This window comes from Bradyrhizobium centrolobii, from assembly GCF_001641635.1.
GTDB classification, from domain to species: Bacteria; Pseudomonadota; Alphaproteobacteria; order Rhizobiales; family Xanthobacteraceae; genus Bradyrhizobium; species Bradyrhizobium centrolobii.
Window position 1 is genome coordinate 1 of the sequence record NZ_LUUB01000017.1, and the last position, 45,621, is coordinate 45,621.

Sequence of the window (45,621 nt, forward strand, 5' to 3'; positions counted from 1 at the left end):
GTCGAGCACCACATGGGCCTCGTGATGTCGATCGCCGATCACGTCGTCGCCTTGAACTTCGGCAAGAAGCTCGCGGAAGGCACGCCTGCCCAGGTGCAGGCGGATCCCGACGTCATCAAGGCCTATCTCGGGAGCAAGGACCAATGACGACGCTGCTTAACGTCAAGGACCTGCGCGCCTATTACGGCCAGGTCCAGGCGCTCCACGGCCTGTCCTTCTCGCTCAACGAGGGCTCGCTGACGACGCTGCTCGGGGCCAACGGTGCCGGCAAGACCACGACGCTGCGCGCGATCTGCAACATGGTGCGCTCCACCGGTGCGATCGAGTTCGACGGCAAGCCGCTGAACAACCGCTCGACGGAAAGCATCGTGCGATTCGGCATCGCCCACGTCCCGCAGGGGCGCGGCACCTTCACCAACATGACGGTGGAGGAAAACCTCCAGTTGGGGGCCATCACCCGCAAGGACAATACCGGCATCGTCTCGGACATCGAGCGCATGTACGCGCATTTCCCGGTGCTGAAGCAGCGCCACACCCAGCAGGCCGGCACGCTGTCCGGCGGCGAACAGCAGATGCTGGCAGTCGCGCGCGCGCTGATGCTGCGGCCGCGGCTGATGCTCCTGGACGAACCTTCCTTCGGGCTCGCGCCGCTGGTCGTGCGCGACCTGTTCAGGATCCTCGGCAAGATCAACCGCGAGGACAAGGTGTCGATCCTGGTGGTCGAGCAGAACGCGCAGCTCGCGCTCGAGCTCGCCGACCAGGCCTATGTGATCGAGACCGGCCGCATCGTGATGTCGGGAAATGCCAAGGACATCGCGAACAACGAAGAAATCCGCAAATCCTACCTGGGTTACTGAGGAGCGGCACGATGGAGCTATTCACCAACCAGGTGCTGGCCGGGATTGCCACCGGCGCGATCTACGCCTGCATGGCGCTCGCCGTGGTGATGATCTACCAGGCGATCGACCATCTCAACTTCGCGCAAGGCGAGATGGCGATGTTCTCGACCTTCATCTCCTGGCAGCTGATGCAATGGGGCGTGCCGTACTGGGCCGCCTTCGTCATCACGCTGGCGCTCTCCTTCGTCGGCGGCATCGCGATCGAGCGCATCCTGTTCAAGCCGCTCGCCAAGGCGCCGGTGCTGACCAACGTCGCCGGCTTCATCGCCCTGTTCGCGATCATCAACTCCTCGGCCGGCCTGATCTGGGACTTCACCATCAAGCAGTATCCGACCCCGTTCGGCTCGGCGCCGTTCCTCGGCAGCCAGCTGATCTCGACCCACCAGGCCGGCATGATCGGCGTCACCCTGCTGCTGCTGGTCGGGCTCTACTTCTTCTTCCAGTACACGCGCATCGGTCTTGCGATGCGGGCCGCGGCCTCGCTGCCTGAATCGGCCCGTCTCGTCGGCATCAACACCAGCTGGATGATCGCGCTCGGCTGGGGCATGGCGGCGGCGATCGGCTCGATCGCCGGCATGCTGATCGCGCCCGTCGTGTTCCTCGAGCCCAACATGATGGGCGGCGTCCTGATCTACGGCTTCGCCGCCGCGGTGCTCGGCGGATTGTCGAGCCCGTTCGGCGCCGTGGTCGGCGGCTTCCTCGTCGGCATCTTCGAGAACCTCGCCGGCACCTACATCCCCGGCGTCGGCAATGAGCTGAAACTCCCGATCGCGCTCGCGCTGATCATCTCCGTCCTGGTCGTCAAACCCGCTGGTCTGTTCGGCCGGCACATCGTCAAGCGAGTTTGATCATGAGCGCTGCAGAAGAAGTCGTTGCAGAAGGCCACCAGGCGGTCGAGGCCGTTCCGAAGCGAGCCATGACGCTGGGCACCGGCACCTCGCTGGCGGTGCTCGCGGTGCTGCTCGTCGCACCCGTCTTCGTCAAGAACTTCATCATCTTCCAGATGACGATGCTCCTGATCTACGGGCTCGCGGTGCTGGCGCTGAACATCCTCACCGGCGGCTCGGGCCAGTTCTCGCTGGGCCAGAGCGCGTTCTACGCCGTCGGGGCCTACACCACCGCGGTGCTGATGGAGCACTTCAACGTCAACTACGCGCTGACGCTGCCGATCGCCGGCGTGGTCTGCTTCGCCTTCGGCTTCCTGTTCGGCCAGCCGGCGCTGCGGCTCTCCGGCGTCTATCTCGCGCTTGCGACCTTCGCGCTTGCTACCGCCATGCCGCAGCTGCTTAAGCTCAACTTCCTCGAGCACTGGACCGGCGGCGTGCAGGGCCTCGTCGTCACCAAACCGGACGCGCCGTTCGGCCTGCCGATCTCGCAGGACATGTGGCTCTACTACTTCACGCTCGTCGTCACGATCGCGATCTACATTTTCTCGGTGAACCTCTTGCGCTCCCGCTCGGGCCGCGCCTTCATGGCGATCCGCGACAACGAGATCGCAGCCTCCGCAATGGGCGTCGACGTCGCGCTGTACAAGACGCTGGCCTTCGGTGTATCGGCCGCCATCACCGGCATCGCCGGCTCGCTCGGCGCCATCGCGGTGCAGTTCGTCGCGCCCGACAGCTACACCATCACGCTCGCGATCTCGCTGTTCCTCGGCATGGTCGTCGGCGGCGTCGGCTGGCTGCCCGGCTCGATCGTGGGTGCCGCCTTCATCATCTTCGTGCCGAACATCGCGGAGGGCATCTCCAAAGGCCTCTCCGGCGCCGTGTTCGGCGTGCTCTTGTTCCTCGTGATCTACCTCGTGCCGCACGGCGCAAGGCAGATTGCGATCGTGGGCCAGCAACTCGCCGGCAAGCTCAGAAAAAACTGAAATCATCTCAATGAAGGAGACCAAATTGGTTCTTGGAAGAACACTGCGAACCGCCGCGCTGGTCACGGCAACGGCGGTCATCACTTTTGCCTCTGGCGCAGCACTCGCCCAAAAGAAATACGACACCGGCGCTTCGGACACCGAGATCAAGATCGGCAACATCATGCCGTACAGCGGTCCGGCATCGGCCTATGGCATCATCGGCAAGACCGAAGAAGCCTATTTCAAGATGATCAACGACAAGGGCGGCATCAACGGCCGCAAGGTCAATTTCGTCACCTATGACGACGCCTATTCGCCGCCGAAGGCCGTCGAGCAGGTCCGCAAGCTCGTCGAGAGCGACGAGGTGCTGACCGTGTACAATCCGCTCGGCACGCCCTCGAACACCGCGATCCAGAAATACCTGAACGCGAAGAAGATCCCGCAGCTGTTCGTCGCGACCGGTGCCACCAAGTGGAACGACCCGAAGAACTTCCCCTGGACCATGGGCTGGCAGCCTTCGTACCAGAGCGAGGCGCAGATCTACGCGAAATGGCTGATGAAGGAGAAGCCGGACGCCAAGATCGCGATCCTCTATCAGAACGACGATTTCGGCAAAGACTACCTCAAGGGCACCAAGGACGGACTCGGTGCCAAGGCCTCGTCCATGATCATGATGGAAGAGAGCTATGAGGTGTCCGAGCCGTCGATCGACGGTCATATCGTCAAGATCAAGGCCGCCAATCCCGACGTGCTTCTGATCTATGCGACGCCGAAGTTCGCTGCCCAGACCATCAAGAAGACCGCCGAGCTCGGCTGGAAGCCGCTCCAGATCCTCACCAACGTGTCGATCTCGGTCGGCAGCGTGATGAAGCCGGCCGGCTTCGAGAACGGGCAGGGCGTGCTATCGGCAGCCTACGCCAAGGACTCCACGGATCCTCAGTGGACCAACGATTCCGGCATGAAGAAGTGGAACGAGTTCGTCGACAAGTACATGCCGGGCGCCGACAAGACCGACACCGCCATGGTCTATGGCTATGGTGCAGCGCAGACGCTGGCCAAGGTCCTGGAAATGTGCGGTGACGATCTCACCCGCGCCAACCTCATGAAGCAGGCAGCTTCGTTGAAGGATTTTGCACCGGACACCCTGCTGCCCGGCGTCAAGATCAACACCAGCGCGACCGACTTCGCGCCGATTTCCCAGCTCCAGATGCAGCGGTTCAAGGGCGAGAAATGGGAACTCTTCGGCGAGATCATCAGCGGCGACGTCGCCTCCGAATGACACGCTGACGGCGGAGACCGGCCTTCGAAAACCCCCGCGAGCCATCGCGAGGGCTTTTTGTTGACGTCGGGCGTCAATCTTGTTCAATGCAGCCCGATCCAACCGGGGTAGGAGAGCAATGACTGCCGTTCATCTTCAGATTGCGGCCCTTTCGGCCGTAGTCGCGTTGTGCACTGCAATGTGCGGCCCGGCACTGGCGCAAAAGAAATACGACAGTGGCGCCTCCGACACCGAGATCAAGATCGGCAACATCATGCCCTATAGCGGTCCCGCGTCGGCCTATGGCGTGATCGGCAAGACCGAGCAGGCCTATTTCAACAAGGTCAATGCCGAGGGCGGTATCAACGGCCGCAAGATCAAATTCATCTCCTACGACGACGCCTATTCGCCGCCGAAGACGGTGGAGCAGGCGCGCAAGCTGGTCGAGGGCGACGAAGTGCTGCTGATCTTCGGCTCGCTCGGCACCTCCACCAACAGCGCCATCCGCAAATACATGAACGAGAAGAAGGTGCCGCAATTGTTCGTGGCGAGCGGCGCTTCGAAATGGAACGATCCCAAGCAATACCCCTGGACCATGGGTTGGCAGCCGAGCTACGCGAGCGAGGCACACATCTATGCCAAGTACATCATGAAGGAGAAGCCGGACGCCAAGATCGGCGTGCTCTACCAGAACGACGATTTCGGCAAGGACTATCTGAAGGGACTGAAGGAGGGCCTCGGACCCAAGGCGTCGATGATCGTGCTGGAGGAAGGTTACGACACTTCGGAGCCGGCGATCGACGAGCATGTCGTCAAGTTGAAGGCCGCTGGCGCCGACGTCTTCATCAGCATCAGCACGCCGAAATTCGCGGCACAGGCGATCAAGAAAGCGGCCGAGATCAACTGGCGCCCGATGCACATCATCTCCAACGTCTCGGCGTCGGTCGGCGGCGTGCTCGAGCCGGCGGGCCTCGAGATATCACAGGGCATCCTGTCTGCGACCTACACCAAGGACGGCTCCGATCCGCAGTGGAACGCCGATGACGGCATGAAGAAGTTCTATAACTTCCTCGCGCAATATGATCCGAAGGCGAACAAGCTCGATGCGGGCGTCGTGTTCGGCTACGCCGCGGCGCAGACCATGGTGAAGGTGCTTCAGATGTGCGGCGACGAGCTGACGCGCGAGAACATCATGAAGCAGGCAGCGAGCCTGAAGGATTTCGAACCCGATACGCTTCTGCCCGGCATCAAGATCAACACTGCGCCGGACAATTTCGCCCCGATCGAGCAGCTCCAGATGATGCGGTTCAAGGGCAAGGGGTGGGAGCTCTTCGGCGACGTCATTTCCAGCGAGCTCAGTAACCAGGATCCTGCGGGTCTCGCAATCAGAAATCGACGCGAGCGATGACGTCAACTTGCACTGATCCCGCCTTCAGCCGCGCCAATCTCCAGGCGCGGCAGAGAATTCATCGCTGCCTGAAAGGCTTGCTGCAAGGCAAGGACTGAGCCCGCTGCGGCGGCATTGCCGTCACCCGTGACTTCGACACGCCTGACAAGGGCGTCGCAACGCCTTCGACTTCGCTCACCCCCATTCGACTAAAGGCGGGTTCTGGGTATCACCTTCTCACGGGGCCGTCGCTTGCTGGCGATCCGGGAAGAGCATTGAATGTGCGCGAAGCCGACAAAGAGCTTCCGATCAGCAAACAGCGACACATTCAACCGGATCCAAGGGAGGATCAACATGCATTCCATCCACATGCGGAGGGGAGTCTTTTCGGCTGCCCTCGTGCTGGCCGTGACGCTGTCCACGGCGGCATTTGCCCAGAAGAAGTACGACACCGGCGCGACCGATACCGAGATCAAGATCGGCAACATCATGCCCTATAGCGGTCCCGCGTCCGCTTACGGCGTGATCGGCAAGACCGAAGAAGCCTACTTCCGCAAGATCAATGCCGAAGGCGGCATCAACGGCCGCAAGATCACCTTCATCAGCTATGACGACGCCTACTCGCCGCCGAAGACGGTCGAGCAGGCGCGCAAGCTCGTCGAGAGCGACGAGGTGCTCTTGATCTTCCAATCGCTCGGCACGCCGCCGAACTCGGCGATCCAGAAATACATGAACTCGAAGAAGGTGCCCCAGCTCTTTGTCGCCACCGGCGCCACCAAGTGGGATGATCCCAAGAATTTCCCGTGGACCATGGGTTGGCAGCCGAACTACCAGACTGAATCCCGCATCTATGCAAAATACATTCTGAAAGAAAGGCCGAACGCCAAGATCGCAATCCTCTATCAGAATGACGACTACGGCAAAGACTATGTCAAGGGACTGAAGGATGGCTTAGGTGCCAAGGCAACGTCCATGATCGTTGCCGAGGAAAGCTACGAGGTGACGCAGCCGACCATCGACTCCAACATCGTTAAGCTCAAGTCGACAGATGCCGACGTATTCTTCAACGTCACCACACCGAAATTCGCCGCCCAGACGATCAAGAAGATGAACGAGATCGGCTGGAAACCAATGCACTTCCTTAACAACGTTTCGGTGTCTATCGGCAGCGTCATGAAGCCGGCCGGCTTCGAGGCCTCGCAAGGCATCATCTCCTCGAACTACTACAAGGATCCAACCGATCCACAATGGAAGGACGATCCGGCGATGAAGGCCTGGAATGCGTTCCTCGACAAGTACTATCCCGAAGCCAACCGCACGGATTCGGCGGTGATGTACGGCTACATCGTGGCCCAAGGCCTCGTGCACGTATTGAAGGCATGCGGCGACGACCTCACGCGCGTCAACGTCATGAAGCAGGCAGCTAACATCAAAGATTTCGAACCCGGCGGCCTGCTGCCGGGCGTCAAGGCCAATACCAGCGCCACCGACTTTGCTCCGCTTTCCCAGTTGCAGCTCATGCGCTTCAAGGGCGAAAGCTGGGAGCTGTTCGGCGACGTCCTCAGTGGTGACGTCAGCGGCTAAGGAGCAATCCGGCCAGCCACTGACTACTAAAGAAGCAGCCCCTGCGACCTCCTCGCAGGGGCTTTTTCTTGATGCTGCAACGCAAATCGTATTCAATCGCCGCCGCGTCGCCAACAAGCTCAAAAGAAAATGACGCACACACATCAAGAATAATAGGGAGATTGGAATGCCTGCTGTCACCGGCAAACTTGCGGCCGCCTCCATCGCGCTCGCAGTCTTCGCGACCTCGACCAGTGCCGCGCTCGCGCAGAAGAAATACGATACCGGCGCGACCGATACCGAGATCAAGATCGGCAACATCATGCCCTACAGCGGACCGGCTTCCGCCTACGGCATCATCGGCCGGACCGAAGCCGCCTATTTCAAGAAGGTCAACGAGGAAGGCGGCATCAACGGCCGCAAGATCAACTACATCAGCTACGACGATGCCTATTCGCCGCCGAAGACGGTGGAGCAGGCTCGCAAGCTGGTCGAGAGCGACGAGGTGCTGTTCATCTTCAATTCGCTCGGCACGCCGCCGAACTCGGCGATCCATAAATACATGAACTCCAAGAAGGTGCCGCAGCTCTTCGTCGCGACCGGCGCCACCAAGTGGAACGATCCGCAGAACTTCCCCTGGACGATGGGCTGGCAGCCCAACTATCAGAGCGAGACGCAGATCTATGCGAAGTGGCTGCTCAAGAACAAGCCGGACGCCAGGATCGCCGTGCTCTACCAGAACGATGATTACGGCAAGGACTATCTGAAGGGTCTCAAGGATGGCCTCGGCTCCAAGGCGTCCTCGATGATCGTCGCGGAGGAGAGCTACGAGACCTCCGAGCCGACCATCGACAACCATATCGTGAAGCTGAAGTCGACCGGCGCCGACGTCTTCATGAACATCACGACGCCGAAATTCGCAGCCCAAGCGATCAAGAAGGTGGCGGAGATCGGCTGGAAGCCGCTGCACTTCCTCAACAACGTCTCGGCCTCCGTCGGCAGCGTGATGAAGCCCGCCGGCTTCGAGAACGGTCAGGACATCATCTCCGCCGACTATCTGAAGGACGTCTCGGATCCCGAATGGGCCAGCGATCCCGGCATGAAGGACTTCCTGGCGTTCATGACCAAGTACTTCCCCGAGGGCGACAAGCTCGATAAGGGCACGATCGTCGGCTACGCCGTGGCGCAGACGCTCGTCCAGGCGCTGAAGCAGTGCGGTGACAATCTCACGCGCGAGAACGTCATGAAGCAGGCGGCAAGCCTGAAGGACTTCCGCACGGAGGCGCTGCTGCCCGGCATCCAGATCAACACGTCTGCGACCGACTTCGCGCCGATCAGCCAGCTCCGGCTCGAGAAGTTCAAGGGCGAGCGGTGGGAGCTGTTCGGTGACGTGATCAGCGCCGACGTCGGCGGCTAGACTTTCTGCGTCACAAGACCCTCATGGTGAGGCGCGCGGAACGCGCGTCTTCGGACGATGCTTTGCGTCGCCGGGCGAACCATGAAGGCCCGGCTCTCGCCCGCGGCCATCCTTCGAGACGCCCGCTTGTCGCGGGCTCCTCGGGATGAGGGTGGGTGCTCATGATGCAGCAACGCTAGCGGTCTGAAAGACCAAGGCTGGAAGCCCTCTGCGGATATCCGCAGGGGCTTTCAGTCGCTTGCGGATTATCATCACGCGATTGCACAATCGAATGATCGCAAAGCCTGCTTACGCTTTCCCGCATGATGCGCTAGGCAGGTGGGTGGTGAGCGGCATCGCGCACTCGCCGATCACTCCAGTCCGCCGAAGGCCTTGCCAATGACCGACCGACGTCCCCTTCTCCGCGCGCTCTATGACGCTGCCGTTGCCGCCGCCCATCCCGATGTGGTGCTGGCGCCGCATCTGCGGCCCGTCCCCAGGGGGCGCGTGATCTGCCTCGCCGCCGGCAAGGGTGCGGGCGCCATGGCCGCCGCCGCGGAGCGGCATTATCTCGACACGCTTGGGTTGGCGCCGGAGCGGCTGGTCGGCATCGCCACCACCCGCCACGGCTACGGCGTGCCGACGCGCCGCATTCGTGTGGTCGAGGCCGGCCATCCCGTACCTGACGAGGCCGGCCTGAAGGGCGCGGCCGATACGCTGGCACTCGCGGCGCAGGCGGGCCCCGACGATCTTCTTCTGGTGCTGCTCACCGGCGGCGGCTCGGCGAACTGGATCGCGCCGGTGGAGGGGATCAGCTTCGCGCAGAAGCAGGCGGTCAACAAGGCGCTGTTGCGCTCGGGGGCGCCGATCGGCGAGGTCAACACCGTGCGCAAGCATCTGTCGCGGATCAAGGGCGGACGGCTCGCGCGCGCCGGCCGGAACGCCGCCGAGATCGTGACGCTCGCGATCTCCGACGTGCCGCATGACGAGCCCTCCGCGATCGCCTCCGGCCCCACGGTGCCCGATCCGACCGCGCTTGCGGATGCGCGCGCCATCGTGGCGAAGTACGGACTCGCGATCGACGACGCCGTGCGCCGCGCGCTCGAGGATGACAGCAACGAAAGCTGCAAGCCGGGTGACGCCGCTTTCGCGCGCGCACATTTCGAGCTGATCGCGCGCCCGAAGCAATCGCTCGACGCCGCGGTGAAGCTCGCGAAGGACGCCGGCTACGAGACGATCGATCTCGGCGCCGATCTCGAAGGCGAGGCACGCGAGGTCTCGGCCGATCACGCAAGACTCGCGCTGCAGGCCCGCGCGGCCGGCAAGCGTGTCGCGATCCTCTCCGGCGGCGAGCTCACAGTGACCGTGCGCGGCAATGGTCGCGGCGGCCCGAACCAGGAATACGCGCTGGCGCTCGCGGGCATCCTGAAAGACACGCCCGATATCGCCGCGCTCGCCGGCGACACCGACGGCGCCGACGGCGGCGCCGGCAATGCCACCGACCCGGCCGGCGCGGTGATCGATGCGACAACATTCGCGAAGATGAAGGCGCAGGGACTCGATCCGCAGGCCTATCTCGACAACAACGATGCCTCCGCCTTCTTTGAGGCAACCGGCGATCTTTTGCTGCCGGGTCCGACGCTGACCAACGTGAACGACATCCGTGTGATCCTGGTGGATTGAGGTCCCCGCCTCTCCACCGTCATGGCCGGGCGGGCCTAACCCCGATGGAGCTGTCATTCCCCGCGAAGGCGGGGAATCCAGTACGCCGCAGCCTCTCCGTATCCCTTCACCGCCTCCGGGATACTGGATCGCCCGCCCAGTGCGCAATTGCGCACAAGGCGGGCGATGACAGAGAGTATGTGGCGATCAGCTCCAACAATCTCGTGCGTGGACGCACCTCACCCTTTTCCGCTGACATGCTCGAGCAGCGCGAGAAGGCCCTTCAACAGGTCCGTCGGAGTCGGCGGGCAGCCCTTGATATGCAGGTCCACCGGCACGACCTCGGAGACGCCGCCGACGCAGGCGTAGCTGCCCTTGAAGATGCCGCCATCGGCGGCGCAGCCGCCGACGGCGACTACCCATTTCGGATCTGGCGTGGCGTTGTACGTGCGCTCCAGCGCCTGCCGCATGTTCTTCGTCACGGGACCCGTGACCAGCAGCACGTCGGCATGGCGCGGCGAGGCGACGAAGCGAAGGCCGAAACGTTCGATGTCGTAGAAGGCGTTGGACAGAGCGTGGATCTCCAGCTCGCAGCCGTTGCAGGACCCGGCATCGACCTGGCGAATGGCAAGAGAACGCCCAAGCCTGGCCTGGGCGGCGCGGTCGACCTTCGTCGCAAGCTCCGCCAGCGCCGAATCGTCCGGCGCCGGCGCGGGCTCCGTCAGCGAACCATGGGTGAGGCTTTCGAGCAGGGTCTTGCGCATGGCTTAGAGGTCCGCGCCCGAATAGGAACAGTTGAACGACTTATTGCAGAGCGGGAAGTCGGCGATGATGTTGCCCTCGATCGCGGTCTCCAGCAGCGGCCACTGGAACCACGAGGCATCGCGCAGATGACAGCGTTGTACGCAGCCTTCGTCATCGAGCCTCAGCCAGGCCAGCACGTCGCCGCGGAACGCTTCCGTCAGCGCCAGGCCTTCGCATGCGCCGCGCCCCGCCGGCGGTGCATTCCTGATCTCGCCCGGCTCCATCAGGTCGAGGATCTGCGCGATCAGCGTGACGCTCTGCTCGACCTCGCGGATGCGGAGCCAGACCCGTGCGTTGACATCGCCGGCTTCCAGCACCGGCACCTCGAACGACAATTGATCGTAGGGCGCGTAAGCAAGCGTGCGTCGGGCATCGAAATCGCGGCCCGAGGCGCGGCCGACATAGCCGCCGGCGCCGAACTGCCGCGCATAGTCCGCTTTCACGATGCCCGTGGTGACGGTGCGGTCCTGCAACGATGCGGTGTTGTCGTAAAGCTCGATCAGGCGCGGGAATACCTTCTCGATTTCCGCAAGCAGCGTTCGCAGCGCCGTGATACCGTCCGGCGCGATGTCGCGTGCCACGCCGCCGGGTACGACGACGTCCATCATCAGGCGATGGCCGAACGCAGCATCCGCAGCGCGCAAGGCCCGCTCGCGCAAAATGCCCGTCTGGGCGTGCATCAGCGCGAACGACGCATCGTTGCAGATCGCGCCGATGTCGCCGAAATGATTGGCGAGCCGCTCCAATTCCGCCATCAGCGCCCGTAAGTACGTCGCGCGCCGCGGCACCTCGATGTCGAGCGCTGCTTCCGCCGCGCGGGCAAAGGCGAAGGCGTAGGCCACCGCACTGTCGCCGGAGGTGCGGTTGGCGAGCTTTGCCGCGGCCTCGAGACTCGCGCCTTGCATCAGGGATTCGATGCCCTTGTGCGTATACCCAAGCCATTGCTCCAGCCGCACCACATGCTCGCCATTGGCGGTGAAGCGGAAATGGCCGGGCTCGATGATCCCGGCATGGACGGGGCCGACCGCCACCTGGTGCAACGCCTCGCCCTCTGCCGGCAGGAACTGGTATGGCCGCACGTCGCGCGATGCGTTGCGGCCGGAGAGCGGATAGGATTTGCCCCAGACATAGTGATCGAGCCAGGGCCGCAGATCGTCAGCGACAGTTGGAACAAGCCCGAACAGATCATGGATGGTCCGCTCCAGCCGAAGCGCCGGCGGATGACGGCGGGCGACGCTTGGAAATGCGCCGGCCGTACACTCGTAGGTGACGACCGCGATCTCGGCCGAGCCTGCATCGAGCATCGCCATATGCACCGCGGCCGGCTCGCCCCAGAAGCCGAGCAGTGTGAGGCCTCCCTCGACCAGTCGATCGATCGCCGCCCGCCAGCCCGCCTCCGTCACGACCGCGCGCGGCCAGGGCCGGTGCGACAGCACCGCACTGACATGGGGGATGCTGTCGAGGATGCCCATCGCCTACCCCAGCAGCTTCGCGACGTTCTGGAAGCCGGTGACCAGCACTGGCGGCAGATAGATGCCGGCCATCAGCACCAATCCGAGGTGCGTGAACATCGGCACGTAGGAGGCTTCCGCGGGCGCGGTCTTGCCTTTGGGCTCGCCGAACATCACCGCGCCGATCCGCAAGAAAAGCCCGCCGAGCGCGATGATGATGCCGAGCACCAGGATCACCGTCAGCCAGGGCGCGCGGGCGAAGGTCGAGCTCACCACCAGGAACTCGCTCATGAAGATGCCGAGCGGCGGCAGGCCGACGATGGCGACGACGCCGAGCATCAGGCCCCAGCCGAGCACCGGGTTGGTCGCCGTGAGCCCGCCAATATCGGCGATCTTTTGCGTGCCCTTGACCTGCGCGATGTGGCCGACCGCAAAGAAGATCGCCGACTTGGTCAGCGAGTGCATGGTCATGTGCAGAAGCCCGGCGAAATTCGCAAGCGGCCCGCCCATGCCGAAAGCGAAGACGATGATGCCCATATGCTCGATCGAGGAATAGGCGAACATGCGCTTGATGTCGCGGCGCCGGTACAGCATCAGCGCGGCGAAGATCACCGAGATCAAGCCCATGGTCACCATCAGCGGACCCGGCGCGATCGCCGCGGAGTTGACCGCGAGCATCATCTTGAAGCGCAGGAGCGCATAGAGCGCGACATTGAGCAACAGGCCGGACAACACCGCCGAGATCGGCGTCGGGCCCTCGGCATGCGCATCCGGCAGCCAGGCGTGCAGCGGTGCGAGGCCGACCTTGGTGCCGTAGCCGAGCAGGAGGAAGACGAAGGCGACGTTGAGCAACGCCGGGTCGAACTCTGCGGCGTGCTTCACCAGCACCGTCCACACCATGCCGTCCAGCCCCTCGCCCACCACGGGGCGCGCCGCCATATAGACCAGGATGGTTCCGAACAGCGCGAGCGCAATGCCGACGCTGCCGAGGATGAAATATTTCCAGGCCGCTTCCAGCGCCTCGTGGGTGCGGTAGATGCCGACCATCAGCACGGTCGTCAGCGTCGCCACTTCGACCGCGACCCACATCAGACCGATATTGTTGGCGACGAGCGCGAGGTTCATCGCGAACATCAGCGTCTGATACATCGCGTGATAGAAGCGCAGGAATGCCGGCGCCAGGCGCCCGATCTCGATTTCGTGCTGAATATAGCTCGCGCTGAACACCGATGTGGTGAAGCTGACGAAGGTGGTCAACACGATGAAGACCTTGTTGAGGTCGTCCACCAGCAGATACTGCCCTGACACCGGTTCGACCACGAAAAGCGAGAGCGAGGTAAGGAAGGTCGCGAGCGCTGCTACCACGTTCAGCTTCGCCGTCAGCCGGTAGCCGGGAAAAATGGCCAGCAGCGCCGCCGAGACGGCCGGGATCAGGAGGATGGCGCTGAGGGCGTCGATGCTCATCGCCGCTCTCCGCGAAAACGATCAAGTGCCTGCACGTCCACGCTGTCAAAACGCTCGCGGATGCGGAACAGGAAGATGCCGATCACGATGAAGGCGATCAGCACCGAGAAGGCGACGCTGATCTCGACCACCAGCGGCATGCCCTTGGCGCCGGTTGCCGCCAGCACCAGACCGTTCTCCAGCGACATGAAGCCGACGACCTGGCTCACGGCGTTGCGCCGCGTAACCATGATCAGGAGCCCCAGCAGCACCACCGACAGCGCGAAGGCAAGATCCTCGCGCGCGAGCGCATCCGCGCCCGGCGTCACCCGCAGCATCACCACCATCGACAGCGCGACGAGGCCGATGCCGGCCATCATGGTCAGCCCGATGCCGATCACGCTCTCGATCTCGCGGTGTATGCCGAGCCGCTTGATGATCCTGTGCAGCGCCACCGGGATGATGACGGCCTTGAAGACCAGCGCGATCAGCGCCGTGACATAGAGATGCGGCGCTTGCTGCACATAGGCCTGCCAGGCCACCGACAGCGCCAGCACGCCGGCATGCACCGCATAGACATTGAGCAGCGCATAGAGCCGGTCCTGGTAGAGCATCATGAAGCTCGCCAGCACGAGGGAGCCGGCAAGCAGATGGGCGATGTCGAATTGCAGGCTGCTCATCTCTTAGAGGCTCCCCGACACGAAGCGCAACAGGGTGGCAAGCAATGCCAGCATCAGCGCCGCGCCCAAGAACTCCGGAATCCGGAATACGCGCATCTTGGCGATCGACGTCTCGAACACCGCGAGCAGGAAGCCAAGCACCGTCAGCTTGCCCAGATAGAGCAGCGCGCCGAAGACGAGCCTCGCAACGCTCGCGTCAGCAGTCGCCGTGCCCCATGGCAGGAACACGCAGGCGATCAGCGAGACATAGAGCAGGAGCTTGAGCTGCGACGACAGATCGATAAGCGCGAGATGCCGCCCCGAATATTCCAGCACCATGGCCTCGTGCACCATGGTGAGCTCGAGATGGGTGGCAGGGTTATCGACGGGGATACGGGCATTCTCCGCCAGCGCCACGATGGTCAGTGCCACGAACGCCATGCCCAGCGACACACGGAGACCGACCGCGTCCGAGCCCATGAACTCGGCCACGTTGGGCAGCTGCGTCGAGCCGGCGATCATCGCAACTGAGAACACCGTGATCAGCATCGCGGGCTCGGCGAGGGAGGCGATCATGACCTCGCGGCTGGAGCCGATGCCGCCGAAGGCGGTGCCGACATCCATGCCGGCGAGCGCCTGGAAGAAACGGGCGCTGCCGAGCAGCGCAATGATGGCGATGAGATCGGCGGTCCCGGAGAACAACAGACCGTTGCCGAAAGTCGGCACCAGCGAGGCGGCGACCCAGGTGCCCGCGAAGATCAGATAGGGAATGACGCGGAACAGCCAGGATGCGTTGTCCGCGAGCACGACGTCCTTGCGCATCAGACGAATGAGGTCGCGATAGGGCTGGAGCAGCGGCGGCCCGCGCCGGCGCAGCAGCCGGGCCTTCACCTTCCGCACGAAACCCGTCAGCAGCGGCGCGAGCCCCAGCACCAGCGACATCTGGGCGCCCTGGGAGAGGATGTCGCGCAGCGCGTTCATAGTGCCACCACCAGCAGCAGCACGATCAGCGCCACGAAGACCAGCGTCAGGTAGCGGCGGATGGTGAGGAACTGCAAGATATTGATGCGGTCCGTCGCAAAGCCGATGGCCTTCGCAATCGGCGCGTACAGCGCATCCCAGATCAGATCGTGCAGTTCGACCCGGAGCCGCGCAGGAAGCGGCGAGGACGGCGGCGGCATCTCGCCGATCTCGCGCGCGGCAAAGATGACGCTGCCGAACACGCGGCGGATCGGCTGCGAGAAGCTGGAGGCCGAGTACTGGATCGCCAGGTTCGGATCGGGATAGCCGCAATCCCAGGCCGGCGCGCGGCGTAAGCGGTCGGAGGCGAGACGGTGAATGGCTGACGCCGCCGCCGTGCCGCAGAGTGCCGCGAACAGGAACACCAGAAGGCCGTTATAGGAGCTGCGGCTTTCCGCGATCGGCACGATGGTGAGCCACTGCAATCCGACCTGATGCGGCATAATGTTGCCGACCATGTCCTTGCTCACCGGCGCCAGCGCATCGATGAACAGAGCGGGCAGGATGCCGGCAACAAGGCAGAAGGCGGCAAGCACGAGCATCGCGGTCAGCGAGAAGCGGTCGGTCTCGCGCGCTGATGCCGCGACATCCGAACGCGGCCGGCCGAGGAAGCTGATGCCATAAAGCTTGACGAAGCAGGCCGCGGCAAAGGCGGCCGCGAGCGCCAGCAAACCGCCGACCGCCGGAATGATCAGCTTAAGGCCCCAGGAGGGCAGTTGCGGTGAGAGCAGGATGGCCTGGAAGGTCAGCCATTCCGAAACGAAGCCGTTGAACGGCGGCAGCGCCGAGATCGCGACGCAGCCGACCAGCACCGCAAATGCCGTCTTCGGCATGCGATGGATCAGCCCGCCGAGCTTCTCCATGTCACGCTCGCCGGTTGCTGCCAGCACCGCGCCGGCGCCGAAGAACAACAGACTCTTGAACAGCGCATGATTGAAGACGTGCAGCATCGCTGCGGTGAAAGCGAGCGCCGCCACCCAGTCGAGCCCTTCCGCCTTGAAAGCCAGCGCCAGCCCGAGGCCGGTGAAGATGATGCCGATATTCTCAATCGTTGAATAAGCGAGCACCCGCTTGATGTCGCGCTGCATCAGCGCATAGAGCACGCCGAGCGTCGCCGTTGGACCGCCGACCAGCAGCACCACCATGCTCCACCACCACACCGGTTCGGGCAGAAGATCAAAGACGATGCGCACGAAGCCGTAGACGGCGACCTTGGTCATGACGCCGCTCATGAGGCCGGAGACGTGGCTGGGTGCGGCGGGATGGGCGAGCGGCAGCCAGGCGTGCAGCGGCACGAGGCCGGCCTTGGAGCCGGCGCCCAGCAGCACGAGGATCACCACCATGCCGGTCAGCGCAGCGGAAGGATGCGAGGCTCGGATCGCATCGAAATCGTAACCGGCGCCGCTCGCGAGCAGGCCGAAGGCGAGCAGCAGCGCCAGCGTGCCGAAACTTGCCATCAGAAGGTAGACATAGCCGGCGCGGACATTCTCGGCCTCCCGGTGATGCGACACCACCAGCGCCCAGGAGGTGAGCGACATGAATTCCCAGGCGACCAGGAAGCTGAAGGCATCGTTTGCCAGCACGACGACGTTCATCCCCGCGAGATAGGCCGGATAGAACGGCAGCACGCGGCCGGGGGAGTCCTCGTGCTGGCCGTAGCCGAGCGCGAACAGGCTCGCAGCGGCGCCGCCGAGATTGACGACGACGAGGAAGAAGGCGGACAGCGCATCGAGCCGGAAATGGGCACCAAGCCAGGGCAGGCCGATCGGCAGTGTCGCACTCGGCGCCAGATGAGGGAAATAGAGCAGATCGGACAGCGCCGTGACACATAGCGTCGATGTGGCGATCAGACATCCGCCGTAAAGGATGATCGAGCCGCGCGGGCGTGTCGACAGCACGATTCCCGCAGGCACCAGCGCCAGCAGAGCCGCCACCGACCATAGCGCGACCGCGATCATGGCCGCTCCTCGATCATGATTTGCGCGCGCGTCATCGCTATAGGCCGCCTACGCTCGGGGGTGGAGACTTCAGCCGCACACCGCGGCCCCCGGCGCTCGACGCCGCCCCCTCGGCGATCAACTCGATGCCGGCAACCGACAGCGCGTCGACCAGTTTCATCAGGGAATCGACATTGCCGCGGATCACGCCTTCAGACGCCTCCATGCGCTGGATCGTCGGCAGCGACAGCGAGCAGCGCTGCGCCAGCTCCCGCTGGTCAATCCCCAGCAAGGCCCGGGCGGCCCGAAGCTGCGCGGCGGTGATCACGGGGCGGAATGTCCGTGGCAGTTACAGCGACTAATTTAGCAAGGTTAGGGCATGCAAAATGATGTTTCAAGCATCATTTTATATATGCGGTGCATCATTCGGTGTCAGCTTCGCCGTCATGGCCGGGCATAGCCGTCCGAAGGACGGCGTCGCTTCCGCTCGCCTATGTCCCGGCCATCCCAGGCGCCTATCCCGTCGCACGCGGAGCTTTCGGAGAAACGCGGATGCCCGGGACATCTGCGCGAAGACGCGCTTCGCGCTTTTGCCCGGGCATGACGACCTCAATTTAGGATTGAGCGTGCAATACGCCGCGAGATCCCGGGTTCGATGCCGAGCCTGTCATCGGGCCGGCCATGGGCCCGAATGACGAGATCGCTTAAAACTCCTTGGCGATCTTCGAGAGCATCGCGATCAGGGCCTCGCGGTTGGTGGTCCCGAGCAGGTCGTTCAGCCGTGCCTCGTGCTTGGTGGCGACGAGCTTCTTGGCGCGGGCCAGCACCGCCTTGCCCTTGTCGGTCAGCACCAGGATGTGCGAGCGGCGATCGTTGGTGGAGCGGATCCGCGAGCACAGGTCGCGGCTCTCGAGATTGTCCAGCATGGCCACGAAATTCGGGCGGAGGATGCCGAGGGTGGAGGCGATCTCGGTCTGATTGCGCCCCGGATTCTTCTCGACCAGCAGCAGCACCGAGAATTGCGCCGGCGTGAGCTGGAGCGAGGCGACGCAGCGCAGGAAGTTCTCGAACACCTTGAGCTGGGCGCGCTTCAGCACGTAGCCGAGCTGTTCGGAGAGCTCGCCGAGCTGGAGGGTCTCGGGGGGCGCCTCAGGCGCGTCCTTGCGGGCCTTCGTCGCCTCCGCAGTTTTTTCAGCTGATTTTTCAGCGGTTTTGGAAACGGTCATCGCCTCGTGCTCGAAATCCCGCTAAATTCGGGACGGATCGCCCGCCGCCCTTGAGATTATATTTGATAATTGTTATGGATCATATCAAATATCGTCAGCGTTTTTCAATGGCTGTGAGCGGACCGTCCACCGCAATCGGGGGGCCGGGTCCGGATCTTTAGGGGGAGCGTCCGGTCTTGAACACCACCATCCTGCTGTTCCTGGTGCAGGACGGCATCACCAATGGCGCGATCTATGCGCTGCTCGGATTGGCGCTGGTGCTGGTGTTCGCCGTCACCCGTGTCATCCTGATCCCGCAGGGCGAATTCGTCACCTATGGCGCGCTGACCTATGCCTCGCTGGCCTCCGGCCAGATGCCGGGCACGGCCAAGCTCGCGCTCGCCATGGGCATCGTCGCCTTCGCGTTCGACCTCGTCGCGGCGCGCAAGGCGCTGCATGGGCGGCTGATTGCGCGGAGCTTTCTCACCAACATCGTGCTGCCGGGGATCGTGCTGGCGGTCACCCTGTATTTCGCCGGCCAGAAGCCGCCGGTCGCGGTCTCTATGGCGCTGTCGCTGGTGATCGTCGCGCTGATCGGCCTGTCGCTCTATCGCATCGTGTTCCAGCCGCTCGCCCACACCTCCGTGCTGGTGCTGCTGATCGCCTCGGTCGGCGTCCATCTGGCGCTTCAGGGATTGGGTCTCTTGTTCTTCGGTGCCGAAGGCCAGCGCGGACCCGCCGTGCTGTCGACCGCGTTCACCGCAGGCTCGCTGCGCTTCACCGGACAAAGCATCACGGTCTACGGCATCACCATCGCCTTCATCGTCGGCCTGTGGCTGTTCTTCGGCCTGACGCTCTACGGCAAGGCGCTGCGCGCGACCGCCGTCAACCGGCTCGGTGCGCGCCTTGCCGGCATCCGCACGACGCTGTCGGGGCAGATCGCGTTCCTGCTGGCGTCCGTCATCGGCGCGCTCTCGGGCATACTTATCGTTCCCATTACAACCCTCTACTACGACAGCGGCTTCCTGATCGGCCTGAAAGGCTTCGTCGCCGCGATCATCGGCGGCCTCGTCAGCTATCCTCTCACCGCGGCCGCAGCCCTCGTGGTCGGCCTCGTCGAGGCGTTCTCGTCCTTCTATGCGAGCAACTACAAGGAGGTCATCGTCTTCATGCTCTTGATCCCCGTGCTGCTGCTGCGTTCGTTCGCAGCCCCCGCGGTCGAGGAAGAGAAGGACTGACGCGCGATGCAGACCCGGCTTCCTATTCTTTTTTTCGCGCTCGTCATGGCGGCGATACCGTTCGTTCCCGGTATGCCGCCGTTCTGGATCGTGCTCCTCGACAATATCGGCCTCGCTGCGCTGGTCGCGATGGGCCTCGTGCTGCTCACCGGCGTCGGTGGCCTCACCTCGTTCGGGCAGGCGGCCTTCGTCGGCTTCGGCGCCTACACCACGGCGGTGCTGTCGACGGCCTATGGCCTGTCGCCCTGGCTGACCCTGCCGCTGTCGCTGCTGGTGAGCGGACTGTTCTCGGTGCTGCTCGGTCTGATCACGGTCCGGCTGTCCGGCCATTATCTGCCGCTCGGCACGCTCGCCTGGGGGCTCGGGCTGTTCTACCTGTTCAGCAAGCTGGAATTCCTCGGCCGCAATGACGGCATTTCCGCGATCCCGCCGCTGTCGATCGGGTCGTTCAAGATGCTCGATCCCGGCTCGATCTATTATGCGGTCTGGGCCGCGGTGATCCTCTCGGCGCTCGTCACCATGAACCTCCTGGACTCCCGCACCGGCCGCGCCATCCGCGCGCTCCGGCGCGGACACGTTGCGGCCGAGGCCTTCGGCGTGCACACGCCGCGCGCAAAGCTCCTGGTCTTCATCCATGCCGCCGTGCTGGCGGGCCTCTCGGGCTGGCTCTATGCCCACATGCAGCGCGCGGTGAATCCGACGCCGTTCGGCGCGCAGGCCGGCATCGAATATCTCTTCATCGCCGTGGTCGGCGGCGCCGGCTATGTCTGGGGCGGCGTGCTTGGTGCTGCGATCGTCGTGATCCTGAAAGAGGTGCTGCAGAGCTATCTGCCGCTGATCCTGCCGGGCTCCGGCCAGGTCGAGACCATCGTGTTCGGCATCATGCTGGTGGCGCTGCTCCAGCTCGCGCCCGGCGGCGTCTGGCCCTGGCTGATGTCGTTCCTGCCGCAAAAGGCCAACGGCAAAAAGCCGGATACGTCGCTGACCTTGCCGGCACGCGCGCGAGCGCCCGGCCAGGGCAATGTGCTGCTCCAGGTCGAGAAGGCGCGCAAGCAGTTCGGCGGCGTGATCGCGGTGAACAACGTTTCCTTCGACGTGCAGGCCCGCGAGATCGTCGCCCTGATCGGGCCGAACGGCGCGGGAAAGAGCACGACGTTCAACCTCATCACCGGCGTGCTGTCGGCCACTTCGGGCTCGATCTCCGTGCTCGGCAGGAAGGTCGACAAGGCGCCGCCGCAGGAGATCGTCAAGCTCGGCATCTCCCGCACCTTCCAGCACGTCAAGCTGGTGCCCGACATGACCGTGTTCGAGAATGTCGCGATCGGCGCGCATCTGCGCGGCCATTCGGGACCCGTCTCCTCGATGCTGCGGCTCGACCGCGCCGATGAAGCCAAGCTGCTCGCCGAAGCGGCGCGCCAGATCGAGCGGGTCGGGCTTGCCGACCAGATGCATCAGCTCGCCGGCTCGCTGTCGCTCGGACAGCAGCGCATCGTCGAGATCGCGCGGGCCCTGTGCGTCGACCCGATGCTGCTCCTGCTCGACGAGCCGGCGGCGGGACTCCGCCACATGGAGAAACAGCGGCTTGCCGCGCTGCTCCGCGAGTTGCGCGATGGCGGCATGTCGGTGCTCCTGGTCGAACACGATATGGGCTTCGTGATGAATCTGGCCGACCGCATCGTGGTGCTCGATTTCGGCACCAAGATCGCGGAAGGCACGCCCGCCACGATCAAGACCAATCCCGAAGTGATCAAGGCCTATCTCGGAGTGGCGGCATGAGCGCGCTGTTGTCCGTCACCGACGCGCATGTCGCCTATGGCAAGGTCGAGGCGGTACGCTCGGTCTCGCTCGAGGTCGGTACGAACGAGATCGTCACCATCGTCGGCGCCAACGGCGCCGGCAAGACCACGCTGCTCTCCGCCATCATGGGGATCCTGCCGCTGAAAGGCCGCGTCACATTTGCAGGCGAGGATCTGGCGCGGCTCGACATCGAGGACCGCGTCGCGATGGGCCTGGGCCTCGTGCCGGAGCACCGCGAATTGTTCGTGACCATGAATGTCGAGGACAATCTCGAGCTCGGGGCTTTCCGCATCGAAAGGAGTCGGGCGAGGGCTTCGATCGAGCGGGTCTATGCGCTGTTTCCGCGGCTGAAGGAGCGGCGCAAGCAGCTCGCCGGCACCTTGTCCGGCGGTGAGCAGCAGATGCTGGCGATGGGCCGCGCGCTGATGGGAGAGCCGAAATTGCTGATGCTGGACGAGCCGAGCCTCGGCCTTGCCCCGATCATCGTCGCCGACATCTTCCGCATCGTCGCCGAGCTGCGCGCCAGCGGCGTGTCCGTGCTCCTGGTCGAGCAGAACGCGCAAGCCGCGTTGAAGATCGCGGACCATGCCTATGTGATGGAGCTCGGCGAATTTGCGCTCAGCGGCAGAGCCGCCGAGGTCGCTGCAAACGAGCGCGTCGCGGCAAGCTATCTCGGCTTCCAGCACGAAGGGACGAGTGCTTTATAGCCTTCCGCTGTTCGCGCCGCGAACTCGGTCCTCTTCCCTTCTCCCCTTGTGGGAGAAGGTGGCGCGAAGCGCCGGATGAGGGGTCACTATCCGCGCATTCAACTGCGAGAGAGGTATTCGCGGAGAGGTACCCCTCACCCGGCTCGCCGCTTCGCGACGAGCCACCCTCTCCCACAAGGGGAGAGGGTGCACCGACCGTGCGTCGCCATTTTCGCGTAGATGATCAGCTCGCCGCCACCTTCCCCTTCAGCGCCGCCACCTCCGCCTCCAGCTCCGCGATCCGCTGATCCCGTGCGGCCAACGCCGCCGCGACATCCGCCGCTTCAAACTTCTGCGGAATGTGCTGCGGGCAGTTCGTATCCCACGCTGCGATCTTGAACACGATGACCTGCTCGGAGCGCGCTCTGTATCCCTTCGGCATCAGCGCCTCTGTCAGCGCGTCGTCGTCCTCGACCACGCGCGCCTCGCCCCAGATTTTCACCCGGCGGCGATGGGCGTAGTCCATCACGAAGATATAGGCTTTGGGATTCTCCGACAGATTGCCCTGGGTGAGGTACTGCTGGTTGCCGGCGTAGTCGGCGAAGGCAAGCGTCTGCTTGTCCAGCACCTTGAGAAAACCCTTCGGCCCGCCGCGATGCTGGATGTAGGGCTGGCCGTCGGCCGAGGCGGTGGCGAGGTAGAAGCTGTTGGCATCGGCCAAGAAGGCCGCGAGGTTCTCGTCGACCTCGGTGCGCCAGCCGCGCTGTTCGGCGCGCGCATAGGCCTCGCGCGAACCTTTTCGCGTCTGTATGGATTTCACAGCCGGCGTGAAGGCCACGTCGCTCGCATAGGCGTGCGCTGCTGTCATCGGAACATCTCCTGAAAATTCCGGCGCATTTCGCGTCTTTCGACGGTCAAGATGGACCTTCCGACGGCTAGAACAATCATCCGGCTTGACACTTCATCGTTGCGATATATGCAATAATGCCCATGGACCGTCTCGACGCCATGCAGGTCTTCGTCACCGTTGCCGATCTGCGCGGCTTCGCGCCGGCCGCACGCAAGCTGCGGCTGTCGCCCTCGGCGGTGACGCGACAGATCGCGGCGCTGGAGGAGCATCTCGGCGCGCGGCTGTTGCAGCGGACCACACGGCAGGTGACGCTGACCGACGTCGGCACACGCTATCTCGAACGTATCAGGCGCATCCTGGCCGACGTCGAGGAGGCCGACAGCTCCGCGCGCGACGAGCGCAACCGGCCGAGCGGACGGCTGGTGGTGTCGGCACCGGTCGGCTTTGGCCGCCTGCATGTCGGGCCGGTGATGGCGGCCTATCTCAAGCGCTATCCCGACGTTGCCTGCGAGCTGCGGCTGTCGGACCATCTTGTCAACCTCGTGGAGGACGCCGTCGACGCGGCTGTGCGCATCGGCCATCTCGCCGATTCCTCGCTGGTCGCGCGCCAGGTCGGCGAGATGCGGCGGATCGTCGTCGCCGCGCCCGACTATCTGAAGCGCCATGGCGAGCCGAAGACGCCGGAGGCGCTCGCCTCGCACCAGACCATCCAGTTCGGTCCCGCATCCGAATGGCGCTTCCTGCGCGACGGCCGCGACATCGAGGTGGCACCTAACCCGCGCTTCATCAGCAACAGCGCCGATGCGGCCCTGCAATATGCCGAGGCCGGCGGCGGCGTGACGCGCGTACTGGCCTATCAGGCCGCCGAGGGCTTGAAGTGCGGGCGGCTGAAAATCGTGCTGGCAAAATACGAGCAGCCAGCCATGCCGATCCACATCGTCTACCCGACCTCACGCCTGCTCTCGGCCAAGGTGCGGGCGTTCATCGATCTCGTCGTGGAGACGACGGCGTGGAAGTTTGGGTAGCTCTCTCTTGTCCCGGACGCGCTGCAACGCACAGCGTTGCGGCGCAGAGCCGGGACCCAGATTGCGGCCGCGCTTTGCTTGGGCGCATGGGCCCCGGCTCTGCAGCGTACCGCTGAACTGGACGATGCTTCGCATCGCCAGGGAAGCGTTGCGCTGCGTCCGGGGCACGAGAGGCTACGCCTTCTTCGGCACCACGCGGAACGTGCCGCTGGCGCGGGCGATCACGGTGTCGTCCGCTTTGATCAGGCTCTGCGCGAAGCAGATCGTGCTGCCGGTCTTGATCACATCGCTCTCGATCGAGAGCCATTGTCCAATCCCGGCCGAGCCGACGAAATCGACAGACAGCGAGATCGTCACGAATGTGGTGGCCCAGTTCGTCGCCTGCGCGCAGCTATAGCCCATGGCGTTGTCGGACAGTGCCGCGATCAGCCCGCCGTGGATCAGGCCCCGGCCGTTGGTGTGCGGCTTTGCCAGCCTCAGGCCGAGGATTACGGCCTTGTCGGTCTTCTTGGCGTACAGAGGCTCCCACGGCTCGGTGAGCGGGCTCTTGCGGAAATGCGGTTCAAAACCTTCGGGGATGTCGGTGGTCATGGTCGGCTCGCATGCTGGAGACGTTAGGCTCCATTGAATGCGATCTCGATGACGGTTTCATCGCCTACAAAGTTTGAAACGGAATTTGCGCGGATGTTTGAAATGCGATGACCGCCACGTTGCCGAGGCGGTCATCACAACTAGGGCAGGAAGAACGACCTATCCCGCGCCTGCACGCTTCTTCTGCCACACGAGGTGGACGGCGCAGGTGCAGCCCGGGGGATGGGACGCGAGATCGTCCGAAGACACGTCGTTGGCGGGTGTCGCCGCGAATGCGGTCCTGACCGCTCCCTGCTGCGCCGGGATGTAGTTCAACACCGGCGCGAGCCAGCGTTCGACCTCGGTGACGTCCATGCCCTTGCGCACGGCGTAGTCCTCGACCTGGTCGCGCTCGATCTTGCCGACGCCGAAATAGTAGCTCTCGGGATTTGCAAAATAGAGCCCGGACACGCTACTGCCCGGCCACATCGCAAAGCTTTCGGTCAGCTTCACGCCGGCGGTGTTCTCTGCGTCGAGCAGCGCGAACAGCGTCGCCTTCTCGGTGTGATCGGGCTGCGCGGGATAGCCGGGGGCAGGACGGATGCCCTGATACTTCTCCAGGATCAATTCCTCGTTCGACAGCGCCTCGTCCGGCGCATAGGCCCAGAACTCGCGCCGGACGCGGGCATGCATGCGCTCGGCAAAGGCTTCCGCCAGGCGATCGGCGAGCGCCTTGCAGAGGATGGACGAGTAATCGTCATTCGCCTTCTTGAAACGGTCGGCCACGGCATCCTCACCGATGCCGGCGGTGACCACGAAGCCGCCGACATAGTCCGGCACGCCGGCGCCAACGGGCGCGACGAAGTCTGACAGCGCCGCGTTGAAGCGGCCCTCGCGCTTCTCGAGCTGCTGGCGCAGCGTATGCAGCGTCGCGATCTTTTTGGTCCGGCTCTCGTCCGCGTAGAGCGCGATGTCGTCACCCTGCGCATTCGCCGGCCAGAAGCCGACGGCCGCACGCGCCCGGAACCATTTCTCCTTGACGATGGTGTCGAGCATCTTGCGCGCATCGTCATAGAGCGAACGCGCGACCTCGCCGACCTTGGCGTCGTTGAGGATGGCGGGGAAGCGGCCCGCGAGCTCCCAGGTCTGGAAGAACGGCGTCCAGTCGATATAGGGCACGAGCTCGGCGAGATCGTACTCGTCGAAACTGCGGATGCCGAGGAAGGTCGGCTTCACCGGCTTGTTCGCGGCAAAATCGATCGGCACGCGGTTGGCGCGGGCATCCGCGAGCTTAAGGCGCTTCTTGTCGGCCTGCGCGCGCAAATGCGCGTCCGAGATCTTGGCGTATTCGGCGCGCACCTCGGCGGCATAAGCCTCGCGCTTCTCGGGCGAGAGCAGCGAGGAGGCGACGCCGACGGCGCGGCTGGCGTCGTTGACATGCACCACCGGGCCGGCCCGGTAGTTCGGGTCGATCTTCACCGCCGTATGCACGCGGCTCGTCGTTGCGCCGCCGATCAGGAGTGGCAGCTTCAAGCCTTCGCGCTGTAATTCGCCGGCGAAGAACGCCATCTCGTCGAGCGAGGGCGTGATCAGGCCGGACAGGCCGACGATGTCGGCCTTCTCCGCTTTCACGGTCTCGACGATCTTGGCGGCCGGCACCATCACGCCGAGGTCGATGACCTCGAAATTGTTGCACTGGAGCACGATGCCGACGATGTTCTTGCCGATGTCGTGGACGTCGCCCTTGACGGTGGCGAGCACGATCTTGCCGGCCGACGAATTGGCGTCGCCGCCGATGCCGCTGGCGAGATTGCGCGCCTTCTCGTCTTCCATGAACGGCATGAGCCAGGCGACCGCCTGCTTCATCACGCGCGCGGATTTCACGACCTGCGGCAGGAACATCTTGCCGTCGCCGAAGAGATCGCCGACCACGTTCATGCCGGCCATCAGCGGGCCCTCGATCACGTCGAGCGGACGGGAGGACGCCTTGCGGGCTTCTTCGGTATCCTCTTCGATGAACTCGGTGATGCCGTGCACCAGCGCATGGGACAGCCGCTTCTCCACCGGCCATTCGCGCCAGGCGAGATCGGCTTCCTTGCTCTCGGTCTTCTTGCCACGGAATTTCTCGGCGAGCGCCAGCAGGCGCTCGGACGCACCGGCATCGCGGTTGAGGACGACGTCCTCACACGTCTGGCGCAGCTCGGGATCGATGTCGTCATAGACGATCATCTGCCCGGCATTGACGATGCCCATGTCCATGCCGGCCTTGATGGCATGATACAGGAACACCGAGTGCATGGCCTCGCGCACCGGCTCGTTGCCGCGGAACGAGAACGACAGGTTGGAGACGCCGCCCGAGATGTGCGCACCCGGCAGGTTTTTGCGGATCCAGCGCGTCGCCTCGATGAAGTCGACGCCGTAATTGTTGTGCTCCTCGATACCGGTCGCGATCGCAAAGATGTTGGGATCGAAGATGATGTCTTCCGGCGGGAAACCGACGGCGTTTACGAGGATGTCGTAGGCGCGCTTGCAGATCTCGGTCTTGCGCTTGAAGGTGTCGGCCTGGCCGGTCTCGTCGAACGCCATCACGACGACCGCCGCGCCGTGGCGGCGCGCGATCTTGGCCTCGTGAATGAACTTCTCCTCGCCTTCCTTCAGAGAGATCGAGTTGACGACCGGCTTGCCCTGCACGCATTTCAGGCCGGCCTCGATCACCGAGAATTTCGAGGAGTCGACCATCACGGGGACGCGGGCGATGTCCGGCTCGGCGGCGACGAGGTTGAGGAAGGTCCGCATCGCGGCTTCCGAGTCGAGCAGACCCTCGTCCATGTTGACGTCGATGATCTGCGCGCCGTTCTCGACCTGATCGCGCGCGACCTGGAGAGCCGCTGTGTAGTCGCCAGCGGTGATCAGCTTGCGGAAGCGCGCCGAGCCCGTGACGTTGGTGCGCTCGCCCACGTTCACGAACGGGATGGCGTTCGTCAGAATGAAGGGCTCGAGGCCGGAGAGCCGCAGCCGCGGCTCGATCTCCGGCACGATGCGCGGCTTGTGCGGGGCAACGGCGGCGGCGATCGCCGCGATATGCTCCGGCGTGGTGCCGCAGCAACCGCCGACGATGTTGACGAGGCCGTCATGCGCGAACTCGCCGACCAGGCGCGCCATATACTCCGGGGTCTCGTCATATTGGCCGAACTCGTTGGGCAGGCCGGCATTGGGATAGGCGCAGACCAGCGTGTCGGCGACGCGGCCGATATCGGCGATGTGGGCGCGGAGATCTTCGGCGCCGAGCGCGCAGTTGAAGCCGATGGTGACGGGCTTTGCGTGCCGCACTGAATTCCAGAACGCCTCCGGCATCTGGCCGGAGAGCAGGCGGCCGGACTTGTCGGTGATGGTGCCGGACACCATCACGGGCACGTCGATGCCGCGCTCTTCCGTGATCTCGGCGATCGCATAGAGCGCCGCCTTGGCATTCAGCGTGTCGAAGATGGTCTCGACCAGCAGCAAGTCGACGCCGCCATCGATCAGGCCTCTGATCTGCTCGCCATAGGATGCGCGCAAATCATCGAAGGTGACGGCACGATAGCCGGGATTGGCCACATCGGGCGAGATCGAGGCGGTGCGGTTGGTCGGTCCGATGGCGCCGGCGACAAAGCGCGGCTTGCCGTCCTCGGCCTGGACGCGCTCGGCGGCGCTGCGGGCGAGGCGTGCGCCCTCGCGGGCCATCTCGTAGACGACATCAGCCAGGTCGTAGTCGGCCTGCGCGATCGAAGTCGTCGAGAAGGTGTTGGTGGCGACGATGTCGGCGCCGGCGCGCAAATAGGCGGCGTGGATGTCCTCGATCGCCTGCGGCTGGGTCAGGATCAACAGGTCGTTGTTGCCGCGCAGGTCACGGTGAAAATTCTTGAAGCGCTCGCCGCGGAAGGCGGCCTCGTCGAACTGCAGGCCCTGGATCATCGTGCCCATGGCGCCGTCGAGCACGAGGATGCGCTCGCGCGCGGCGGCGAGCAGGGCGGTACGCTTGGGCGAGACGGGTACGGTCATCTGATCCTACGCAGCCTTCTGGGCGCTCTTGGCGCGAATGCCGAGCAAATGGCTGATCGCGAACACGAGATCGGCGCGGTTCATGGTGTAGAAATGGAAGGTGTCGACGCCATGCTTGGCCAGTTTGTGCACCTGGCCGGCAGCAACCGTCGCAGCAACCAGCTTCCGCGTATCGGGATCGTCGTCGAGACCCTCAAACTTCTCCGCAAGCCAGTCCGGCACGCTCGTGCCGGCGCGCGTGACGAAATTGCGGGCCTGCTTGAAATTGTGCATGGGCATGATGCCCGGCACGATCGGAATATTGATCCCGCGGGCGCGCACGCGGTCGAGATAGCGGAAGTAGAGGTCGTTATCGAAGAAGACCTGCGTGATGGCGCGGGTCGCGCCGGCGTCGACCTTGGCCTTCAGCGTGTCGATGTCGGCATCGAAGTCGCGGGCCTCGGGATGCTTCTCGGGGTAGGCCGAGACCGACACCTCGATATCGGCATGCCGCTTCTTGATGCCGGCGACGAGTTCGGCGGACGTCTGGTAGCCGTCGGGATGGGTAGAATAGGGCGTGCCGATGCCGCCGGGCGGATCGCCGCGCAGGCCGACGATGTGGCGGACACCGACCTCGTGATAGCGGTCGACGATCTCGTCGATCTCACTGCGCGAGGCGCCGACGCAGGTCAGATGCGCGGCCGGCAGCAGCGCGGTCTCCTTCAGGATGCGTGTGATGGTGGCGTGAGTGCGCTCGCGGGTCGAGCCGCCGGCGCCGTAGGTCACCGAGACGAATTTCGGGTCGAGCGGGGCGAGCCGGTTGATGGTCTCCCAGAGATTGCGCTCCATCTCCTCGGTCTTGGGCGGAAAGAACTCGAAGGAGATTGCCGGACGCTTCGCCAGATGCCCGTTTTGCCCGTCGGTCTGGGCAGGCGTCGTCGGGTCGGTCATGGCACCACTCACTCCAGATCTCTTCGCAACTGCGGCGGGTTTGGCTGATAAAGGGTAAGATAGGCCAAACGGGCCTTCCTCGACAGCCCATCAGGGGTGGGAAATGGCCCATCATGATGAAATAAGATCGTACTTTTATACATGTTTCGATTTTTGTGGGAAGTCTGCAATTCATGAAAATGAATTATATTTCAATCAATTATAGCGTCAATGGGTTGTGACAAAACTTCGAAACTTGAGTGGGCAATATGAAATCTCGGTGATTGATCTTTGGAGCGTCCCACTTCGCCTTCCGACTGAGGCGTCGACCGTCTCGCCGCTCGCACACGCCAGCTCTGCTCCAACTGCCCATTGCCGCCCAGGCGCCGCGCACTAACTTCAGCCGGCGATGATGCCGCTTTCCGTCCTCGACCTCTCCGTCGTCACCACGGGCACAAAACCCGCCGCAGCGCTGCGCAACAGCATTGATCTGGCGCGCCATGCCGATGGGCTCGGTTATGTCCGTTACTGGCTCGCAGAGCACCACAACCTCGCGTCCGTCGCCAGCCCGGCCCCGGACGTGATGATCGGGCAGATCGCGGCGCTGACAAAGCACATCCGCGTCGGCTCCGGTGGCGTGATGCTGCCCAACCACGCGCCGCTGGTCGTGGCCGAGCGGTTCAAGATGCTGGAGGCGCTGTTTCCCGGCCGCATCGACCTCGGCCTCGGCCGCGCCCCTGGCACCGACGGCGCCACGGCCTATGCGCTCAGAAGCCGGCTCGACCGCCGCGAGGGCGACGACTTTCTGGAGCGCCTCCACGAATTGATCCTGTGGGAGACCCGTGAGTTCCCCTCAGGCCATCCCTACAACAACGTCGTCGCGATGCCTGACGACACCAGGCTGCCGCCGATCTGGCTGCTCGGCTCCAGCGACTATTCATCGGAATTGTCCGCGCAGGTCGGCATGGGCTTCGCCTTCGCCCATCATTTCGCCTCCCACGATGCGATCGATGCGATGGTGCATTACCGCAATCGTTTCCAGCCGTCGGCCTGGCGCGCGACGCCGCACGCGATTCTCGCGGTCGCGATCGTCACGGCAGACACGGATGAAGAGGCCGAAAAACTCGCCTCTTCCTTCGACCTCAATCGACTGCGTCGTGATCGCGGACAATACCTGCCGCTGCCGAGCGTCGAGGAGGCGCTGGCCTATCCCTATACGGACGCCGAGCGCGCCTCGATCGCCCGCAACCGCTCGCGCCTGTTCGTTGGCAATCCCGCCTCCGTGCGGCAGAAGCTGAAGCCGCTGATCGATGCCAGCAAGCCGGACGAGCTGATGGTGATCACCGCGGTCTACGACCACGAAGCGCGGAAGAAGTCGTATTCGCTGCTGGCGGACGCGTTCGGGCTGGTGAAGCAGGTGCCCTAAGCCGTCGTCCTGGACAAGCGCAGCGAAGCGGAGCGCAGATCCAGGACCCATAACCACAGGAAGTGGTTTGGCAAAGACTGACAACCACTCGCTCGTGCCACAACCGCTCCCTGGGGTTATGGGCCCTGGCTTTCGCCAGGGCGACGAACTACTCCATCTTCTCGCTGAACGTCGCGCGGAACGGGTGCCCCGGATAAACCCCGACAATGCGGAATTCGCGCGAGAAGAACTTCAATTCCTCCAGCGCAAACGCCAGGCCCCTGTCGTCGGGATGGCCGTCGACGTCGGCATAAAACTGCGTGGCGAAGAAATTGCCGTCGACCATGTAGCTTTCGAGCTTGGTCATGTTGACGCCGTTGGTGGCAAAGCCGCCGAGCGCCTTGTAGAGCGCGGCCGGCAGGTTGCGCACCCGGAATACAAAAGTGGTGACCAGCGGGCCCGAGCCTTGAGCCGCCCATTTCGGCTCGCGCGCCAGCACGACGAAGCGCGTCGTGTTGTGGGCCTCGTCCTCGATGTCCTCGGCGAGGATGTCGAGACCGTAGATCTGCGCGGCTAGGCGCGAGGCGATCGCGGCGACCGTCTTGTCCTTGCGCTCGGAGATGTCGCGGGCGCTGCCGGCGGTATCGGCGTGCACGATGCCCTTGATGCCGAGCTTGCGGATGATGCGCCGGCACTGGCCGAGCGCATGGACATGGCTCTCGACGCTCTTGATGTCTTCGAGCTTGGTCCCCTTCACCGCCATCAGCTGATGCTGCACCGGCAAGAACCATTCGCCGATGATGAAGAGGCCGGAGGCCGGCAGGAGGTGATGAATGTCGGCGACGCGTCCCGCCACCGAATTCTCGATCGGGATCATGCCGAGATCGGCCTCTCCGGAAGAGATCGCCGACAGCGCGTCCTCGAAGGTGGCGCAGGGCATCGGCTCGGCGTCGGGATAGGCCTCGACGATGGCGATGTGGGAATTGGCCCCGGGCTCGCCCTGGAATGCGATTTTCAGCTTGCTCATGGTCGGCCTTGTAACAGCAGCTCAGGATTTGGAAAGGATGCTGCGGGCGGTTTCGAGATCGGGCGGCGTGTCGACGCCGCGAGGCACGCTGTCGACGATCATGATGTCGATGCGCATGCCGGCTTCCACCGCCCGGAGCTGCTCCAGATTCTCCTGAACTTCCAGGGGAGAGCGTGGCAGCGACACGAATCGTTCGAGCGCCGTGCGGCGGTACGCGTAGAGGCCGATATGGTGGTAACGCGGTCCGTCGCCGTAGGGGGCGGTGGCGCGGGTAAAATAGAGCGCCCGCAGCCGCCGCGGCCCGATCGGCGAGCCGATGGCCTTCACGACGCTCGGGGCGAGGTCTTCTTCCTCGGTGTGGATCTGCGAGGCCAGCGTCACGATATCGACCGCGGGGTCGTCAAAGGGCGGCAGCACCTCCCGGATGGTCTGAGGCGTGATGGTCGGGAAATCGCCCTGGAGATTGATCACGATCTCGGCCTTACCGTCCGGATCGAGCTTCTGCATGGCCTCGTGGATGCGATCGGAGCCGGAGGGGTGTGTGGGGCGGGTCATCACCGCCTCGCCGCCATGGGCGGTCACGACGGAGGCGATTTCGTCCGTATCGGTTGCCACCGCGACCCGGCCGATGCCGGCTGCTTCCGCGCGCCGCAGCACATGCACGATCATCGGCAGGCCCGCGATATCGGCGAGCGGCTTGCCGGGCAGGCGGGTGGCCGCCATGCGCGCCGGGATCAGCACCAGAATGCGGGGATCGGTCATGGGTTCAAGAGCCTGGAAACGGGGCGTTTTCCGCACCGAGAAATGGGGTGGGGATGGGCTGAAAGCCGCATCGCTTATACGGGTTGCCAGACCCCGGGCAAACCGATATCTGAATGGCAAAACTCGGGGGAAAGACAAGGAACGCGTGATTCTCCCGAGGCTCGTCCTGGCGGCCGCCCGGCCGCTTAATCCTTCTTGCGGTGTGGGGCCTGGCCGGAAATGGACTCGTTCGAACTCAATAAGATCCTCGGTGCTGTGCTCGGCACCTGTCTCATTCTGCTGGTGACGAGCTTCGCCGCCCAGGCGCTGTTCTCGCCCAAAATGCCGGAAAAGCCGGGCTTCGAGATCACGGTGAAGGAAGAGGCCGGCCACGAGGGTGGCGCTGCGGCCGCCGCCGCGCCGTCCGAGCCGATCGAAAAGCTGCTCCAGACCGCCTCCGTCGAGAAGGGCGCGGCTGCCGCCAAGAAGTGCGGCGCCTGCCACACCTTCGAGAAGGGCGGTCCGAACCGCGTCGGTCCGAACCTCTATGGCATCGTCGGCGAGCCAAGGGGCGAAGGACGCGGGTTCAACTTCTCGGCCGCCATGAAGGCCAAGGGCGGCACCTGGACCATCGACGATCTCAACAAGTTCATCGCCAATCCGAAGGGTTTCATCCCGGGCACGGCGATGGGCTTCGCCGGTATCCCGAAGGATTCCGAGCGTGCCGACGTCATTGCCTATCTGAACTCGCTGTCGGATCATCCCCAGCCGTTGCCGACCGCGTCGAAGTAAGGCTACTCGACACCGATCTTGGATTGCACGGCCAGGCTCAAAGCCTGGCCGTTTCCGTATTCGGGGCTCGCAGCAACGTTATCGGGGCGTTTGGCCGCAGCGAACCGCCCGGGTGGGCTTCCAAGATGAGGAAAAAGCAACATATTCGGTCGAAACCTTGCCGTATATTGGGACCTTAAAGAGGGACCCTCCTTCAAGACAGGGATGTTGATTTGGCCATTACCCGACGCGACCTTTTGCTCACCAGTGCCGCAGCCGCGGCGATTCCCGTCCTCGGTTCCGTCGCGGGTGTTCCCGTCATCGGTCGGGCCAAGGCGCAGTCGGCGGGCGAGCTGCCCTGGCGCCACGCCCTGTCGCTGTTCGGCGACATCAAGTACCCCGCCGATTTCAAGCGCTTCGACTACGTCAACCCGGACGCGCCGAAGGGCGGCGTGGCGCGCCTGATCTCGCTCGGCACCTTCGACAATTTCAACATCGCGGTCGCGGGCATCAAAGGCTCGCTCGCCCCGGCCGCGGCGCTGATCTACGAAACCCTGATGACCCGGGCCCAGGACGAGGTCGCCACCGAATATGGCGAGCTCGCCGAGTGCGCGCAGCATCCGGACGATTTTTCCTGGGTGACCTATCGCCTGCGCAAGGAAGCCCGCTGGCACGACGGCAAGCCGGTGACGCCGGAGGACGTGATCTTCTCGCTCGAGACGCTGAAGAAGCAGTCACCGATGTATGCGTCCTACTACCGTCACGTCGTGAAGGCTGAGAAGAGCGGCGAGCGCGACGTCAAGTTCACCTTCGATGCGCCGGGCAATCGCGAATTGCCGACCATCGTGGGCGAACTGACGGTGCTGCCGAAGCACTGGTGGGAAGGTACCGACGCGCAGGGACGCAAGCGTGACGTCAGCGCGACCACGCTGGAGCCGCCGCTCGGCTCGGGTCCCTACAAGATCAAGGAGTTCGTCCCCGGACGTTCGATCAAGCTCGAACGCGTCAAGGATTATTGGGGCGCCAATGTCCCGAGCCAGATCGGCACGAACAATTTCGACGAGCTGCGCTTCGAGTTCTTCCGCGACAACCTCGTCGCGCTGGAGGCGTTCAAGGCCGACCAGGCCGACTGGATTGCGGAAAACTCCGCCAAGCAGTGGGCGACCGCCTATGACTTCCCGGCGGTGAACGAGAAGCGGGTGATCAAGGAAGAATTTCCGATCAACGATTCCGGCCGCATGCAGGCCTTCGTCTTCAACATCCGCCGGCCCCAGTTCAAGGATGCGCGGCTGCGCCGCGCCTTCAACTACGCCTTCGACTTCGAGGAGATGAACAAGCAGCTCTTCTACGGCCAGTACACCCGCATCAAGAGCTATTTCGAAGGAACCGAGCTCGCCTCGTCCGGCCTGCCGGAGGGCGAGGAGCTGAAGATCCTCGAGACCGTGAAGGACAAGGTGCCGCCTGAGGTCTTCACCACGGCTTACCAGAATCCGGTCGGCGGCAATCCCGAAGCCGTGCGCGCCAATCTGCGCGAGGCGGCGAAGCTCCTGAAGGAGGCCGGCTTCGAGGTGCGCGACCACAAGCTGGTCGATGCCTCTGGCAAGCCGCTCACGGTCGAGATCCTGGTGCAGGACCCTTCGTCGGAGCGCATCGCGCTGTTCTACAAGCCGTCGCTGGAGCGCATCGGCGTCGGTGCCTCGATCCGCGTCGTCGACGACGCGCAGTACCAGAACCGGCTGCGCAGCTTCGACTTCGACATGATCATCGATCAGTGGGGCGAATCGCTCTCGCCGGGCAATGAGCAGCGCGAGTTCTGGGGCTCGCAGGCCGCCGACATGCCGGGCGCGCGCAATACGATCGGCATCAAGAATCCTGCGGTCGACGCGCTGATCGAGAAGGTGATCTACGCCAAGAACCGCGGCGAGCTGGTCGCCGCGACCCGCGCGCTCGATCGCGTGCTGCTGTGGAATTTCTACCTCGTCCCGCAATTCACCTACGGCTTCTCGCGCTACGCCCGCTGGGATCGCTTCAGCCATGCCGAGCCGATGCCGAAATACGGCCGGTCCGGCTTGCCGACGCTGTGGTGGTACGATGCCGAGAAGGCGGCTCGCATCGGAAAACGCTCTTGAGGAAGCATTTGCGCATGGCGCAGCTTTCACGCCGGCACGTGCTGGCCCTAGGTGTCGGCGGTGCGCTCAGCGCCGCCTGGTTGCGCGGCGCGGTGGCGTCGGAGGCGCCCGCCGAGGTTCACGGCATCTCGGCGTTCGGCGATCTCAAATATCCTGCCGACTTCCACCATTTCGACTACGTCAACGTCGACGCGCCGAAGGGCGGCATGTTCTCGCTCATCCCGTCGGTGCGCGGCTATAACCAGTCCTATTTCACCTTCAACTCGCTCAACGCCTTCGTCCTGAAGGGCGAGGGCGCACAGGGCATGGACCTGACCTTCGTCTCGCTGATGGCGCGTGCCGGCGACGAGCCTGACGCCATGTACGGCTTCGCCGCGAAGTCGGTGCAGATCGCGCCCGACAAGCTCAGCTACCGCTACACCATGCGGCCCGAGGCCAAGTTCCACGACGGCTCGAAGCTGATCGCGCATGATGTCGCCTTCTCGATCAACGTGCTGAAGCAGAAGGGTCATCCGCTGATCCAGATACAGATGCGCGATATCAAGGGCGCCGAAGCGCTCGACGATGCCACCGTGGTCGTGACCTTTGCCGAGAAGCGTGCGCGCGACGTGCCGCTCTATGCGGCGGGGCTGCCGATCTTCTCGAAGGCTTATTACGCGAACCGGCCGTTCAACGAATCCACCACCGATACGCCGCTCGGCTCCGGCCCCTACAAGGTCGGCAAGTTCGAGATCAACCGCTTCATCGAGTTCGAGCGGGTCAAGGACTGGTGGGGCGCGGACCTTCCGGTCTGCCGCGGCAGCAACAATTTCGACGTGATCCGCTACGAATTCTACCGCGACCGCGACGTCGCCTTCGAAGGCTTCACCGGCAAGAACTATCTGTATCGCGAGGAGTTCACCTCGCGGATCTGGGCCACGCGCTATGACTTTCCGGCGATCAAGGACGGCCGCGTCAAGCGCGAGGAGGTGCCGGATCAAACGCCGTCGGGCGGCCAGGGCTGGTTCCTCAACACCCGGCGCGACAAATTCAGGGATCCCAGAGTCCGCGAAGCGATCAACTATGCGTTCGACTTCGAATGGACCAACAAGACCATCATGTACGGCGCTTACGCGCGCACGCGCTCGCCGTTCCAGAATTCGGACCTCGTCGCCGAGGGGCCTCCGTCGCCCGAAGAGCTGAAATTGCTCGAACCGTTCCGCGGCCAGGTGCCGGATGAGGTGTTCGGGGAGCCATTCGTGCCGCCGGTGTCGGACGGCTCGGGCCAGGATCGCGCGCTGCTGCGCAAGGCGCAGCAATTGCTCCAGGAGGCACAGCTTCCGATCAAGGACGGCAAGCGGTTCTTGCCGAACGGCGAAGTCTTCAAGATCGAATTCCTGACCGACGAGGCGTCGTTCCAGCCGCATCACGCCTCGTTCCTCAAGAACCTGAACACGCTTGGCATCGAGGCCAGTTTGCGTCTCATCGACGCCGTCCAGTATCGTGCACGGGTCGAAGCGTTCGACTTCGATGTGGCCATAAACCGCCTGTCCATGTCGGCGACGCCCGGTGACAGCCTGCGCACCTATTTCACTTCCCAAGCGGCGGCGACGAAGGGCTCGTATAATCTGGCCGGCGCCGCCAGTCCCGCGCTCGATGCGCTGGTCGAGAGGGCCATGGCGGCCGAGACACGCAATGAGCTGACCATTGCCTGCCGCGCGCTCGACCGGGTGTTCCGCGCCGGCCGTTATTGGGTGCCGCAATGGTACAATACCAATCATCGGCTGGCTTATTGGGACCAGTTCGACCATCCCGCCCACCTGCCGCGCTACACGATCTCCGATTATGCGAGCGGCGTCGGTGAACGGACCCTGTGGTGGTATGACCGCGCCAAGGCGGCCAAGCTCGAGCAGGCGAAGTCACAATGAGCGCCTATATCGCCCGCCGCATCCTCCTGATGATCCCGACATTGCTCGGGATCCTCTTCGTATCCTTCATCGTCGTGCAATTCGCACCGGGCGGTCCGGTCGAGCGCGTGATCGCGCAGCTCTCGGGTGCCGATACCGGCGGCAGCTCGCGCATCTCGGGCGGCGGCGACTTCGCGCAGCGTGCGCCGGGGCAGTTAGGGGCCGGCGGCGACGCCATCAATTCGAAATACCGCGGCGCGCAGGGACTCGACCCTGATTTCATCAAGAAGCTCGAAGCGCAGTTCGGCTTCGACAAGCCCGCGCCGGAACGCTTCGCGCTGATGGTGTGGAATTTCGCCCGCTTCGATTTCGGCAAGAGCTATTTCCGCGACGTCAGCGTGATCCAGCTGATCAAGGAGAAGCTGCCGGTCTCGATCTCGCTCGGAATCTGGCTGACGCTGATCACCTATCTGATCTCGATTCCGCTCGGCATCCACAAGGCGGTGAAAGACGGCACGCGCTTCGACACCTGGACGTCGGCGGTGATCATCATCGGCTTTGCCATTCCGGGCTTCCTGTTCGCGATCCTCCTGATCATCCTGTTCGCGGGCGGCTCGTTCTTCAACTGGTTCCCGCTGCGCGGCCTGACCTCCGACGGCTGGTCGCAGTTCCCCTGGTACTGGAAGATCATCGATTATTTCTGGCACCTGGTCCTGCCGCTGATCTCGATGGGCCTCAGCGCATTCGCGACCATGACGCTGCTTACCAAGAACTCGTTCCTGGACGAAATCCGCAAGCAATACGTCATGACCGCGCGCGCCAAGGGCTGCGGCGAGCGCCAGGTGCTCTACGGCCACATCTTCCGCAACGCGATGCTGATCGTGATCGCGGGCTTCCCGGGCGCGTTCATCCACGCCTTCTTCTCCGGCTCGCTCCTGATCGAGACCATCTTCTCGCTGGACGGGCTCGGGCTGCTCAGTTTCGAGAGCGTGCTCAATCGCGATTATCCGGTCGTGTTCGGTACGCTCTACATCTTTTCGCTCGTCGGCCTCGTGGTCAATCTGATCTCCGATCTGACCTATATGTGGATCGACCCGCGGATCGACTTCGAGGCGCGGGAGGTCTGATGACTCTGACCGCACCAACCCCGATCGAGACCACGTCGAAATCGCCGCTCGGCGAAGTCGTTCCGATCACCCGCAAGTCGTTCGCGCCGTCGCCGCTCAACAAGCGGCGCTGGCAGAATTTCAAGGCGAACCGGCGCGGCTACTGGTCGTTCTGGATCTTCATGGTCCTGTTCGTGGTGTCGCTGTTCGCCGAGCTGATCGCCAACGACCGGCCGTTCCTGATCAAGTATGACGGCCACCTCTACTGGCCGGCCTTCGTCACCTATTCGGAGACGACCTTCGGCGGCGATTTCGAGACCGCGGCCGACTACCGCGATCCCTATTTGCAGAAGCTGATCAAGGACAAGGGCGGCACCATCATCTGGCCGCTGATCCGCTACTCCTACGACACCCACAATCTCGACCTGCCGACGCCCGCACCCTCGCCGCCGACCTGGATGCTGACGGAGGCGCAGTGCAAGCCGGTGGTCGAGAAGAAAGGTCTAAAGAGCTGCCGCGACCTCGAATATAACTGGCTCGGCACCGACGATCAGGGCCGCGACGTGGTGGCGCGGCTGATCTACGGCTTCCGCATCTCGGTCCTGTTCGGCCTGTGTCTCACCATCATCTCCTCGATCGTCGGCGTCGCGGCGGGCGGCATCCAGGGCTATTTCGGCGGCTGGATCGATCTCACCTTCCAGCGCTTCATCGAGATATGGACCGCGATCCCGTCGCTCTATCTGCTCCTGATCCTGTCCTCGGTGCTGGTACCCGGCTTCTTCGTTCTGCTCGGAATCCTGCTGCTGTTCTCCTGGGTGTCGCTGGTCGGCCTCGTGCGCGCGGAATTTTTGCGCGGGCGGAATTTCGAATACATCCAGGCCGCGCGCGCGCTGGGCGTCTCGAATGCAGTGATCATGTTCCGGCATCTCCTGCCGAACGCGATGGTGGCGACGATGACGTTCCTGCCGTTCATCGTATCGTCCTCGGTGATGACGCTGACGGCGCTGGACTTCCTCGGCTTCGGCCTGCCGCCCGGCTCGCCCTCGCTCGGTGAGCTCTTGTCGCAGGGCAAGTCGAACGTGCAGGCGCCGTGGCTCGGGTTCACCGGCTTCTTCTCGGTCGCGATCATGCTGTCGCTGCTGATCTTCATCGGCGAAGCCGTGCGCGACGCCTTCGATCCGCGCAAGACGTTCAGGTAGCCGATGGACGCGATCAACCAGCCCCTGCTTTCTGTGCGCGACCTCTCGGTGGTCTTCCACCAGGGCGGCGCCACCACGCTTGCGGTCGACAAGGTCTCGTTCCAGATCAGGCGGGGAGAATGCGTCGCGCTGGTCGGCGAATCCGGATCCGGCAAGTCGGTCAGCGCGCTCTCGATCCTGAAGCTGCTGCCTTATCCGAATGCCTCGCATCCGTCGGGAAGCATCCGCTTCAAGGGACAGGAGCTGATCGACCAGTCCGAGCAGCAGATGCGGGAGATACGCGGCAGCGACATCTCCATCATCTTCCAGGAGCCGATGACCTCGCTCAATCCGCTGCACACGATCGAGGCGCAGATCGGCGAGATCATCCAGCTGCATAATCCGACCAGCAACGCCAAGGCGCGCGAGCGCACGCTGGAACTGCTGACCCAGGTCGGCATCCCTGACCCGGAGACGCGGCTCAAAAGCTATCCGCACCAGCTCTCCGGCGGCCAGCGCCAGCGCGTGATGATCGCGATGGCGCTCGCCAACGAGCCGGATCTGTTGATCGCGGACGAGCCGACCACCGCGCTCGACGTCACCGTGCAGGCGCAGATCCTGGCGCTGCTCGCCGAGATCCGCTCCCGGCTCGGCATGAGCCTGCTCTTCATCACCCATGATCTCGGCATCGTGCGCCGCATCGCCGACCATGTCTCCGTCATGAACGGCGGCAAGATCGTCGAGCAGGGACCCGTCGAGCAGGTCTTCAAGAGCCCGAAGCATCCCTATACGCGTGATCTGCTCGCCGCGGAGCCGAAGCCCGATCCGGCGCCGCCGCAGCCGGGTGCGCCGGTGGTGATGTCGGCGAGCGAGCTCAAGGTCTGGTTTCCGATCAAGCGCGGGCTGATGCGCAGGACGGTCGGCCACATCAAGGCGGTCGACGGTGTCAGCGTCGCCGTGCGCAAGGGCGAGACGCTCGGCGTCGTCGGCGAATCCGGCTCCGGCAAGACCACGCTGGGCCTGGCGCTGCTGCGGCTGATCTCCTCGAACGGGCGGATCGTGTTCCTGGGGAAAGACATCCAGGGTTTGCGCTTCAAGGAGATGCGCCCCTTCCGGCGCGACATGCAGATCGTGTTCCAGGATCCGTTCGGCTCGCTCAGCCCGCGCATGTCGATCGCCGATATCATCGGCGAAGGGCTGTCGGTGCATCAGCCAAAGCTGTCGCGCGAGGAACGCGAGGAACGCGTTGTCAAGGCGCTGGAGGATGTCGGGCTCAATCCGGAGACGCGCTTCCGCTATCCGCATGAATTCTCCGGCGGCCAGCGCCAGCGCATCAGCATCGCGCGTGCGATCGTGCTCGAGCCCGATTTCGTCGTGCTGGACGAGCCGACCAGTGCGCTCGACATGCTGTTCCAGGCGCAGATGGTCGACCTTCTGCGCGAGCTGCAGCGCAAGCGCGACCTCACCTACATGTTCATTTCGCACGACCTGCGCGTCGTCGCCTCGCTCGCCAGCCACCTCATCGTGATGCGGGGCGGCAAGGTGGTCGAGGAGGGCCAGGCCGCCGACCTCTTCAAGAACCCGAAAACAGACTACACGCGCGCGCTGTTTGCGGCGGCGTTCCGGCTGGAGACGGCGGGCAACGGCTCGGTGGCGACGTAGCCACCGGCGGCCACAAGGCGATTTGATCAAGGCCTGTCGTGCTCTTCGGAAATGTCCTTGTTTGTGTAGTCTGGCATCAATGCGACCGCGGCAATGCTGACGATCGCGCAGAACAGGATGTAGAGCGCGATCACGTAGCCCGATCCCGTGGCGGCAAGCAGCGCGGTGGCGATCAACGGCGCCGGACCGCCGGAGATGACCGAGGAGAGCTGATAGCCGATCGAGGAGCCGCTGTACCGGAGCCGCGGGGTGAAGCACTCGGCGATCAACGCCGCCTGCGGGCCGTACGTCATGGCGTGTGGTACGAATGACAGCACGATGGCGATGAAGATCAGTGCCGGCACCGCAGTGTTCAGCATGGCGAAATACGCAAAGCCGAACAGCCCGGTCAGGACCGCGCCCATCAGATACATGCGCTTGCGCCCGATGCGATCCGACAGATGTCCCGCCAGCGGCAGGGTGAACAGCTCAACGGTGCCGGCGATGATCAGACAGGTGAGCAGGAAGTCGCGATCCTGATGGAGCACCTGGGTGCCGTAGGCGAAGACAAAGGCCAGGTAGATATAGGCCGGCGCCTGTTCGACCATCCGCGCCAGCCCCGAGAGAATGATCGACCGCGGCTGACGCTTGATCACCTCGATGACCGGGACCCGCTCGACGCGGTTCTCGGCCACGATCCGCCGGAACGCCGGCGTCTCCATGATGCCGAGCCGGATGTAGAGCCCGATGGCGATCATCACAAGGCTGAGCAGGAACGGGATGCGCCAGCCCCAAACCAGGAACTGGTCGCCGGAAATGCGGCTGAACACGAGCACCGCAATGTTTGCCAGCAGCAACCCGGCGGGACCGCCGAGCTGCGGCCACGAGGTGATGAAGCCGCGGTGCTGGTTGGTCCGCGCCCACTCCATCGAGAGCAGCACCGAGCCACCCCACTCGCCGCCGACGCCTACGCCCTGGATGAAGCGGATGATCGTCAGGATGACGGCACCCCAGATTCCGATTGACTCATAGGTGGGGACGATACCGACCGCCGCAGTGGCAAGCCCGGTCAGCAGCAATGTCGCTATCAGCGTCGCCTTGCGGCCGATGCGGTCTCCAAAGTGGCCGAAGATCGCGGCGCCGATCGGCCGGGCGATGAATCCGACCGTGTAGATGGCAAACGCTTCCAACACGCCAACCAGGGGATCGGACTTCGGAAAGAAGAGCTTGCCGAAGACGAGGCCAGTCACCGTGCTGTAGAGCAGGAAATCATACCATTCGATGGTGGTGCCTGCCGTGCTTGCGATCAACGCGCGGCGCAATTGCTTCTGGTGCTCGGCTTCCGGCAGCGGGCCGGCAGTGATGTCCAATGTCGTCATGATGAATCTCCTTAAGGCCCGTCAGGCGGGCCCCTCCTGGAATGCGTTTCATCTCCATCCACAAGATTGGATGGTGGCATCGACTGCTATTTTCTTGTTTGGCTGGGGGCGGCGTCATTGCGCCCATCCCGCCCGCGCCGGCTGTCGGAGGCCGGTCCTGGATGGCGAGCGGCGCCAACCGTTCGCCATCGCGGGGGCGCGACATCGCGAAATTGGCACGGTCTTGCAAATTCAAAAATTAGCCCTGCGGTCCGCCCGGTAAATTCGACCTTGGTCTGTGGTAAGCCTGCTCGAGGGGCAATTGCTGCGATGCATGAGTCCGGAAGTGGCCCCCAAGCCGACCAACGCATAAGCCGTCACGGCGTCGGCTGTCTGGGTTAGGCCGGACATCAGCCCGCTCTGCCCAGACCGCCGCTTTTGACCCGAACCGGACACTCGGTCGGGGCTGGGTTAGTCAGCTAGATTGGATCAAGGCCGTCATCTATCGTCGCTGAAGTCGGCTTCCCGCTTGGCCAAAGGCTTGACCGCCGCCGGGGTCGGCATAGCCTCCACCGCCATCATTGGTCTTTACTGGAACTAGCTCGGTCGGTTTTCATCACGCCAGTTTAGTTCAGTATGCCCAAGCAAGTGGGAGAATTGTGCCATGCCGAAGCGCTCTTCCATAGGCAAGCGTCGGAGCAAAGCCTTACCCGCCGTAGGGTTTGCCGGCATGTCTCTCTCGATGGCAAGCGGTGCGTGCGCCTCAACTAGCGAAGCGTCGGCGAATACATCACCGCCCTCGCAGAAGCACGAACTCTTTCTTGGTGAGGAGGAAATCTCCGACGTTAGTTTGGCGACGTTCCATGTCTTCGACAAGGAAAATGCTGGACCACTACCGCTCTTCCAAAAACCAAGGCTTGCCAGAGGCTGTGGCTGTGCCTGTAGCTGTGCGCCTTGTGCCTACTGGCCGCAAGCTCCGCAGCCTCCAAAGGCAACGCAGCCGACACAGCATCGAAAGAAGAAGCCTCCACACCGCACGAACTAAATGGCGTCCAGCACAGCCGCCTCAGTTAAGCTTTGCGCGACAGGCTTACAACGTCCTAGAGTCCTCACCGTCAAAATCGAACTGATGTCTGGTTATGGCCCGGAGCAGCGGTTGAGGGATGTCTGCTATTCCGCCGCCGGGGATAAGCAGACATCCGGCGAATGGGCCAAAAATGACGAGAGTGATCCAACTCGGACATTTAGCTGGGCGCCCAGACCGAGGAATATCTCCACCTGCGAACTGGTCCGTTCCTTTGCAATTTTCGCTGAAATGATCGAGCGGCGCATTCCGGGAATGTGCAAGATGGAATTGGTGGCGAAAATTGACGTTTGCATCTCACTCGTTGATGCCCAGAGTTGATTGCGCGCGGTGTGATCTCCTTCACATCTTTTGAGGGCGCACAGGCTTATTTTAGATTTTAGTTTGGCAGTAACGAAATTGACCTGGTATGCGCCTGCTCTGAATTAGACCCTGTCGTACGGTGCTTCCATGCCCAACATTTACCGAAACCAGCAACCCATTCCGGGGCTGCGAGGGAAGGTCAAGGGTGGAATCGCAGTAGTGGTTGATTCCCCAACCGAGATTTCGGGCCTAAGGCGGCTCCTCCACTCGGCGGCAGATTTGCCCGGCGATCCCATTGCCAACGCTTACAACGCGATACTCGGGGCAGGATCGAGACTCTCTGATTGGCCGAAATGGTACGATCCGAATCTCTCGCAGGCCTTAGTGCCTCCCCCGAAAGAAGTTCCAATAGACGATCCCGTGAGCCAGCTTGAGGCCGCACTCGGGTTCGCTCAAATGTTGTGGGCCGACCAGACAAGTGATGTCGACCAAATCGTACTAGGGTCTGTACCTAATTAGCGCGCTCTGATTCTCTTGCACCCGAACTGATTCGGCACGGGGGCTTTGATGCGCAAGGGGCTGTTCTGGCTCAACGACAAGCAGTGGGCTCAGATAAAGCCGCATCTGCCAACGAACCAGACCGGACCGGAGCGCGAAGATGATCGACGCATCATCAGCGGTATCATCCACATGCTTCAGTGTGGCGCGCGCTGGCGCGATTGCCCGCCCGACTTTGGTCCTTACACGACGATCTACAATCGGTTCAATCGCTGGGCCAAGCGCGGACATTGGCAGGCGATCTTTGAAGCGCTCGCCCGCTGCGGCAAGGATGGCGTGACTTTGTCCATCGACTCCACCTCGATCAAGGCGCATCGCTCGGCGAGCGGCGGAAAAGGGGGGAACATGAACAGGCGATCGGCCGCTCGCGCGGCGGGCGGACCACGAAAATCCACGCGCTGAGCGACCCTGATTGCAAACCCTGCGCATTTCATCTCACTCCGGGCCAGGACGCAGATATTGCCGCAGCGCCGGCCCTTTTGGAACTCGCGCCGCCCATGTCTGCCCTCATTGGGGACAAAGGCTACGACGGCGACGGCTTTCGCGCCGAAATCGTCAATCGTGGCGCCAAGCCCGTCATTCCAAACAAATCCAACAGGGTGACCTTCCACAACTTCAGCAAGCGCATCTATAAAGGGCGCAATGTTATCGAGCGTTGCTTCTGCCGGCTCAAGGATTTCAGGCGTGTCGCAACTCGTTACGATAAACTCGCCAGAAACTTCTTGGCTGCCGTCCACATCGCAGCCATCGTCGCCTATTGGATCAATTGAGTCTGGACCCTA

Annotated in this window: 37 protein-coding genes and 1 pseudogene; 23 read left to right on the forward strand and 15 right to left on the reverse strand. The window is 63.6% G+C overall.

The window, feature by feature from the left end; all coding sequences use genetic code 11:
* The 9 genes from AYJ54_RS01865 to AYJ54_RS01905 form a co-directional block, all read left to right on the forward strand.
* On the forward strand, positions 1 to 147 hold a 147-nt coding region (locus AYJ54_RS01865), incomplete at its 5' end, for an ABC transporter ATP-binding protein C-terminal domain-containing protein (protein ID WP_488226328.1).
* A complete protein-coding gene (locus AYJ54_RS01870) occupies positions 144 to 857 on the forward strand; it encodes an ABC transporter ATP-binding protein (protein WP_063696176.1) in 714 nt (237 codons plus the stop codon). The genes AYJ54_RS01865 and AYJ54_RS01870, both read left to right, overlap by 4 nt.
* An 11-nt stretch (positions 858 to 868) precedes the next feature.
* Complete coding sequence (locus tag AYJ54_RS01875) at positions 869 to 1,747, forward strand: branched-chain amino acid ABC transporter permease (protein WP_063696177.1); 879 nt, start codon at positions 869 to 871, stop codon at positions 1,745 to 1,747.
* Positions 1,748 to 1,749: 2 nt separating this feature from the next.
* Entirely contained in the window at positions 1,750 to 2,769 is a 1,020-nt protein-coding gene (locus AYJ54_RS01880) for a branched-chain amino acid ABC transporter permease (protein ID WP_063696178.1), read from the forward strand.
* Positions 2,770 to 2,794: 25 nt separating this feature from the next.
* Positions 2,795 to 4,030: an ABC transporter substrate-binding protein gene (locus AYJ54_RS01885; protein WP_201724110.1), complete on the forward strand. Its 1,236-nt coding sequence runs from the start codon at positions 2,795 to 2,797 to the stop codon at positions 4,028 to 4,030.
* 118 nt (positions 4,031 to 4,148) lie between these two features.
* Positions 4,149 to 5,417, forward strand: a complete 1,269-nt coding sequence (locus tag AYJ54_RS01890; RefSeq protein ID WP_063696180.1) for an ABC transporter substrate-binding protein — start codon at positions 4,149 to 4,151, stop codon at positions 5,415 to 5,417.
* 333 nt (positions 5,418 to 5,750) lie between these two features.
* Complete coding sequence (locus tag AYJ54_RS01895; protein WP_063696210.1) at positions 5,751 to 6,980, forward strand: ABC transporter substrate-binding protein; 1,230 nt, start codon at positions 5,751 to 5,753, stop codon at positions 6,978 to 6,980.
* Positions 6,981 to 7,146: 166 nt separating this feature from the next.
* Complete coding sequence (locus AYJ54_RS01900; RefSeq protein WP_063696181.1) at positions 7,147 to 8,376, forward strand: ABC transporter substrate-binding protein; 1,230 nt, start codon at positions 7,147 to 7,149, stop codon at positions 8,374 to 8,376.
* Positions 8,377 to 8,754: 378 nt separating this feature from the next.
* A complete protein-coding gene (locus AYJ54_RS01905) occupies positions 8,755 to 10,038 on the forward strand; it encodes a glycerate kinase type-2 family protein (RefSeq protein WP_063696182.1) in 1,284 nt (427 codons plus the stop codon).
* A 218-nt stretch (positions 10,039 to 10,256) separates the two neighbouring features.
* Here AYJ54_RS01905 and AYJ54_RS01910 read toward each other — a convergent pair whose 3' ends face one another.
* From AYJ54_RS01910 to AYJ54_RS01945, 8 genes are all read right to left on the reverse strand, one after another.
* Positions 10,257 to 10,781, reverse strand: a complete 525-nt coding sequence (locus AYJ54_RS01910; protein WP_063696183.1) for an NADH-quinone oxidoreductase subunit B family protein — start codon at positions 10,779 to 10,781, stop codon at positions 10,257 to 10,259.
* Positions 10,782 to 10,784: 3 nt separating this feature from the next.
* The gene (locus AYJ54_RS01915) at positions 10,785 to 12,293 is read right to left on the reverse strand and encodes a hydrogenase large subunit (RefSeq protein WP_063696184.1); all 1,509 of its coding nucleotides are present in this window, start codon (positions 12,291 to 12,293) and stop codon (positions 10,785 to 10,787) included.
* 3 nt (positions 12,294 to 12,296) lie between these two features.
* Positions 12,297 to 13,736 carry a hydrogenase 4 subunit F gene (locus tag AYJ54_RS01920; RefSeq protein ID WP_063696185.1) on the reverse strand — a complete coding sequence of 480 codons (1,440 nt, stop codon included), beginning with the start codon at positions 13,734 to 13,736 and terminating at the stop codon, positions 12,297 to 12,299.
* Positions 13,733 to 14,395 carry a hypothetical protein gene (locus AYJ54_RS01925; protein WP_063696186.1) on the reverse strand — a complete coding sequence of 221 codons (663 nt, stop codon included), beginning with the start codon at positions 14,393 to 14,395 and terminating at the stop codon, positions 13,733 to 13,735. The genes AYJ54_RS01920 and AYJ54_RS01925 overlap by 4 nt, the downstream gene beginning before the upstream one ends.
* Before the next feature lie 3 nt (positions 14,396 to 14,398).
* Positions 14,399 to 15,355, reverse strand: a complete 957-nt coding sequence (locus AYJ54_RS01930; protein WP_063696187.1) for a respiratory chain complex I subunit 1 family protein — start codon at positions 15,353 to 15,355, stop codon at positions 14,399 to 14,401.
* The gene (gene hyfB, locus AYJ54_RS01935) at positions 15,352 to 17,352 is read right to left on the reverse strand and encodes a hydrogenase 4 subunit B (RefSeq protein WP_063696188.1); all 2,001 of its coding nucleotides are present in this window, start codon (positions 17,350 to 17,352) and stop codon (positions 15,352 to 15,354) included. The genes AYJ54_RS01930 and hyfB overlap by 4 nt, the downstream gene beginning before the upstream one ends.
* Positions 17,353 to 17,389: 37 nt before the next feature.
* Complete coding sequence (locus AYJ54_RS01940; RefSeq protein ID WP_063696189.1) at positions 17,390 to 17,659, reverse strand: helix-turn-helix domain-containing protein; 270 nt, start codon at positions 17,657 to 17,659, stop codon at positions 17,390 to 17,392.
* 376 nt (positions 17,660 to 18,035) lie between these two features.
* The gene (locus AYJ54_RS01945; RefSeq protein WP_063696190.1) at positions 18,036 to 18,557 is read right to left on the reverse strand and encodes a MarR family winged helix-turn-helix transcriptional regulator; all 522 of its coding nucleotides are present in this window, start codon (positions 18,555 to 18,557) and stop codon (positions 18,036 to 18,038) included.
* A 176-nt stretch (positions 18,558 to 18,733) separates the two neighbouring features.
* On the opposite strand from AYJ54_RS01945, the gene AYJ54_RS01950 reads away from it, so the two are divergent.
* From AYJ54_RS01950 to AYJ54_RS01960, 3 genes are read left to right on the forward strand one after another with little or no spacing between them, the layout of a single operon-like run.
* On the forward strand, positions 18,734 to 19,774 hold the full coding sequence (locus AYJ54_RS01950; protein WP_063696191.1) for a branched-chain amino acid ABC transporter permease: 1,041 nt from the start codon (positions 18,734 to 18,736) through the stop codon (positions 19,772 to 19,774).
* 6 nt (positions 19,775 to 19,780) lie between these two features.
* The gene (locus AYJ54_RS01955; protein ID WP_082905433.1) at positions 19,781 to 21,550 is read left to right on the forward strand and encodes a branched-chain amino acid ABC transporter ATP-binding protein/permease; all 1,770 of its coding nucleotides are present in this window, start codon (positions 19,781 to 19,783) and stop codon (positions 21,548 to 21,550) included.
* Positions 21,547 to 22,278: an ABC transporter ATP-binding protein gene (locus AYJ54_RS01960; protein WP_063696193.1), complete on the forward strand. Its 732-nt coding sequence runs from the start codon at positions 21,547 to 21,549 to the stop codon at positions 22,276 to 22,278. The genes AYJ54_RS01955 and AYJ54_RS01960 overlap by 4 nt, the downstream gene beginning before the upstream one ends.
* 223 nt (positions 22,279 to 22,501) lie before the next feature.
* Here the strand turns inward: AYJ54_RS01960 and AYJ54_RS01965 are convergent, their stop codons facing one another.
* Positions 22,502 to 23,125, reverse strand: coding sequence for a pyridoxamine 5'-phosphate oxidase family protein (locus AYJ54_RS01965; protein ID WP_063696194.1), 624 nt, complete (start codon positions 23,123 to 23,125; stop codon positions 22,502 to 22,504).
* A gap of 122 nt (positions 23,126 to 23,247) precedes the next feature.
* On the opposite strand from AYJ54_RS01965, the gene AYJ54_RS01970 reads away from it, so the two are divergent.
* Positions 23,248 to 24,132, forward strand: coding sequence for a LysR family transcriptional regulator (locus AYJ54_RS01970; protein ID WP_063696195.1), 885 nt, complete (start codon positions 23,248 to 23,250; stop codon positions 24,130 to 24,132).
* A gap of 174 nt (positions 24,133 to 24,306) precedes the next feature.
* Here AYJ54_RS01970 and AYJ54_RS01975 read toward each other — a convergent pair whose 3' ends face one another.
* The 3 genes from AYJ54_RS01975 to metF all read right to left on the reverse strand — a co-directional run bounded on the left by AYJ54_RS01975 (position 24,307) and on the right by metF (position 29,625).
* Positions 24,307 to 24,723: a PaaI family thioesterase gene (locus AYJ54_RS01975; protein WP_063696196.1), complete on the reverse strand. Its 417-nt coding sequence runs from the start codon at positions 24,721 to 24,723 to the stop codon at positions 24,307 to 24,309.
* Between the two features lie 159 nt (positions 24,724 to 24,882).
* On the reverse strand, positions 24,883 to 28,743 hold the full coding sequence (gene metH, locus AYJ54_RS01980; protein ID WP_063696197.1) for a methionine synthase: 3,861 nt from the start codon (positions 28,741 to 28,743) through the stop codon (positions 24,883 to 24,885).
* A 6-nt stretch (positions 28,744 to 28,749) separates the two neighbouring features.
* The gene (gene metF / locus AYJ54_RS01985) at positions 28,750 to 29,625 is read right to left on the reverse strand and encodes a methylenetetrahydrofolate reductase [NAD(P)H] (RefSeq protein WP_430641384.1); all 876 of its coding nucleotides are present in this window, start codon (positions 29,623 to 29,625) and stop codon (positions 28,750 to 28,752) included.
* Between metF and AYJ54_RS53840 the strand changes: the two genes are divergently transcribed.
* Both AYJ54_RS53840 and AYJ54_RS01990 read left to right on the forward strand, forming a co-directional pair.
* Positions 29,546 to 29,731: a DUF1360 domain-containing protein gene (locus AYJ54_RS53840; protein WP_430641383.1), complete on the forward strand. Its 186-nt coding sequence runs from the start codon at positions 29,546 to 29,548 to the stop codon at positions 29,729 to 29,731. The two genes, metF and AYJ54_RS53840, sit on opposite strands and share 80 nt — an antisense overlap.
* A gap of 330 nt (positions 29,732 to 30,061) precedes the next feature.
* Entirely contained in the window at positions 30,062 to 31,078 is a 1,017-nt protein-coding gene (locus AYJ54_RS01990) for an LLM class flavin-dependent oxidoreductase (protein ID WP_063696199.1), read from the forward strand.
* A gap of 148 nt (positions 31,079 to 31,226) precedes the next feature.
* Here the strand turns inward: AYJ54_RS01990 and AYJ54_RS01995 are convergent, their stop codons facing one another.
* Positions 31,227 to 32,084, reverse strand: a complete 858-nt coding sequence (locus tag AYJ54_RS01995; RefSeq protein WP_063696200.1) for a prephenate dehydratase — start codon at positions 32,082 to 32,084, stop codon at positions 31,227 to 31,229.
* A 21-nt stretch (positions 32,085 to 32,105) separates the two neighbouring features.
* Positions 32,106 to 32,846: a 3-deoxy-manno-octulosonate cytidylyltransferase gene (locus AYJ54_RS02000; RefSeq protein WP_063696201.1), complete on the reverse strand. Its 741-nt coding sequence runs from the start codon at positions 32,844 to 32,846 to the stop codon at positions 32,106 to 32,108.
* Between the two features lie 219 nt (positions 32,847 to 33,065).
* On the opposite strand from AYJ54_RS02000, the gene AYJ54_RS02005 reads away from it, so the two are divergent.
* From AYJ54_RS02005 to AYJ54_RS02030, 6 genes are all read left to right on the forward strand, one after another.
* A complete protein-coding gene (locus AYJ54_RS02005) occupies positions 33,066 to 33,617 on the forward strand; it encodes a c-type cytochrome (RefSeq protein ID WP_063696202.1) in 552 nt (183 codons plus the stop codon).
* A 212-nt stretch (positions 33,618 to 33,829) separates the two neighbouring features.
* Positions 33,830 to 35,725, forward strand: coding sequence for an extracellular solute-binding protein (locus tag AYJ54_RS02010; RefSeq protein WP_136623374.1), 1,896 nt, complete (start codon positions 33,830 to 33,832; stop codon positions 35,723 to 35,725).
* A gap of 14 nt (positions 35,726 to 35,739) precedes the next feature.
* Positions 35,740 to 37,632 carry an extracellular solute-binding protein gene (locus AYJ54_RS02015; RefSeq protein WP_063696203.1) on the forward strand — a complete coding sequence of 631 codons (1,893 nt, stop codon included), beginning with the start codon at positions 35,740 to 35,742 and terminating at the stop codon, positions 37,630 to 37,632.
* A complete protein-coding gene (locus AYJ54_RS02020) occupies positions 37,629 to 38,738 on the forward strand; it encodes a microcin C ABC transporter permease YejB (protein ID WP_063696204.1) in 1,110 nt (369 codons plus the stop codon). The genes AYJ54_RS02015 and AYJ54_RS02020 overlap by 4 nt, the downstream gene beginning before the upstream one ends.
* Positions 38,738 to 39,916, forward strand: a complete 1,179-nt coding sequence (locus AYJ54_RS02025) for an ABC transporter permease (RefSeq protein ID WP_063696205.1) — start codon at positions 38,738 to 38,740, stop codon at positions 39,914 to 39,916. Before AYJ54_RS02020 ends, AYJ54_RS02025 begins: the two co-directional genes overlap by 1 nt.
* 3 nt (positions 39,917 to 39,919) lie before the next feature.
* Positions 39,920 to 41,557, forward strand: a complete 1,638-nt coding sequence (locus AYJ54_RS02030) for an ABC transporter ATP-binding protein (RefSeq protein WP_063696206.1) — start codon at positions 39,920 to 39,922, stop codon at positions 41,555 to 41,557.
* A gap of 26 nt (positions 41,558 to 41,583) precedes the next feature.
* Here AYJ54_RS02030 and AYJ54_RS02035 read toward each other — a convergent pair whose 3' ends face one another.
* On the reverse strand, positions 41,584 to 42,915 hold the full coding sequence (locus AYJ54_RS02035; protein ID WP_063696207.1) for an MFS transporter: 1,332 nt from the start codon (positions 42,913 to 42,915) through the stop codon (positions 41,584 to 41,586).
* A gap of 1,108 nt (positions 42,916 to 44,023) precedes the next feature.
* On the opposite strand from AYJ54_RS02035, the gene AYJ54_RS02040 reads away from it, so the two are divergent.
* Both AYJ54_RS02040 and AYJ54_RS46610 read left to right on the forward strand, forming a co-directional pair.
* A complete protein-coding gene (locus AYJ54_RS02040; protein WP_063696208.1) occupies positions 44,024 to 44,299 on the forward strand; it encodes a hypothetical protein in 276 nt (91 codons plus the stop codon).
* Positions 44,300 to 44,848: 549 nt separating this feature from the next.
* A pseudogene (locus tag AYJ54_RS46610) lies at positions 44,849 to 45,609 on the forward strand (IS5 family transposase).
* Positions 45,610 to 45,621 lie beyond the last annotated feature (12 nt).

Coding starts and splice junctions, on each gene's coding strand:
- AYJ54_RS01870 (WP_063696176.1), top strand. CDS start 144: ATGACGACGCTGCTTAACGTCAAGGACCTGCGCGCCTATTACGGCCAG.
- AYJ54_RS01875 (WP_063696177.1), top strand. CDS start 869: ATGGAGCTATTCACCAACCAGGTGCTGGCCGGGATTGCCACCGGCGCG.
- AYJ54_RS01880 (WP_063696178.1), top strand. CDS start 1,750: ATGAGCGCTGCAGAAGAAGTCGTTGCAGAAGGCCACCAGGCGGTCGAG.
- AYJ54_RS01890 (WP_063696180.1), top strand. CDS start 4,149: ATGACTGCCGTTCATCTTCAGATTGCGGCCCTTTCGGCCGTAGTCGCG.
- AYJ54_RS01895 (WP_063696210.1), top strand. CDS start 5,751: ATGCATTCCATCCACATGCGGAGGGGAGTCTTTTCGGCTGCCCTCGTG.
- AYJ54_RS01900 (WP_063696181.1), top strand. CDS start 7,147: ATGCCTGCTGTCACCGGCAAACTTGCGGCCGCCTCCATCGCGCTCGCA.
- AYJ54_RS01905 (WP_063696182.1), top strand. CDS start 8,755: ATGACCGACCGACGTCCCCTTCTCCGCGCGCTCTATGACGCTGCCGTT.
- AYJ54_RS01910 (WP_063696183.1), bottom strand. CDS start 10,781: ATGCGCAAGACCCTGCTCGAAAGCCTCACCCATGGTTCGCTGACGGAG.
- AYJ54_RS01915 (WP_063696184.1), bottom strand. CDS start 12,293: ATGGGCATCCTCGACAGCATCCCCCATGTCAGTGCGGTGCTGTCGCAC.
- AYJ54_RS01920 (WP_063696185.1), bottom strand. CDS start 13,736: ATGAGCATCGACGCCCTCAGCGCCATCCTCCTGATCCCGGCCGTCTCG.
- AYJ54_RS01925 (WP_063696186.1), bottom strand. CDS start 14,395: ATGAGCAGCCTGCAATTCGACATCGCCCATCTGCTTGCCGGCTCCCTC.
- AYJ54_RS01930 (WP_063696187.1), bottom strand. CDS start 15,355: ATGAACGCGCTGCGCGACATCCTCTCCCAGGGCGCCCAGATGTCGCTG.
- hyfB (WP_063696188.1), bottom strand. CDS start 17,352: ATGATCGCGGTCGCGCTATGGTCGGTGGCGGCTCTGCTGGCGCTGGTG.
- AYJ54_RS01945 (WP_063696190.1), bottom strand. CDS start 18,557: ATGACCGTTTCCAAAACCGCTGAAAAATCAGCTGAAAAAACTGCGGAG.
- AYJ54_RS01955 (WP_082905433.1), top strand. CDS start 19,781: ATGCAGACCCGGCTTCCTATTCTTTTTTTCGCGCTCGTCATGGCGGCG.
- AYJ54_RS01960 (WP_063696193.1), top strand. CDS start 21,547: ATGAGCGCGCTGTTGTCCGTCACCGACGCGCATGTCGCCTATGGCAAG.
- AYJ54_RS01965 (WP_063696194.1), bottom strand. CDS start 23,125: ATGACAGCAGCGCACGCCTATGCGAGCGACGTGGCCTTCACGCCGGCT.
- AYJ54_RS01970 (WP_063696195.1), top strand. CDS start 23,248: ATGGACCGTCTCGACGCCATGCAGGTCTTCGTCACCGTTGCCGATCTG.
- AYJ54_RS01975 (WP_063696196.1), bottom strand. CDS start 24,723: ATGACCACCGACATCCCCGAAGGTTTTGAACCGCATTTCCGCAAGAGC.
- metH (WP_063696197.1), bottom strand. CDS start 28,743: ATGACCGTACCCGTCTCGCCCAAGCGTACCGCCCTGCTCGCCGCCGCG.
- AYJ54_RS53840 (WP_430641383.1), top strand. CDS start 29,546: ATGGTCTCCCAGAGATTGCGCTCCATCTCCTCGGTCTTGGGCGGAAAG.
- AYJ54_RS01990 (WP_063696199.1), top strand. CDS start 30,062: ATGATGCCGCTTTCCGTCCTCGACCTCTCCGTCGTCACCACGGGCACA.
- AYJ54_RS01995 (WP_063696200.1), bottom strand. CDS start 32,084: ATGAGCAAGCTGAAAATCGCATTCCAGGGCGAGCCCGGGGCCAATTCC.
- AYJ54_RS02000 (WP_063696201.1), bottom strand. CDS start 32,846: ATGACCGATCCCCGCATTCTGGTGCTGATCCCGGCGCGCATGGCGGCC.
- AYJ54_RS02005 (WP_063696202.1), top strand. CDS start 33,066: ATGGACTCGTTCGAACTCAATAAGATCCTCGGTGCTGTGCTCGGCACC.
- AYJ54_RS02015 (WP_063696203.1), top strand. CDS start 35,740: ATGGCGCAGCTTTCACGCCGGCACGTGCTGGCCCTAGGTGTCGGCGGT.
- AYJ54_RS02020 (WP_063696204.1), top strand. CDS start 37,629: ATGAGCGCCTATATCGCCCGCCGCATCCTCCTGATGATCCCGACATTG.
- AYJ54_RS02025 (WP_063696205.1), top strand. CDS start 38,738: ATGACTCTGACCGCACCAACCCCGATCGAGACCACGTCGAAATCGCCG.
- AYJ54_RS02030 (WP_063696206.1), top strand. CDS start 39,920: ATGGACGCGATCAACCAGCCCCTGCTTTCTGTGCGCGACCTCTCGGTG.
- AYJ54_RS02035 (WP_063696207.1), bottom strand. CDS start 42,915: ATGACGACATTGGACATCACTGCCGGCCCGCTGCCGGAAGCCGAGCAC.
- AYJ54_RS02040 (WP_063696208.1), top strand. CDS start 44,024: ATGTCTGGTTATGGCCCGGAGCAGCGGTTGAGGGATGTCTGCTATTCC.